Genomic DNA, 42,594 nt, shown 5'->3' with positions numbered 1-42,594 from the left:
AGTCCGGTTCAGTACCGTCTTCACGCCAGCCAATTAGCTGCGTAATATAAAACTCTAACTTTTAGGGGTCACATCAATCTTTCCCGGTACGTGCAGGCTGTTTTTCATTGTTCCATCTGTTTCGCCAAAAAGTGTGCAGCTGTTTCTGCTGCTTTTTGTTCGGCTTCTCCGATGAAGTGGACTTTCGATAGTAAATAGACGGCGCCGATTGTGTCTCCGCCTGCTACGATTGGAGCGATGCAGTAGGACTTCACTTGCTCGGTTTGACCGGGTACCCATTCCACCGTTTTTTCAAGTTTTTCCGTGACGATCGTGCGGCCTGATAAAATTTCTTCTACATCCGGAGCCAATTGTCGATTTAAATAATCCTTTTTCGATAACCCTGATACGGCGATCATTTCATCTCTGTCGCTGATGAGGGCTGGTGTTCCAAGTGTCTCGTATAATGTTTCTGCGTATTCTCTCGCAAATTGACCAAGCTCGGAAATGGGGGAGTACTTTTTAAGAATTACCTCTCCATCCCTGTCGGTGAAGATTTCAAGCGGATCTCCTTCACGGATACGGAGGGTCCTCCTGATTTCTTTTGGAATGACCACCCTGCCTAAATCATCAATTCTGCGCACGATTCCTGTTGCTTTCATGCATGATGCCTCACTTTCCCGAAAATTGAGTACCGTTTCCCGTTCGGATATAGTATGCATCATGTTTGGACATTTTATGCAACAGAACCTTTAGTCGGCATCAGTTCCTGTTAGCGTCTTTACGGATGCCTGTAAAATCCGCATCATTGCTTCCAGTACATCGAATTCCGTTTGTTTTCCGATATGTCGTTCATCCACCGTAATCATCAGCTTTCCGTCTTCCATCGTGAAGCCGACAGCACGGCCGAAGTTCATCGAATCCGATACAACTTTCGCCCCATCTGTTTTGGCAGTCCCTTCTTGTGACAATCGGATTTCAATAATTGAGCGCTGTTTTTTAATGGAGGTGACGCCTGCCATATGACCCCAGGCCTTAATCCTGCCGACACGCAAGAGCAGATCCGCTTCAAGCGGCAGATCGCCGAAACGGTCGACCATCTCATCGACGAGCTCGGAATAATCCTCTTCGTTTTCAATCGCTTTGACCCGCTTATACATCTGGATCTTCTGGAATCCATCTTTGATATATGAATCTGGTAAATACGCATTGATCGGTAATGAAATTTCTACATCCGGGATATCCGCTTTGACGATGCCCGTCTGTTTCTCTTCAATCGCTTCCTGCAACATCTGTGAATACAAGTCAAAACCGACGGAGTCAATGAAGCCGTGCTGCTGCGAACCGAGCAAGTTACCTGCACCTCGAATAGATAAATCACGCATGGCAATTTTAAAGCCTGATCCGAGTTCCGTGAATTCCTTGATGGCCTGCAGACGGTTTTCAGCTACTTCCGTCAACACTTTATCGCGCTGATAAAGGAAGTAGCTATATGCGACACGGTTGGATCGCCCGACTCGTCCCCGAAGCTGATACAACTGTGATAAGCCCATGCGGTCCGCGTCATGCACGATAAGCGTGTTGACGTTCGGGATGTCAATGCCCGTTTCGATGATTGTCGTTGTGACGAGCACATCGTATTCACCTTCAAGGAAACTTAAGATAACCGATTCAAGTGCCGATTCACCCATCTGTCCGTGCGCAAAAGCGACACGTGCTTCAGGGACGAGCTGCTTGATTTCATCGACTTTCCGCATCATATCCTCAACTCGATTATACAAATAGAACGTTTGTCCACCACGCGCCATTTCACGCTCAATCGCTTCGCGGACAAGTCCGAAATTATGTTCCATGACATACGTCTGGACAGGAAAACGGTTTGCTGGTGGTGTCTCGATGACGGATAAGTCACGGACGCCAAGCATTGACATATGGAGCGTCCTTGGTATTGGCGTTGCCGTCAATGTGAGGACATCCACATTTGTCTTCAACTGTTTCAGTTTTTCTTTATGTGTCACGCCGAATCGTTGCTCTTCATCAACAATCAACAGACCTAAATCTTTATAGACGACATCTTTTGAAAGAAGTCTGTGCGTTCCGACGACCACATCAATCGTTCCCGCCTTCAACCCTTTCAACGTTTCGGTCTGCTCTTTTTTCGTACGGAAGCGGTTCAGTAAAGAAACTTCCACAGGGAATCCGGAAAACCGTTCCTTCATCGTTTCATAATGCTGTTGCGCCAAGATGGTCGTCGGTACGAGGAAGGCCACTTGTTTGCCGTCTCCAACGGCTTTGAACGCAGAACGGATGGCCACTTCCGTTTTGCCATATCCGACATCACCGCAAAGTAAACGGTCCATTGGTCTTTCCCGCTCCATATCACGTTTCACTTCAGCGATGGAGCGGAGCTGGTCATCCGTTTCATCATACGGGAAGGCATTCTCAAAGGAATGCATGAGATCATCGTCTTCTGAAAATGCAAATCCTTTTTCCGCTTCACGCTGGGCGTATAGCTTAATGAGATCATCTGCAATATCTTTGACGGCTGACGACACTTTGCTCTTCGTCTTTTTCCATTCCGCACCGCCAAGCTTATGCAGTTTCGGTTCCTTTTCACCGGAAGCGACGTATTTCTGTATGAGGTCGATCTGATCTGCAGGGACGAACAGCTTATCCTCCCCGCGATAGCGGATGTCGAGGTAATCTTTATGAACGCCACCTACTTCAAGAGTGACAACGCCATAATACTTCCCTATTCCGTGATGGACGTGAACGATATTATCGCCCGGTTTAATTTCCGAATAGCTTTTTATGCGTTCGGCATTGGTCATCTTTTGTGGCCGTGCTTTGCGCTTCGCTTTTACTTTGAATAGTTCCGCATCTGTAATGACGGCGAGACGCTGGAATGGCAGTTCAAATCCTGCGGACAGGTCGCCTTCGATGACGGATAAAACCCCTTCACTCGTTGGCTTGCCGTTAACAGTGGCGGTCATCTCGTAATCTTGCAGGATGGATTGGACTTCCTTTATCCGCTCCTTGCCGTCTGCAACGATGAAGACGTTGAACTTCCCTTGTTTCCATCTTTCCATTTCGTTCGCCAGCAAGTTCATCTGCCCATGGAATTCCTGCATCGGCTTGCAAGAGAATGCAACGGTCTTTTTCAGGACGATGCCAGGAACCGTTCTGACGAATAAGGCTAAATACGCTTTTCGCTGGTCAAGCATTTTATGCATTTCATCAAACGAAAAAGAGATTTTAGCATCATGGACGATTTTGCCCTCTTCAAGAAGCGTCAAGAACCATTCCTTCTCTTCATTTTCAAGTGTTGAGGCCACTTCCACAATCCGGCCGATTTCATCGAAAAGAACTAGTCCGTCCCCGGGAAAATAATCTCCCAAATACGCCGGAATCTGTTCCGCGAATGACATGTACTTCATCATGCCTTCAGGGACGATGCCACTTCTCATAAGATCGATACCCCGCGAGATGTTCTGTGTCAGGTTCTCTTTGACGTCTTCTTTTTTCAATCGCTTCAAACTGGAACGTAATGCTTCTTCCACATTCCCTGCGATATGTGATAAATCTGAAGCCGTCCAGGCATGCTCCGTAACCGGTAAAATGGTTACTTCGTCCAGTTTATCCCTAGAGCGCTGGTCTTCTGCGGAGAACATACGGATTGAGTCGACATCTGTATCGAACAGCTCGATTCTGACGGGATGCTCCGTCGTCAATGGATAGATGTCCAGAATTCCACCACGAAGTGCAAAATCTCCAGGTGCTGTGACCATTTCCTGTCTTGTATAACCCATCTGCACGAGTTTCAGCACCCATTGCTCAACATCAATGCTGTCATCGAGCTTCGTCGATAAGTAATTATTCAACCATTTTTCTTTTGAAGGCAGTAATTTTTTCATGCCAGCGACAGGTGTGATGTAAATTCCTTTTCCAACACGCGCCATATGATCGAGCGTGTCGATACGACTGGAGCGCAGATCAAAACTGGACACGGAAAAATCGGCAGCGATTAATTCTTCTGCCGAATATAGATGAACAAGTGACTCATCAAGCATCTTCACCAAGTCTTCGTATGTACGTTGTGCTTGCAGCATGTTAGCCGTGACAATGAGAATCGGCTGATCGGCTGATTCGTGGACAGCCTTAAAAAAGACGGCCTTCGCTCCGCCTGAAAGGCCAGTGAGCAATTGACGGTCCTGTCCCGCTTGTAATTCGCCAATAACTTTATGAATCTCTTTTTCTTTTATAAATAAATCTATGAGGGCATCCAATGATCATATTCCTCGCTTTATAGTAAATAAATTGAAGTGAAAAAAGCTTTGCGCGCCGTAAAACGCCAAAGCAAAGAGCTCTATTGCAACCACTTCTTCAATGCATAGTAGTCGGGAAACATCGTCAATGACTGTTCACACTGCTCGCAGATGCATCTGACTGTCAATGATCCATCTTCATTGTACTCTAAAAAATGCTCATGCTTGTCTTGTTTCTCAGTTTCTTGCAACTGCTGGATAATTTCACCTGCAGAGCCGAAAGGAATGGAGCCTACCTCCGTATTACAATGCCTGCATGAATAACGGATATTCATAACGTATCATCTACCCTTTTTAACAAAGTATAGGCTAATGAATGATCAATTATTCGTTAAGATCCATTATAGTTGTTCATGACATCTAAAAATGGTCGATCCAACCAGTCGATACAAGCAGCTGCACTTTTCTTCACCATATCATCCAGCAAAGGCTGTTCGTCTTTTGTAAAATTGGATAATACATAATCCGATACTTTCATGCCGTTTGTCGGACGGCCTACACCAATACGAATACGGTTGAATGTATCTGAACCAAGATGGGCAATTAACGACTTCATACCGTTATGTCCGCCAGCACTCCCTTTTTGACGGAGTCGCAACTTGCCTGGAGCAAGATCCAAATCATCATATAGCACGACAATATCTTCAAGATCGACATCGTAATAATCCATGAGAGGTCCGACACATTCGCCGGACAGATTCATGTATGTCAACGGCTTGACGAGCATCACTTTGCCTTCAGGCCGGTGGATGACTGTGTAGGCACCATTGAACTTCATCTGTCCAGCGGGTGCGTTCAACCGGTCTGCCAGTTCATCGATGACATGAAACCCTATGTTATGACGTGTCTTATCGTATTGCTTGCCTGGATTGCCGAGTCCAATAATCATTTTCATGAGTGTCTCTTCCTTTACCTAATACAATGATAAAAAGGGCGCACGATGGAAATGTGCGCTCCTTAATAACTAGTATTATTCTTTGTTATCTTCGCCGATTACTTCAGGTTCTGCATCCGTTGTTTCTGCATCCCCTTCAAGCTCTTCCATTTCTGCTTCCGTACGTGGTGCAGAAATCAGTACAAGACTGTGGTTATCGTCATTCAATATTTCAAACTTGGATTTGTCTCTAATGTCTCCAACAGTAATGGAATCACCGATCCCAAGACCTGATACATCAACGTCAAATGATTCAGGGATGTCGGAAGGTTTAACTTTGATAAGTACTTCAAAGTTTGGCTGTTGTACTGTGCCGCCTTCTTTTTCACCAACAGATTGACCAACGAGATTGACTGAAACTTCAACTTCAAGTTCTTCAGTCATGTTAATCGCCAGGAAGTCTGCGTGACGGATATCACCTTTAAGTGCATCGGCTTGATAGTCGTTTAGAACGACATTCAAGTCTTTCCCGTCAACGTTAAGCTTAATAACACCGTTACGGCCTGTTTCACGCAATGTGAATAACAGATCGCGTTCGCTTACTGCAATCGGGGTAGATTCTGTTTTATATCCATAAACGACGGAAGGGATGAACCCTTCGTTTCTAAGTGCTGATAGTGCTGATCTTGTCTTTACTTCTCTCGATTTCGACTGAATGGCTGTACTCATTTGTTTAGTCACCTTTCCTTGAAAAAGTTATTCTATTCTCTTGAAATACCCAAAAACAGACGACGTTAAACTAACTTGCTTGCTTATTCAAACAGTGTGCTGACAGATTTCTTTTCAAACACACGGATAACTGCCTCGCCAAGTAATTTGGCAATCGATAGTTGTTTGATTTTTGGAGACTTTTTGTCTTCCGGCAATTCGATGGAGTTCGTAATGATCAATTCCTTAATACGTGAATTGTCGATTCGCTCGATTGCAGGTCCGGATAACACCGGATGTGTACAGCAAGCGTACACTTCCTTTGCGCCGCTTTCGATAATCGCGTTCGCTGCGATTGTAATCGTGCCAGCTGTATCAATAATATCGTCGATTAGAATCGCTGTTTTACCTTCTACATTTCCGACAATGTTCATTACTTCAGCTACGTTCGGGCGTGGACGACGCTTGTCGATGATTGCGATTGGCGCTTTCATGCGATCTGCCATTTTACGAGCTCTTGTAACGCCACCATGGTCCGGAGATACGATAACAAGATCGTCTCCTTCAAGACCTTTCCCTTTGAAATATTCAGTAAGGATCGGTTCTGCTACTAGGTGATCGATCGGAATGTCAAAGAATCCTTGAATTTGTGGTGCATGTAGATCGATCGCAATAACTCTGTCAGCTCCAGCTTTCTCAAGCAGGTTTGCTACCAATTTTGCAGTGATCGGTTCACGTGAACGCGCTTTTCGGTCTTGACGTGCATAGCCATAGTAAGGCATGACAACGTTGATTGAACGGGCAGATGCTCGCATTAAAGCGTCAATCATGATGAGTAGCTCCATCAGGTTATCATTGACTGGTTTGGAGGTCGACTGGATGACGAAGACATCACAGCCTCGGATACTTTCTTCGATGTTAATTTGAATTTCTCCATCGCTGAAACGTTTGACAGAGCACTTGCCTAGCGGGCGTCCAATTTCGTCCGCCACTTCTTGTGCAAGTGATTGGTTTGAATTCAATGAGAATATTTTAAGTTTATCATTAGGATAATGATTAGCCATCATGGTCCCCCTGGTTAGTTAAGATTTAGTTTCGTTGCGTATCCTTCTTTATTCTCCTGGCGCGCACGCCCAATTGCAAGTGAATTTTCTGGGACATCTTTTGTAATCGTCGATCCAGCTGCTACATAAGCGCCGTTCCCGACTGTCACAGGTGCCACCAAATTCGAATTACAACCAATAAAAGCGTCATTACCGACGGTCGTCTTGTGCTTATTCTTGCCGTCGTAGTTCACCGTGATCGTTCCACAGCCGATATTGACATGAGTGCCAATTTCCGCATCACCGATATAGCTAAGATGTGATACCTTGCTTCCCTCACCTAACTTGGACTTTTTAACTTCGACAAAATTGCCGATTTTTACATTGTCGCTGAGATTGGAATCCGGACGGATATGTGCGAACGGGCCTACTGTCGTACTTGAACCCAGTGTGCTGTCCAGTACAACTGACGAATGAACGGTCGTGTGGTTGCCAATTACACTGTTGGCAATATGTGTATTCGGTCCGAGCAAGCATTTTTCACCAATGGTCGTTTTGCCTTCAATCATCGTCCCTGGCTGAATGACAGTATCGCGTCCAATTTCAGCATCAGCACTAATATAACTGCTGCTTGGATCGATAATTGTTACGCCATTGCGCATATGCTTTTCAGCAATACGATGACGCATCACTTTTTCTGCTTCTGCCAAAATGACACGATCATTAATACCGATCGTTTCACTGAAGTCATCTGTGACATAGGCAGAAATCAGTTCATTCTCAGCTTTCAGGATGCCGATGACGTCGGGAAGATAATATTCGCCTTGTGCGTTATCATTCTTCACCTTTTTCAATGTGTCGAATAACGCACGATTATCAAAACAGTATGTGCCGGTATTGATTTCCGTCACTTTTTGTTCTTCAGGCGTTGCATCTTTGTGCTCGATGTTACGAAGGACATTGCCTTTCGCGTCCCGAATGATGCGTCCGTATCCTGTAGGATCATCTGCATGGGCGGTAAGGATTGTCGCTTTCGCTTTCGTCTCTGTATGGTGTGCAATCAATGCCTGCATCGTTTCAGACTTGATGAGTGGTGTGTCTCCACAAATGACGAGTGTGACACCATCAAGGGCAGCTAGCTCTTTTTCAGCCTGCTGGACTGCATGAGCAGTACCTAATTGTTCTTCCTGTAAGGCAAAAACGCTTTGGTCTCCAAGTGTCTCTTCCACCATTTCCGCACCATGTCCGACGATCGTGACAATCTTATCGGCACCGATTCCACGAACATGGTCGACGACATGCTTGACCATCGGTTTCCCACATACAGGATGCAATACTTTATATAAATCGGACTTCATCCTCGTTCCTTGTCCTGCAGCAAGGACGACGGCATATGTATTCGTCATGTGCTGGCCCCCATCCATAATTTCATTACTCACTATAGCTGAAAATACTAGTAATTTCAACTATATCCCCTTGACAATTCGTCTTGTTTCTTTTAATATTATTGTTTTATTTTTTATGGAAACAAATGTGAATTTAATTCGGAGTTCATGATTATGATAGAATTTATGAATCAGTTCCGCCACATACCAACGATTGATTATTATCGCAGGAGTATAGAACTAGTAAAATCCCTTCTTCAAGAAAATTCGTATTCCTTATGATTTATTATTCAGAATCTTCAAGTTCCTGTTCCGTTTGTGATTGATTTTGTTGTATAATAGATGTTGTAAGTTGTAAGCGTTTACATACAGAATTTATATTTTATAGAATGAAGGGGATACCTATGGAACTTAGTGTGAAACAAAAACAAGAGCTTAGTTTAGGCATGTCCTTTCAGTTAGGGCAAGCTATAGAATTGTTGCAGTATTCCACTTATGACCTTCACCAATATATAAAGGAGCAAGAACTGGAAAATCCTCTAATTGAATTAAAGGAAACGTATCAAGATAATTTCTTTGATGCCGGATTAAAAGGAAAGGCATCTCACACTTCCACACATCTGATCGATGAAGCGAAAAGCAATGAACAAGGATTGAGAGAGGCGTTGTTTGAACAAGCCAAGCTGCTATGCAGTGAAGACAATGAGCAGCAGCTACTTTTCTATCTAATCCATAACCTGAACGATAGCGGTTATCTTTGCTTAACCGATAAGGAACCTTTCGACGAGACAACCATTGAAAAGGGGGTTCATCTACTCCAACAAATTGGACCTATCGGTATAGGGGCAAGGAGTTTGAAAGAATGTCTGCTATTGCAGATTACTTACAATCATCCGGAAGAAACAAGTGCCAAGATAATAATTGAGCAATATCTGGAGTTCTTAGCAGATCGAAAATGGAATGAGATTGCGCGGGCTATGCAGATTCCATTATCAGAAGTGAAAAGAGCCCAAGACTTCATTAAGACGCTAAATCCGAAGCCTTGCTCAGGGCTGTTCGACTATTCCATCGAATATGTAAAGCCAGATATCGTTGTCGAAATGAAGGAAGATAAGTTGGTTTATTATCTTAATGAAGCAGATCTACCCGAAATACATTTTAAAAATCCTTACACAGAGTTCGGTTCCAATAAAGATGAAACGACTAAATATATTAGCAATCGTTACAATCACTTTAAATGGTTGTTGCAAAGCATTGAACAAAGACGTTTGACTATCCTTAAAGTCGTTGAAGTGCTCATCGCAAAGCAAGAACGTTTTTTCAAGGAAGGCTTCCAGTCTTTAATGCCTTTGACCTTAAAGGATATCGCTATTGAAATAGGGATGCATGAATCCACTGTCAGTAGGGCGACGATGAATAAGGTCATCCAAACCCCTTGGGGAGCCTTTGACTTGCGCCTGCTATTCACTTCAAAGCTGGAGAAGGCTGACGGGACATCTGTTTCCCAGATGGAAGTGAAAACGATTTTAGAGACGATCATTGAAAAGGAGAACAAAATAAAGCCTCTCTCCGATCAACAAATATCCAATTGGTTTTCGAACGAAAAAGGGATCACCATTGCAAGACGAACAATTAGCAAGTACAGGGATGAACTCAATATTCCCCCCGCGAGCCAGCGTAAAGAAATTATTGTGTAAAGTAGGTTGATTGTTTCTTATTGGGCAACGATAACTATTATTGAACATAAAAGCCAAGTCCCCAATAAATTCGGACTTGGCTTTTTTTCATTTTTTATTTCAAATCATCTGCACGAAGAATATATTGTGCCAGTTCTTCCATTTGGTCTGAGATTGCACGATCCCCTTCTAACGGCGGGCATATTTCTCTAACAATCTCAAGATACTTTCTAGTCGCGGGAGCCAGTTGGTTTTCCGCCTTCTCCAAGTAAATCGCTTGTGATGCACAAATCAGTTCAATCGCGATAACACGCGCACTATTGTGGATGATATCACGAGCTTGTCTTGAGCCGATCGTCCCCATGCTGACGTGGTCTTCTTGGTTTGCAGATGTAGGAATTGAATCGACGCTTGCCGGGTGAGCGAGCACTTTATTTTCGGACACAAGCGCAGCGGCTGCGTATTGCGCTACCATTAATCCGCATTCCAAACCTGGATCTGTCGCTAAGAAAGGGGACAATCCGCTTAATTGAGGATTTACAAGGCGCTCTGTTCTTCTTTCCGAAATATTAGCCCATTCCGCCGCGCCTACCTTCAAGAAGTCCATTGCCAGGGCGATTGGTTGTCCATGAAAATGTCCTCCTGAAATAATTTCGCCGTTCTCTAAAATAATTGGATTATCCGTTGCAGAGTTAATCTCCACTTTCAGTCGATCTTCTACATAATTGAATGCTTGCCATGATGCTCCATGGACCTGTGGTATACAACGGATTGAATATGCGTCTTGCATACGCACTTCCCCTTGGTGGGTAATCCTTTTACTTCCTTCCAGCCATTTTCGCATCCGGGAAGCTACAACTTCCAGCTCAGGATGAGGGCGTACTGCCAATAAGTCCGGATCGAATGCTGAGATGATGCCTTGAAGCGCTTCCATCGTTAAACATGCAGCCATATCTGCAGCAAGACCGACACGCTCCGCTTCATTCAATGCAACAACACCAACACTTGTCATTGCCTGTGTTCCATTTATGAGCGCAAGACCTTCTTTCGCTTCCAATGAAACTGGTTTCAAGCCAGCACGCTTCAATGCTTCGCCGCCCTGCAAGACTTCTCCCTCGTACTCTGCTTTTCCTTCACCGACCAACACGATAGCAACATGGGATAGCGGTGCCAAATCTCCACTTGCACCTACTGATCCTTTACAAGGTACGACAGGATGAACACCTTTATTGATCATTTCAACCAATAACTGAAGTGTTTCTTCTTTAATACCGGAGAATCCTTTTGCAAGAGCATTTGCCCTCAGAATCATCATTGCTCTGACAACAGGTTTTGGTAATGGCTCACCGACTCCTACTGCATCAGCACGTAATAAGTTCAATTGTAATTTTGCAATATCCTCTTTTTCAATCTCAATATCACTTAGTTTTCCGAAACCCGTATTGACACCATAAATGACTTTCCCGTCCCTCAGTTGCTTTTCAATCCGCTCCCGACTTGCACGTACCCTTTCTAAATCCGCTTCTGGAATAACGACTTTGACTTCTCCATAAACAACGCTTTCAATCTTCTTTCGATCGAGCGTCCGTCCATCCAATTCGATTACTTTTTCATGATTCATGCCAATCCACTCCCTTTATAATCTGTTGTGCAAATGTTCCTTATAAGATCATTGCTGCAATAATCCCGAAGATAAACAACGGAATATTATAGTGGATAAAAGTCGGTACACATGTATCCCATATATGGTCATGCTTCCCATCCGCATTTAATCCAGAAGTTGGCCCAAGTGTACTATCAGATGCAGGCGATCCCGCATCTCCCAATGCCCCCGCCGTCCCAAGCAATGCGACTGTTGCTAATGGACTGAAGCCCATTAACGCACAAAGTGGAACGAATACTGCGGCCAAAATCGGAATTGTACCGAATGATGTACCAATCCCCATCGTCACTAATAGCCCAATAGACAGAAGAACAACCGCTCCAAGCAGTTTACTATCTCCAATCAACGAGTCAACCGCAGTGACTAAGTCTGTCACTGCCCCTGTTTCTTTCAGGATAGTCGCATAGCCTGAAGCGATAAGCATGACGAACGCAATTGCCCCCATCAGCATCACACCTTTTTGTACAACTGTCTCACCATCTTGCAAAGTGACGATACGTCCTGCAAACATGATGATGATTCCTGCCATAGCTCCCACAACTAGAGATCCAACGAGAATTTGGGTTACTAACGCAGCAACGATAGCAGCGATTGTGATACCATCTTTTACTTGTAATTTACGTTTCACCCTTTCTTCGCTTGTAGCCCCTATTTCCGCAAGGGCTACTGTTTGTGCGATAGCGGGATCTGATTCATGCTTAGTTTCATTTGAATAATCCCTAGGTTTCCGATACGTAATGAAAACGGCGATGAATAAACCTACAAACATTCCAACAGCCGGTAGAGCCATTGCCAAAGGAATTTGAGAAAGGGATACCGGCATACCGTTTGCTTCCATCTCACGCGCGATAATACCATGGAATATGAGTCCATATCCTGCAGGTATTAAAATATAGGGCATTTTGAGTCCAAATGTCAAAGCGCTCGCTATTGCTCTTCTATCAATTTTCAAGTGATCAAAGAATAGTAATAACGGTGGTATCAAGATTGGGATAAACGCGATGTGTACAGGTATTAAGTTACCTGATAAACATGTCAATCCGGCTATTATGAATACTAGCGCATATTTACTTGTTTTTTTCATGCCAAGTAATTTGTCGATTAGTATTGTAGTGATTCCAGAGTGAGCTATCATCGCTGCGAAGATACCGAGCAAAATATAGCTTAATGCCGTTTCAGATTGTCCACCCATTCCACCGATAAAGGTAGATACAGTTTCCTTTACAGACAAGTTTGCTGTCAAACCGGCAACTAGGGTAGCCATTATCAATGCGAAAAGGACATGGACCCTACACAAGCTTAATACCGTTAATACGATTACGGAGATGACAACAGGGTTTGTAAGCATCAAACCCCTCCTTTTGATTGGAATGGTATTCTATTTTGTGACGTTCTCCTTAGTCCTGCTTGCTATCATTTTGCTTGTTTATGGGCCTCATACCATTGTTCGATCAGCCCAGCAGTCAACCTGCCGGTATTCACCAAGTTATCTACACTGATACACTCTCTAAAGGAATGAATGTTTTGGAATCCATTTCCTAATGTGATGCATGTAAGCCCATTTTCATTTAAAACATTTGTGTCGGCTCCGCCTAATGTTTCAGTTGTATACGGTTTTACATCGATGTTGTGAGATGCCGCTTTAACCGTTGTCGTTAAAACATGGTCTGTCGGAATATCAAATCCGCTGTATTTCTTTTCAATTTTCACATTCACCTTACCGCCGCTAGCAGAAGCCGCTTCTTGCATTGCCTCTTCCATCTGCTTTAGCTGCTTGTCCAATTTCTCCTTTGAGAAGCTGCGGACTTCTCCTGCGACTGTTACAGAACCCGGGATGATGGATGTCAATTCTCCGCCTTTTAAAATTCCTATATTCGCAAGTGTCTCTTCGTCGATTTCACCAAGATTCATGTTCAATAAACCTTTTGCAGCAATAAGGAAAGCACTATTCCCTTCTTCCGCATTTAATGCAATATGTGCTGCATTCCCTTCAACCTCCATCCAGATTCTGCTACTGTATGGCCCCTTTAAAATGATCTGCCCAACATCTCCGCTACTATCGAAAATATAACCTGCTTCACTTTTCACCTTGGTATAATCCATATATCTTGCTCCAACCAAACCGGGTTGCTCATTCACCGTCAATACGAATTCAATCGGTCCATGCGGGACGCCGCTTTCAATGACAGCCCGTACCGCTTCCAAGTAGGATGCTAGCGCAGCCCTATCGTCCGCTCCCAAGATTGTTGTTCCGTCTGAATGGATGACACCATCTTTAATGACCGGCTTCAATCCCTCCGTCGGTAGCACTGTATCCATATGTGTTGAGAAAAACAAAGGTGGTATCGACGAATCTGTTCCTTCCCGCCAAGCGATCAAGTTTCCGACTTCTCCATCGAAGTTTTTATGGGCATCATCAAATTCAAGCGTAAAACCGAGTTCGGGTAATGCTTTGATTAGATAGTCCGCCACTAATTGTTCTTTGGTGCTTGGACCATTAATCTTTGCAAGTTCTAGGAAAAGATCTGTTAACCGTTTCTCATCCACTTTCGCTGCCGCTATAGAAGTTGATTGACTGTTTACCATTAAAAATTCCTCCCTAATAATAGTGATGAATTGCCGTTATCGACTTACGACGACTTTCCCGTCTTTAATGACGGTCTCTACAATATTCGTGCCAAGTTCATAGGCAATATGCTTGTATGTAGGAATATCCCAAATTTGCAAGTCCGCTAGCTTTCCGGCTTGTATGACACCGCGGTCGTGTAAGTCAAGAGCACATGCTCCACCATAAGTTGCGGCTTTTATGGCTTCTTCCACCGTGAATTTATACAAGCGGCACGCTAGATTAATGACAAATTGCATAGACTCTGTATAACATGCAGGGCAAAGGTCGGTTGCTAATGCAATATTCATCCCCAAGTCAAGCATCTTCCTGGCATCGAAAGGTTTCTTATGACCGACAGCAAAGTCCAGAGCGGGCATCAAAACCCCCGTCACATTCGATTTTGCAAGCTTCTCCATCACTTCGACAGGCGTATAGTTAAGATGATCGACTGAAACCATGTTCATCTTCACGGCCAGGTCTGAACCGCCGATATAGGAATACGCATCTGCATGCAACTTAGGCTTCATCCCGTAAGCTAGTGCAGCCTGAAGTATCTTCCTTGATTCTTCGGCTGTATAATAGCCGTCATCACACCATGCATCACAAAACTCCGCTAATTTCCTTTCGCCTACCTGTGGAATCATCTCGTTGATGATAGTATCCAAGTAGTCTTCCTTCGAGACACCATCCGGAAAACCATGTGCACCTAAGAATGTATTCAACACATCCACTGGTGTTTCCCTATCAAGCCTCCTGCCCACTTCTAGAATTTTAATTTCACTTTCAGTCGTCAGCCCGTAGCCACTTTTACTTTCAATCGTTGTCATTCCATACTCCAGCATAGATAGCATTCTTTTCTTCGACTGTTGGAACAAGTCCTCTTCTGATGCATGACGTGTCAATTCAATTGTACGGTTTGGACCTGTTGTAATACCAAGCTCTTTCAGCATCTCTGGATCATTACCGGTCAGTTTAGCCGCATATTCTTCGACGCGTGTACCATTGAAGACAAGATGTGTATGCGAATCGACAAAGCCTGGGGCAATAACTTTCCCACTCGCATCTAACAATTCTGCATTATCCAAGTCGAAATTATTGCGAATATTATCTTCCGATCCAACTCCGACAATTCTTTTATTACAAATGGCAATCCATGCATCACGTATAACGCCAATATCTTTCATACCACCTCCTAGACAGGTGATCGCTTCTGCAGCATTGCAAATTAGTAAATCCACTTTTGTTTTCACCATGGGTTTCCTTCCTCCTTTGTTAATGAAACTTTGGCTCCTCTTACAAGAACAAAAATGTAAGCGGTGCCATGGATTGTTTCATATTCACATAGTTGAAACACCACTTTAAATTGAGAAGGGGCTACGTAATAAATTATAGCCATAGCCCCTAATTCTCTTTTCAATAAGTTTTGGTATATTGATTCCGATGAAGAAACAATACCTTCAATTATGATTTAACAGAACTTTTCTTTAAGTCTTTTGGACCGAATGTGGCCTCGCGTTTCCACCATAGTGGGATCTGGATACTTTCCTCGGTTAATTTACCTTTACCATTCGCAACATCTTGAGCAGTTTCATAACCAGCTTGTGCATGGCGAACTACACCGATTCCTGAGTCGACTGTCATTGCGACTTCAAGTCTCATATCAGATTCCGCAGTCCCATCTGCAATCATTGTTACACCTGTATGGACCGCTTCACCCATTGAATAGTTCGCTTGAATTGCGATCAAATCACACATACCAACGGCGTTCAATAGACCGTTCAACATCGGCCAGTCAGAGATCAAATCACTGCCATCTTTCATATTTTCGGATTCAAATGTCGGGTTAACGATTGAACCGGAGTCAAGGTTATCACGTGAGAACGCAACCGGTCCCTTCAATTCGCCTCGGCGAACCATGTCATTGACTTCGAGTGCGAATTTTTTACGCTGTCCAAAGCCCATGTAACAAATACGTGCCGGTAGAGCTTCAATCGGAATATGCTCTTTCGCAAGCTTTATCCAGCGTGTTACTAAGTAATCATCTGCAAATTTCTCCAAGATCATGTCATCAATTTTTCTTAGATCGTCCGCATCACCTGATAGACAAATCCAACGGAATGGTCCACGTCCTTCACAGAATAAGGGGCGGAGGTATTCAGCAACGAACCCTGGTAAACGTTTCGCTTCCTTCTCATCCATGCCAGCGTCCATACATTCTTTCCGGTGGCTAGTTCCGTACTCAAATGCGTGCACACCTTCATCCATGAACTGGATAAGCGCTTTCAATTCACGAATCATTGTTTCGCGGCCCTTTTGCAAATACAGATTACGATCAGTGTCACGAAGATGTTCTGCTTCTTCCACTGTGTAGCCTGAAGGAAGATAAGAGATCGGATCATGTCCAGGAGTCATAGATGTAGCAATGTCCGGACGGAAATCGCTTGCAAGAACTTGTTCAAAGATATCAGCTGCGTTTCCTACGACTGCAATACCAAGTGGTTTGCCTGCTGCTGCATATTCTTTTGCTTTTACGATTGCAGCTTCCAATGAGGGTGCAAGTTCATCGATAAATCCTTTTTCAATACGTCGGTTGATGATTTCCACGTTAGAGTCAACTAGGATACAAACACCGCCATGCATTGTCATCGCTCGAGTTTGATTACCGCCCATTCCGCCTGCTCCAGCTGTTAAGAGGATTTTACCGACAAGTGAGTCATTGTAGTGAAGGCGTGCGATTGCCGAAAGTGTTTCAAATGTACCTTGGATAACACCTTGTGTTCCTATGTACTCCCAAGGAGCCGCAGTATAATTCGCATAAATTGTTAAGTTCTTATCTTGCAGGTCATAGAATGTCGGCCAATCGGCCTTCATAATGTTTGTTGTCGCCATAACAACTGTAGGAGCATATTTGTGAGTTTTGAAAACAGCTACTGGCATACCGGATTGAACAACAAGAGTTTCATCATCTTCCAACTCTTTAAGTGATTTGACGATTGCATGGTATGATTCCCAGTTACGTGCCGCTTTACCGATTCCTCCATAAATGACTAGCTCTTCAGGTTTTTCAGCGTTCTCCATATTGTTTTCAAGCATTCGTAGGATTGATTCCTGTCTCCATCCTTTACAGCGCAGTTCAGGACCTCTTTGCGCTTTAACTGAGTATAAAATTTCTGGTGTTGTCATAATGTTCTCCTCCTAAGTAAAATGTTTTTTTGTTTCTCACTCCTTTATATTGCAAGTTGCATGCCAATAAGTTCTAACAAGGTAGAATAGTCCGTCTTTTATATTACATTAATTGAAAATTTGATACTTTTAGATCATTAAACAGAGAAGTTACTTCTTTTAAATCGCCGTTAACTGTCTCTGGATGCGTGTCAAAAGCGCAGATAAATTTTTCACATCATTACCAAAGACAGATGAAAACGCCTTCGTCCTTCATATAGAATAAGTTTTGCACAGGTGCAGATAAAGTTTACATGCAGACTCTTTGGATAAATTAGAATTATGATATACTACAAACAATTATAGAAAGAAAGGGGATTGAGTACGTTGATTGCTAAATCGATTGGATCGATCATTAGAAGTTTTGTAGATGGAGTGATTGCTTTAAACGATCAGCATGAGGTGCTATGGTACGACATTAGCGGAGCCATACCAATAAAGAATACTGAAATAGATACGCTATCTGCTCTCTTACATCCCGATGCTGCTCCATATAAAGATGGGGAGTCGATTCCCATCGCTATCGATGGAAAACAAATGATGGTAGACGTCAAAATTTATGACGAAGACATCTTTACAACTTTTCTTTGCATTAGAGATATAACAAATAACAGCGTAGCTATTGAAGAACGTTTATATTGTTTGGAAAGAATTATCGATTCGTTAGATGAAGGAGTCATGATGAGCGACCCTGAGGGGAAAATCACATTATATAATAATGCGCAAGAAAAGATGGAAGGGTTAGCTAGCCAAGATATACTAGGCAAACACTTATGGTCTGTTTACAACTACAATCCCCAGTACTCCGAACACAAGCATACGTTTACAACTGGGAAGCCTATTTTCTCAAGGTATAGAGCCCACTCCAGAGTAAATGGGATTCCGAAGTATGTCAGTTATAGCACGTATCCTATCCAAAAGAACGGAGAAACCATCTCCGTTTTTTCGATTAGTACAAATGAGTCGAAATTAAAAGATCTGCTTCATCAAACGATCGAGTTGAAGAGAAAGGCCACTGAGGCGAATAAGGAGAGAGTCGATTCAAAGAATGGAACAATTTTCACGTTTGAAGATATTAAAGGTAAAAGTCATGTATTGACCGAACTTTTAAAAGAAGCACAAAACGTCTCTACCCATAATGCTGATACGTTAATTGTAGGTGAAACTGGCACTGGTAAAGAGTTATTTGCACAAAGCATGCACAATCATAGTCCAAGGGCAGACAAGCCGTTTGTCGCAATAAACTGTGCGGCTATTCCAGAAACCTTGCTGGAAAGCACTCTCTTTGGCACTGTAAAAGGGGCTTTCACCGGAGCAACTGATCAAACGGGGCTATTTGAATATGCTGAAGATGGAACCCTATTTCTAGATGAACTAAACTCGATGCCAATTACCCTCCAATCCAAGTTAATGCGTGTTTTGCAGGAGCGCCTTGTCCGTAAGGTCGGTTCCAATCAAGTTGCTCCTGTAAGATGTACGATTATTAGTGCATCTAATGAGGATCCAGAAAAAATGATACAGGAAAATAAAATGCGACTAGACTTATTTTATCGAATTGCCCATACGAGTATTTATATTCCTCCGCTAAGAGAGCGCACGGAGGATGTCCACTTTTTCATCAACCACTTCCTCTCGACCTATCAGAAGAAGTTGGCGAAAAACGTTCCACCCCTATCGTACAATCTTCTTAACACGTTGCTTGAATATTCGTGGCCAGGTAATATACGTGAACTGGAGCACTTGATTGAAAACTTGATCATTCGAGTACCCGAAAATGCGGATGCGATTGAGGTGGAACACCTGCCATCTTATATCCGCGGGAAGTTTTTTACATCCATACCATCAAATGCTTCCACTACAGATGAATCTTTACAAAGACCTATTAAAAAGATCTTTAAGAACTCTGAAAAGAATTTTATCGAAACGGTGTTGGAACAGGAGAATTGGAATGTTTCACGAGCGGCAAAAAAGTTGGGAATCACGAGACAAAGTCTGCAGTACCATATCAAGAAGCATAAGCTTGTCAAAACTACATTGGATATATAAAAACACAGAGCGGAGATTTGCACTTCAAATCCCGTTCTGTGTTTTATTCGGTGTGTAAGGAGGGACCTATGCACCGGCCTCTTCCAAAACTCGTTTCTCTTCTGTTGCATGGTAAGCCGTCAACACCGCTTCTTGCACTTTCAGCCGGGCTGACGTATTAATTGGATGCGCTACATCACGGAATTCCCCTTCAGGTGTCCGTTTACTTGGCATCGCCACAAATAATCCTTCATTCCCCTCAATGACACGGATATCGTGAACGACAAATTCATTATCCAAAGTAATTGATGCGATAGCTCTCATTCGGCCTTCCGTATCAACTTTCCTTAGTCTAACGTCTGTTACTTCCATTCTCTTCCCACTCCCTTTTGTTTATAAGAAGTTGCTATACAACTTATATATTCTACAAAAGTAAGCATTTCCCTTTTATTTTTAAAAAATATTTTTAATTAATTCAAAATACACCTAATCGCTTCTGAAATCTCCAGTTTCAGGTATAACAAAACCCACTCGGCTACGAGTGGGTTGTATGTTGTTTTATTCAGCTGTAAGTGCTACAACTTCAATCTCAACACTTGCGTCTTTTGGAAGGCGAGCCACTTCTACAGTAGAACGTGCTGGAGTGTGTGATCCAAAATGTTGCGCATACACATCGTTAAGAGCTGCAAATTCGTTCATATCCTTAATGAAGACTGTCGCTTTGATCACTTGTTCAAGTGAAGATCCCGCCTCTTCAAGGACTGCTTTCAAGTTCGCAAATACTTGGTGCGTCTGTTCTTCAATTGTACCTTCAACGAGAAGGCCATCCGGAGTCATTGGTAATTGTCCTGATGTATAGACGACCCCATTCGCTTTCACCGCTTGTGCGTAAGGTCCGATTGCTTGTGGTGCGTTTGTAGTAGCTACGTAGTTCATTGTGTTTTTCCACCCTTCGTAAAGTAATTGCCTTCTTCAAGTTCGATTGTACGGTCTTTCTCATTCATCGTACGAAGTTTGACCAATGATAAATAATTATCGACGAGTACTTCTTCGGTATGTTCCGCCTCGACCAATACAGCAGCACCGGCAAGTTCACAGTCAAACTCCTCCAACAAGTTCTTCATGCCCGCCATCGTGCCGCCGGCTTTCATGAAGTCATCCGTAATCAATACCCGTTGGCCACTCTTCATACTTCTTTTTGATAATACCATTGTCTGAATCCTACGTGTAGACCCTGATACATAATTAATGCTGACAGTCGATCCTTCTGTCACCTTGCTATCTCTGCGGACGATGACAACCGGAACATTCAAATGACGTGCAATCGCATTTGCAATGGGAATACCTTTGGTAGCCACTGTCATAATAACTTCAATATTAGCATCTGCAAACGCCGAGGCAAACACTTTTCCGACACGATCCATAATCTTAGGATTTCCTAAGAAATCCGTCATGTACAAATAGCCGCCTGGCAACAAACGATCTGAGCGGCCAAGATTTTCTTTAATAAGGGCCATCACTTCACGTACTTCTGTTTCTGTGACTTCCGGTATATATTTAACTCCGCCTGCCGCTCCGGAGACGGTCACAAGCCTGCCAGTGCCACTCTCTTCAAACGTTTCCTTTATGATGACCAAATCTTCGCTTATAGAAGACTTGGCTGCATGATGGCGCTCGGAAAAGAAAGTCAGCGGTATGAGCGAATGCGGATTCTCTAACAGATGACGTGTCATATCGACAAGCCGTTCACTCCGTTTCCACTTCATTAATCAACAACCCCTAAACCCGAATATTTTATCCGTACAGTAACACGATTATACGTGTTCAATCAAGAAGAAAACGTTCACCTGTCATTCTGACTGCGTGAACTTCTTTGCAAAATCCTTTTAATCCGTTATAAATACGCGATACTCTAGCTTCCTGTCTGACAAAACCGAATACCGTCGGACCGCTTCCACTCATTAGCACAGCATCCGCGCCAAAACGCTCCATTTTTTCCTTCAAATCAATTACTTGCGGGTGTATATTCATCGTGATCGGTTCTAGCACATTACCGAGAGACGCGCACATTTTTTCATAATCGCCATTTTTCAGTGCTTGTAACATACCCTCCGTATCCGGATGTTGTACAGAGCTGACATCAAGATTCCGATAGATATCTGCGGTTGAAACAGAGATAGCGGGTTTCGCTAAAATGACCCAACAGTTAGGCGGAGCCGGTAGATGCTGAATCATTTCTCCTCGCCCTTTCGCCAATGCTGTTCCACCATGCACGCAGAAAGATACATCCGAACCGATTTTAGCACCAATCTTCGCTAACTCTTCAGCACTCAGTCCAAGATGCCATAACCGGTTCAATCCGCGCAATGTTGCCGCAGCATCCGAACTGCCGCCTGCAAGGCCTGCCGCCACCGGTATTTTTTTATCAAGCGTGATTTCCACACCTTCATAAATACCATACTTACGCTTTAACAAATCTGCAGCTTGGTATGCAAGATTCTTACGATCGTTCGGCACATATCGTTCGGACACTTTGATCGTAATTCTCCCATCGTGTGTCGGCCTGAGCCAGACGCGGTCTGCCAAATCCACTGTCGTCATAATCATTTCCACTTCATGAAAGCCATCGTCTCTCTTATGTAGAACATCAAGTGTTAAATTGATTTTTGCAGGTGCTTTTTCATATAACATCTCGGCCCCTCCTATTCCACGTTCTCATTGTTCCCTATTTTACCATAGGGTGAAGGGAAAGCGCTTCGAAATCTATTCATTAAAACGCAAATAAATGGAAAAAGGCTACAAAGGAAGTCATAAATACCCCTTTGTAGCCTTATCTTTGTCAGTCGACATGCGGATATAGGGAAATCTTAACGTGCATTGTTTTTTTCACGAACACCACGTTCAGCCATCTCAATAGCATGCTTCACCATATTGCCGGCGTCCCGTGATTTAATGCCTCCCCAACCTTCTTGCTTCACAACATCGTAAAAGCCCAGCTCCTTGGCAATTTCCTCTTTCAAGTGCTCAGACATAATACCACGTCTTTTAGCCATCAGGTTCTCCTCCTTCTATATTGACTGACGCAAACAGTATGTGCAGCAAGTTACAAAAAAACACCTATGCGATCCATTCCTTTTCGGAAAAGAAGTGCATAGGTGTTTACAATAAAACAATACATGATTGCTGTAACGGTTATTTGATGATAAGTGCAGTAGCATCTCCATCATCCAATACAGTTATTTCAACTGCTTCGGTTAAAATATCTGCGTAGCTGTAAGATACCCTCTCAAAAGCATTTTCGTCCTGATCCAGTTCAACAACAAAAACTGCACGATACGTCTCCCGAAGGACACCTTCACGCTCAATTGTCTTCTTACGGCCACCGTTTGCCCTTAAATGCAAACGTTTCCCTAGATGGTCATCCAATGACTTCTTAATGTCCGCTAATGTTTTTGGCATGTCGCTTACACCTCACTACATACCACTATAACACTTTTAAAAAGTTCTGTCAATTAAAATGAGAATTTTAACAGTTCATCATATTAGTTGTCAATTCTTTTTTGCTTCTTTAAGCATTTTTACAGCATTTTCCGCCTTGAATTTGCCATCACTTTTTAAATTCAGCATACAATGCATTGGACAGCTTCCCGAATTCTTCTATCGACAATGTTTCGCCCCTGCGCCCAGGATCCATGCCAGCCTGCTCAAACGCATTCAAAATTTCCTGCTTTTTGGCTTTTCCATTTTGTAATGAGGTTTGTAAATTGTTTAGCAACGTTTTTCTTCGCTGAACGAATGAGCCTCGTGCTACTTGGAATAAGAAGTCTTCATCAACAACCTCCACCGGCGCTTCTTCCTTTTTAGTTAACTTCAGCACAGCCGACTCAACATTAGGCTGCGGAATAAAAACCGTTCGCGGCACAATCATCGACACTTCTGCATCCATATAATACTGCACGGCAATGGATAATGAACCATACGCTTTCGTACTCGGTGAAGCTGTAATACGGTCTGCCACTTCTTTTTGCATCATAATGACCATCGCCCGAATCGGAACTTTGCCAAGAAGAAACTTCATAATGATTGGTGTTGTTACATAGTAAGGCAAGTTTGCAACGACAACGATATCATCAAAGCCCGCAAACTGCTCCTCAATCACTTTATTTAAATCCGCTTCCAAAACATCTTGGTTAATGATTTCTATATTGTCATACGGCGATAACGTGTCTTCAAGAACCGGCAATAGACGTCCGTCAATTTCAAAAGCTACTACCTTCTTTGCGGACCTGGCCAGATGCTCCGTAAGCGCGCCAATACCAGGACCGATTTCAATGACACCAGTCTGATCGGTCACTTCTGCATGCCCTACAATATTCCGAAGAATGTTCGGATCGATCAGAAAGTTCTGTCCTAAACTCTTTTTAAAGGAAAAACCGTGTTTTTGTAAAATTTCCTTCGTTCGTACTGGTGTTGCTATATCTTTATTCATCGTCATTCTCCTTTTGCAGAACCAATAATGCTTCAGTTAACTGCTGTTGTCCTATATGGAACATTTCTAGTCTCTTTTTCAGACCTTTACCGTTCACTTGGCCAATCTGTAAATAATCGCTCACTTGGTCGCGTCTCTTCTTAGCTTCAGGATGTCCAATAAGCTTCTGGTCCAACAGGAAAGCCAAAGGGATTTCTTCTACCTCTCCACTCGCTTTGGAATAGACCGCCGACAACGCTTCTCGTATATCTTCATCCCTCGCATGTTCAATCCCTAATCCTTGACCATTTTTAGCGATTGTTTTGGACTTATGCAAAAAAGCGTGTTTCACTTCCGGAATCCGCTCTTCAATGATGGCTCTAATTCGTCTTCCGGGAAAATCCGGATCCGTGAAAACAATGACTCCTCGTGTATTCTGTGCATGTTGGATGCGTTTTAATGTGCTTTCATCTATTGCAGACCCGTTCGTTTCAATCGTATCTGCTCCTGTCGCACGCTTAATAGCGATTGTGTCCGATTTCCCTTCCACGACAATAATTTCTTTTATATTCACAATTACCCTCATTTCATAGATGTACAAGTACTCTCAATTTTACGTGTTATGACCAGTGTTGTACAGCCGCCTCTCTCCAAACATAGACAGTAAAAAAACCGCAAGGCCGCTAAGCCTTACGGTAATGACAAATCTATAATGCATTCTAGGCTATCAATCGATGACTTTAACTTTTACTTGGCGTCTGCCAAATTGGTAAGCTGCCGATTTTGTAGGTACATGAAGATCAATCTTCATTCCTTTTATGGCGCCACCCGTGTCTCCGGCAACCGCATAGCCGTACCCCTCAACCCAAACTTTTGAGCCAAGTGGAATGATACTAGGATCGACAGCAATAACTTTCAATTGCGGATTTGCACGCAAATTAAGGCCTGTTGCCGTAATTCCTGAACATCCATTACAGTGTGCTGTATAAGCCGTAGCTGTCACATAGAATTCCTTCCCACCTGCAGGTGCTGACGAATCCCCCCGCGAAACCGTTACATTTTTCTTGCTAGTCGTTGCGCTTGCCACCATCACTCTTGAACCAATCGAAACAATCTTCTTTTGAGGCTCTTTAATGACTTTTTCGCTCAATAACGTTCGAGATACTTCTTTACCATTCTCTTTTACAATTTCAAACTCGCGTTGTACAGAGCCTTTCTTGCCTTCTTGGACAATTTTCTCGCGTCCTTTCAGCAATTTGGCATCATTTTTCGTAACAACCGCGAAATTTGTCGCATCTTCCACTACATCGGTGACTTTTTCCACCCGCACGACTTCAACGATCGATCCCGGCTTGACGAACCCGTCTGCCTTACGATTAAGTTTGTCATGTTCATTCAGTTGAATGTTCTCTCTCTTTAAAAAGTCAGCGACCGTAGTCGAAGTGGACCAAGCCTGTTGTTCCTTTCCACCGTCAATAAGTGTTAATTGAAAGGCCTGTTGAACGGTAATACGTTGTTCTTGGTCAAGTTCTGAATCCAGTTTAGGTGTCACTTCATCATGTTCTTGAAGTGTAATGTCCGCCTCAGCTAAAATATCGCCGACGTTGCGATCTGTTGTCCAAACCGTTTTCGTTTCTTGTCCAATTTGAATCTCTACTTGTTTTGCCTGTTCCCACCTAACCGATAGACCTTCTTCGATTGGCGTGTTCACTGAGGGTGTTACTGAATCATGTTCAGCAACTTCAATTTCCTGGTTGGATAGAAGTTGCCCAACTGTATGTGCTGATGTTTTTAATTCGATTTTTTCATCGTTCACTTCTAAAGTGACCGATTTTTTGTTGCCCTCATAAAGGACTAGTGAAATAATTGAAACAAATAGTGCGAATGCTAAAGCAGTCAACCCGATTTGTTTACTCCTCAATGACCTAAAGAACAGATTTTCCATGGTGCTTTTCGACATGAAAAAACTCCTCCTTCATCACTTGGCTGATTATAGTCGCTTCAAAACCACGTGTCAACACTTAAGTTTTCTATTCACTACCCTTTTATAAGGTATATAATTCCATATTTATAGCTAATTATCCTTAATTTGTTTCCTTCATACGGAAAATATTTAAGGCATTTTGAGTTGTCTTTTTAGCAACCTCTTCAATGGAAATTCCCTTTAATAACGCGATTTCTTCAGCGACCAACGTGACTAGTGCAGGCTCATTACGCTTCCCACGATGTGGATGTGGAGCCAAGTAAGGTGAATCAGTTTCAATTAATAAATGATCGAGAGAAATTTCAGTTGCAACTTGTTTTGGCACTTTAGCATTTTTGAACGTTACAGGACCTCCAAGTGAAATCATAAAGTTCATGGCGATGCATTCATGAGCTGTCTCCACACTTCCTCCATAACAATGCATAATGCCGCCAGTCAGTTCAGCTTCTTCTTCTTTTAAAATACGTACGACATCTGCTGTTGCATCCCTGTTATGAATGATAATTGGTAAGTTTACTCGCTGCGCAAGGCGAATTTGTTTCCTGAACAGTTCCTGTTGGACGTCTTTTGGAGACTTGTCCCAGTGATAGTCAAGCCCGGTCTCACCGATACCGACTACTTTCGGATGCGCTGCAAGCGATTCAATCCAGTTGAGATCTTCTTTAGTACAGTCAATTGCATCTACCGGGTGCCAGCCGATAACTGCGTAAATGAACGGATATTGTTCTGCAAGCTCGATTGCTTTATTAATCGTGTCTGTGTCGAAACCGACGACAACCATTTTGCTGACACCAGCTTCTAATGCCCGGTCAATAACTTCTTTTGCATCCTCTTCATATTGTTCTGCATTCAAGTGCATATGAGTGTCGATATACATATCCATTTCTCTCCTCGCAAATTACATTTTAATTCAAGTCATTAATACTTTTGTTACAAAAATATGACGATTCAAATTCAAACTCATTTCATCTTATACCTTTATTTTAATAAATGGAAAGGCGACGTCTCTATAAGAACGCCGCCCTGTTATTTATTTTACTTTTGCACCGTTTTCAAGCGCCTGATCGACTGTTGCAAGTTTCAACGTGCCATCTGATGAACCTGCAAGAATCATTCCTTGAGATAGTTCTCCTCGTAACTTCACCGGTTTCAAGTTAGCTACGACGATAACTTTCTGGCCTACAAGATCTTCGGGCTCATAATATTCAGCAATACCCGATACGACTTGGCGTTGCTCATAACCAAGATCCACTTGTAGTTTTAACAGCTTATCCGCTTTTGGAATTCGATCGCATGCTGTAACAGTTGCAACCCGCAAGTCGACTTTCATGAAGTCATCGATGTTGATTTCCTCTACTTCTTCGACCTTTTCTGCAGGCTTCTCTTCCTGTTGTTCTTTAGGTGCTGTAACTGCCATCTGTTCACGTATATAGATGATTTCCTCTTCAGGATCTAGACGTGGGAAGATAGGAACTCCTTTTCCGACGACTTTAGAACCTCCAGGTATGATGGAGAAATCATTAAGCGTGTCCCATGCGAGTAGTGATTGACTCAAACCGAGCTGATCCATAATCTGAATAGGCGATTTAGTCATGAAAGGTTGTAGCAAGACTGCAATCTGTTGAAGTGCGACAGCAAGATGCGACATAACCGATGCCAATTTCCCTTTATCTGCTTCGTCTTTCGCCAAAACCCAAGGCGATGTTTCATCTATATATTTGTTTGTGCGCGAAATGATGGACCATAAATCAGATAACACAACGCTAAACTGCATTTTTTCCATAGAAGCTTCATATTTGCCGATAGCATTCGACACGAATTCACGCAACGGAGCGTCATACTCTGTTTGCTCCAATCCTTCTGTTGGAATGACACCGTCAAAGTATTTGTTGATCATCGAGACAGTGCGGTTTAGTAAGTTGCCAAGATCATTCGCAAGATCATAATTTGTACGCTCTACAAATGATTCTGGAGAGAACGTGCCGTCTTGACCAAATGGAAGTTCTCGAAGTAAGAAATAACGCGTGGCATCTAGACCATACCGTTCAACTAACATTTCTGGATAGACAACATTTCCTTTAGACTTCGACATTTTCCCATCTTTCATCATGATGAAACCATGAGCAAAGATCTTTTTCGGCAACGGAAGATCGAGTGCCATTAAAAAAATTGGCCAGTAGATCGTGTGGAACCGAACGATATCTTTACCGACGACATGTACATCTGCAGGCCAGAACTTCTTAAATAGCGAGTCATTGTCAGAGCCATAGCCAAGTGCCGTAATGTAATTCGTTAGTGCATCAACCCATACATAGATAACATGTTTCGGATCTCCAGGTACTTTTATGCCCCAGTCAAACGACATACGTGAAACGGACAAATCTTCAAGTCCTGGTTTGATGAAGTTGTTAATCATTTCATTTTTACGTGATTCAGGTTCAATGAAAGTTGGATTATCTTCATAGTACTGTAGTAGACGGTCCGCATACTTCTTCATATTAAAGAAATATGATTCTTCTGCAACCCTCTCTACAGGTCGGTGACAGTCCGGACAATTACCATCTTCTAGCTGTGCTTCTGTGAAATAAGATTCACAAGGCACGCACTTCCATCCCTCATATTCGCCTTTATAAATATCCCCATTGTCGAGGAATTTTTTAAAAATCTTCTCAACTGCTACTTTATGACGTATTTCTGTTGTTCTAATTAAGTCATCGTAAGATATGTCCATTGTCTTCCAAAGGCTGATGGCAACATCTGCTATACGATCGACATATTCCTGTGGTGGTAATCCTTCCTCTTCAGCTTTCTCTTGAATCTTCTGACCATGTTCGTCCATCCCCGTAAGGAAATGTACGTCAAATCCACGCAATCGTTTATAACGCGCCATTGCGTCAGATGCGACAGTCGTATACGCCGTGCCAATATGAAATTTCCCGCTCGGATAATAGATCGGGGTCGTAATATAGAATGTTTTTTGTTGTTCAATCAAGAAAATACCTCCAGTGTTTCAATCTATACTCTCCATTTTAGCTAAAATTCAACAAAAGCGCCATGAAGATCAAACATTTTTATGCAGATAATACTATGTACACTTCACAAACGCACTTTTCATTATGTATTTATTGATAAATAGGGGCGAGAACTCTTGACATAAATTTTTTTATACTTACAATGAGTTTATGTTAATGGCGACTAAATACCCTTGTCGGACTTTTGTATTTCACAAAGACTTTAGTGCTAATTTCGTCTATTCATCTATTATTATACGTATAATTTTAATCTTGATTTATTGACGTTAATTGGAAGAGTTGGTATGATAGACAGAAGACAAGAAAGTAATGTCGAAATTTGACGAAAATTATATCGTTTAGGGGGAATTCTTGTCATGAAATCCACAGGAATCGTAAGGAAAGTTGATGAACTAGGACGTGTCGTAATTCCAATCGAATTGCGTCGTACACTTGGCATTGAGCAGAAAGACGCTTTGGAAATTTATGTCGATGACGACAAGATTATCCTTAAAAAGTATATGCCAAATATGACTTGTTCAATTACAGGAGAAGTATCAGATGATAACTTGCGCCTAATCGATGGAAAGTTGATTTTGAGCCCGGATGGCGCGAAACAACTGATTAAAGAAATCGAAGAAAAAATTCTATAATGCTATTATTACAATAGTAATAAAAAACCAGAACAATTTATTGTTCTGGTTTTTTATTATTCATTTCTGTCGATATGGTACGCTTGATAGACATCCCTCTTAGGTATACCACGCTCTACGCCGACTAATTTAATGGCATCTTTTGATGAAACATTTTCCTTTTCCATCAATAACTCTACATGTGTCAAAATGCTAATATCTTGCCACCAACTTTGTTGCTCCTCCTGTATTGTATTCAAATTTCCTTCAATAACAATGCAAAACTCGCCTCTTATTTCATTCGTATCCACCCATGTGACCGCTTCATCCAATGTTCCCCTTAGAAATTCTTCAAATCGCTTCGTCAATTCTCTTGCCATTACAACTCTACGCTCACCCCCAAACGCTTCCGTAAAGGCTTTGACCGTTTCTTTTAACCGATGCGGGGCTTCGTAGAACAAAAGTGTCTCCTGCTTGTTTTTAAGCAACTGCAATTCAGCATTGCGCTCCTTCTTCTGCCTGGACAAAAATCCATAAAATGTGAAAGGCTGTGTTGGTAGACCAGAAGCAACGAGCGCACTAATTGCTGCATTAGCCCCAGGAACCGGCACGACATCATAGCCTTCCTCAATCGCTTTAACAGATATGTCGTATCCAGGATCGGAAATGCAAGGCATTCCTGCATCACTGACTAGAGCAACAATTTTACCTTCTCCTAGTAAGGAAAGAATTTTTTCTCCGCCTTTATCCAGGTTATGTTCATGATAACTGATTAGCGGCGTCTTAATATCGAAGTGATTGCACAACTTAATCGTATTTCGCGTATCTTCTGCTGCAATGATATCTGCTTCTTGTAATATCTTTACCGCACGGAATGTCATATCGTCTAAATTACCGATTGGTGTTCCAACGAGAAATAACTTCGCTCGGTTTAACTCAGCGCTCTTTTGGGATTTCATCTGTCTGTTGCCCCTTTCTCATATGAAGTTCTTTCGAATGACGTGTCAATTGTTTGAATCGATATTCCGCTTGCATAGCTGCACGCTTAGTCTCATATTGTTCATTGTATATGCAACGTACAGGCAGTTTCGCCCTCGTATACTTTGCGCCTTTCCCTTCATTATGTGTCCGAACCCGTTTGTCTATGTCATTCGTATAGCCTGCATAATACGAACCGTCTCCACATTCAAGTACATAGAAAAAGTGACTATTCTGCTTGTCCATACAAGAGAATCCTCACTTCTTCTGTATACTTTCCATCCTCGTTATATACATATAAGGGAGGAAGTATTTTCAAGTCAGGCTTCCCGTCTTTAATCCCTTCTATTAGTAGTGTATTTGCTTCCTTGCCCTCTTTCGGATAGACAAATTGTATACGCTTTGGTTCAAGTCGACTTGCCCGCATCGCAGTTATAATATCGAGCAACCTTCCCGGACGATGGACAAATGCTGCCTTCCCACCTTGTTTCAGTAGCTCGCTCGCGGATTGAACAGCTTGCTCAAGCGTTAAATGGATTTCATGACGTGCAATTGCGAGATGTTCTTTCATATTTCGTTCACTCGCTTCGTTTGCAGCGAAATAAGGCGGATTGCACGTCACTGTATCGTATTTGTCATAGCCGATTTTAGAAGCGATGCCGATCACGTCATCTTGGATAATTTGAATCTGCTCTTCCAACTTATTGTAAGCAACACTACGGTGTGCCATATCTGCTAAACGCTCTTGTAATTCAATCGCTACAATATTCGCTTTTGTCCTGGCGCTTAAAAACAAAGGTACTGCTCCATTACCAGCACATAAGTCAACAATCTTTCCTGACCGCTTCGGTACGTACGCAAATTTAGCAAGCAGGACGGCATCTAATGAAAAGGAAAAAACGGAAGGGCTTTGAATAATCCGCAATTCTTCCGCCAACAGATAATCGAGCCGTTCATCTTCTTTCAATAAATTCTCCATTTATTTCTCCTTTATTTATGTAGAAAAAAGCCGACCCCTACATTGCAATAGGATCGGCTCTTCTCAAGAATTTTGTTTACTAAGGAAGGATAAGCAAAATAAGCAATCCTCACCTTTACGGCTGCTGCCGTAATGCACATTACATACATGATATCCTTCGTTATAGATCCGCGCCAGATTGTCTACACCTTCACCGATATCCATTCTGCGTGGCTTTTCAGGCGGTAGTTGTTCATCAATCACTTGAGCCTTTTCACTTAGTTCTTCCAGCCTCGTGCGCAGATGATGGTTTTCGAGTTGAAGTGAGTGGTTCTCTTCCGTCATCTTTGCGACAAATCCTATAAGTTCGCGGAATTGCTCATGCATGGCTTCAAGCTGTTGCTCAAACTCCATCACTCTATCGAGAAAGTTCCCTTCTTTCAACCTAATCACCCCATCACTTCGTCAATTGAGCAACTGTATTCTTCTGATTCTCTATTTCTTCCCACGAATACTCAAGTACCTGGTCCTGATCTTTTAAACTGACTTGTAACAGTCTTTCCAACAAGTTCAATCCAACTACTTTACCGGGTCCATCAGGCGTCTGTATCCTCTCGCCAACATCAGGCATAAGGGATTTGGCTTTTTCGTATTCATCGTTTTCGTATTTTAAGCAACACATAAGACGACCGCATAACCCTGATATTTTCGATGGGTTCAATGAAAGATTCTGATCCTTTGCCATCTTAATAGATACGGGTTCGAAATCACCTAAAAATGTCGAACAGCACAGCATTCTTCCACAAGGTCCGATGCCTCCAAGCATTTTCGCTTCGTCTCGTACCCCGATTTGACGTAATTCGATACGGGTACGGAAAATGGCAGCAAGATCTTTGACGAGATTCCGGAAATCCACGCGCCCTTCCGCCGTGAAATAAAAGACAATCTTATTACGATCGAATGTATACTCCACGTCCACAAGTTTCATATCCAACTCGTGTTCTCTAATCTTTTCCACACATTTGACGAAAGCTTGCTCAGCATCGAGACGATTTTCCTCGACTTGCGCCTCGTCTTCCATCCGCGCTTTACGGATGATTTTCTTTAAAGGCAGGACGACATCATTCTCATCGACTTCCCGCACGAGACTTGCGACTTTACCATATTCGATCCCTCTTGCCGTCTCTACGATGACATAATCATCTATGTCTAGCATATTGTCAAGTGGATCGAAATAATATATTTTACCCGCTTTTTTAAAGCGGACACCTACAACTTTATACAAGCATTAACCCCTCCTGCAAATTGAGCACCAGTTGTTCCATTAAAAGTGTACGATTCATATTGGCATACACTTTTTTCTTCGCCTGCAATATCGCTTCCATATTATCCGACAATCTATTATAAGTCATCTTCATCGAAAGAGCTCGAAAGTTCTGCTGCTGATCTGGAAATGTCAAATCCGCCTGCAATCCCGCTTTCATCGCCACGATATCGCGGTAGGCATAGAGTAGCAAATCGAGACCACGTTCTAAGTCTTCCTTTTCTTTCATTACTGGTGACCAGTCGGATTGGATAAAAACAAGCGCTTCATTCACATTGCGATCTGATGCTTCAATCAATTTTAACACTGTCTTTCGTGTAAGTGCAAACTGATCATTTTCTGCTAGCTCCATCTGCTTGTCACTATCTGCAGTCATCATTGTAACTGTCGCTGCCATGGATGCAGTTATCCCGTTTTCAATGAGTTTAGTAATCATGTCTTCCCGCCTTGGCGGAATGAAACTGATTCGTTGGCAACGTGACTGGATAGTCGGCAAAATGGAATGATAGGAATCTGTCATAAGAATTGCCGTAACTTCTCCTTCAGGTTCTTCAAGAAACTTTAAGAGTGTATTGGCCGCCGCGGCATTCATTCGATCCGCTCTCGCTATCATATAAATTTTCCGGCCAGGCTCATATCCTTTTTTCGTCATTTGCAGAATTAAGGAAGACATCTGCTCTTTTTTAATATCTTGTCCATCAGGTTCTATCAACGTAACATTCGGGTGATTTCGCGAGTCAATTCGTCGGCATGCATGACATGTTTCACATGGAACAGCATTTATCGGTCGTTCACAAAGCAGAAGTTTTGCGAAATGAATCGCTGCTTCCCCTTTTCCAGTACCAGTTTCCCCATCAAAAAGATAGGCATGACCAATCCGGTTATTTAGAAATGTCGCTTCCAATCTTTCAACAACAGCTTTCTGCCGCTGTTTGATGGCAGTAGCCATTGTCTTGCCTCCAATGCGTAAACGTGCTTCACAAATGCATATGCATACACGTGTTACATATATAGATTAATGAGAAGTCCTTTGATTTCTCCTATTTTTCCAAGTAATTCAACAGACGTACGCTCATCGTCCAGCAATGCTTCCGCTAACTCAATAAGTTTCTCATCTATTGTCTCCACAATTTTTAAACGGCGTCCTTCGCCGTATTGGTTCCATGTATGGGATTGCTTCAATCCTAATCCTGATTCAACGGATTCTTGCAAAAACCGTCGCACAAGCATTTTGAATTTCGCCATATCCCTTAAATTCCGGGAACGTGCAAGACGATCTCCCGCAGACGATATATCTCCAAGCAGTCTTGTAATCTGTTCACCGTGCAAACGTTCCTCTGATTTTGTAACCATTTGACCGAACCGGGCGTTTCCTTGCGGTGATTTCAACGGATCATTGCGCATTTTGTCCAACCCGGTACGGTATTCTCCATTTACTTTCATAACAACTCACCTCATTTCATCAAAAATGATGAAATTGTTCGATTGGCAGTACAAACACTGTCGCTCCGCCCACTTCTACTTCAACCGGATATGGAATGTACGAATCGGCATTGCCGCCCATCGGAGATACTGGAGCTACCATCTGATCCCGTGACCGACAATTTTCACGAATCAATTCCAAAGCTTTCGGAATGAGACTATCATCTGTACCGATTAAGAATGTCGTATTACCCGAACGTAGAAATCCGCCAGTACTGGCTAATTTCGTTGCTCGAAAATCATTTTTAGTTAAAGCCGCCGATAATCGGTTGCTGTCTTGGTCCTGTACAACTGCCACAATCAATTTCACGGTATCCTCTCCTTTTGTTGGGTCTCTTCTTATTATATCACTAATTCAGTTAAGACATGAGTCGGGAACTTATTAATTTCCAAACATTTTCAATTACTTCAGATAGAGGCTTGGATGCATCTATGCTTACAATTCGCTCGGCATATTTTTCTTGCAATCGTTCGTAGCCTTCATATACATTCTTGTGGAACTGCAATGTTTCATTATCCAGACGGTTCTGTTCTCGTCCTGCATTTGCTTCTATTCTCTGTAGGCCCTCTTCAGGTGAGATATCAAAGAAAATCGTCAAGTCCGGCATCGTGTCTTCAATTGCGAATTGATTAATGGACATCACTTCGTCCATACCAAGGCCTCTTGCAAACCCTTGATAAGCAAGCGAACTATCAACGAAACGATCACATAAGACAATTTTCCCTTCCGCCAAAGCAGGAATGATTTTCTCAACAAGATGCTGCCTTCTTGCTGCTGCGTAAAGAAGTGCTTCCGTTCTTCCGTCCATCTCCTGATGAGCATTATCTAGAATGATGGAACGGATTTTTTCGGAAATACGGATACCTCCTGGCTCACGAGTCAAAACGGTATCTTTACCCATTCGCTCCAGTCTTTTATCTATTTCGGCAATGACCGTCGTTTTCCCTGCACCTTCAGGACCTTCAAATGTAATAAACAAACCTTTTTTCATACTTTACGCCTCCGAGTCTCTTGTCATTACTAGAATCTCTCCTATTTCAAGTCGATCAGCACCATGAAATCTTGAACCCATCTCTACTAACTGAAAGAGAGTCTTCAAATGACTATCTAAAACTTTTTCGCCTTTCATGAGTAGAGGGATTCCTGGCGGATACGGTATGAGCGATTTTGCCACAATCCGCCCGACTGATTCTTCTATCGTTATCCATTCTGTTTGCATAAACGCCCATTGTGCTGGTGAACAAGCAAGTGTGGAAATGCCAATTGGCCATTCAGGAAGATCAATCCCGCCTCCATTACTTCGTTTTTTATCCAATATACCGATTGCTGCAGTCATTTTTGCTATCCATTCGGCAAGTGGAAAGGTCGATGTCCCGTTCCATAACGGTAACACAAACAAAACTTGATATGGATCAGCTAATTCTGCATAGAGGCCTTTGGATTCAAGTAATTCTTGTATTTCAAATCCTGTATAGCCTTCCAAACGGATAAGTAACTTTAACGGATCATCCGTCTCTATTATTTCAAAGGACGTGCGATTTTTCATCGCCTCTATAAATTGTGTGCGTAACATTGAAAAATGTCGTTTATCTTTTTCATTATAGTCCGCTACATATGCCCTTGCATCGTCTAATGATGCCATGAGTACATAAGAGGGACTACTCGACTGCAACATCTGTAAATAATGGGCGATCTTTTTGTCGTCAATGAATTCCGATTGTACATGTAAATAGGATGCCATCGTCATTGCTGGCAATGTCTTATGAGCGGAATGTACAACGACATCCGCACCTAACTCAATCGCGGATTTCGGGAATGGTTCTCCAATGATAAAATGTGCGCCGTGTGCTTCATCGACGAGAACAGGAACTGAACGGGCATGACAGAAATCGATGATACCCTTCAAATTCCCACCCGCTACTCCGTAGTAAGTCGGGTATGTCAGCACAACGCCTTTTGCTTCGGGATAGGCGTTTAGTGCCTCTTTGACTTGCTCTAATTCCACAATTCCGGGAGTCCGCGTGTGATTATCCAAATGAGGCGTAATAAGTACAGGTTCAGCTCCCGTCAATTCCACCGCGTTGAACACGGATTTGTGCGCATTCCGCTGAATGATTACTGTATCTCCTTGGCCACAAATTGCATAGATCATTGCGAGATTACCAACAGTGGAGCCGTTCACGAGGAAAAAGCTTCTTGTCGACTGATAAAGTTTTGATAGGAGATCTTCTGCTTCTTTTATGGCGCCTTCCGCTTCATGTAAATCATCCAAACCCGTCAACTCCGTGAAATCATATGCGAGCGCTTCGCGTAATTCGTTTGGCAAGCGGGAAAGCGTTCCGTGCTTATGCCCAGGTACATGAAGAGAGATCGGTTGTTGCTCTTTGAAACGTTTTAACGCCTCCACTAGCGGGCGATTGCTTAAGTTCATAAATCGTTGCACTTCCTTTACATAGCTCTATTATAGATGAAGGAAGTCATGATGATAAGCAATTACGAGTGAACTTTGTTCATTAACCAATAAAAAATGTGACGCCCGGGAATTGTACCCGAAACGTCACACGTATTTCAGTTTTGATAAGCCGATTGAAAGAAAAACGGTTGCAAATACGAGCAACATGACAATTGGCAACCATATATCACCGACAGATCCTCCATCAGCTATTACTGCCGTGAAGGCTTCCATTGCCCACGACTGAGGAACAAAATGCGCGATTTTCTGCATGGTGTCTGGCACCATAGTAATCGGCCAGTATACTCCTCCAAGCATACATGTTGAAATGATGATTAATGTACCAAAAGCACTTTGCTGTTCTGACGTTTTCGCTAGACAGGCAATTGCAATGCCTAGACCAACGACACAAATGAGTAGAGATGTGATTAGAATAAGTAGCGCTAACAGATTACCCCATTCGACTTTAAACAGTATCGACGAGAGGCCAATTAAAACACCAAATTGAATCCAGCCGACAATGAAAAACGATAAGAAATATCCAGTCAACACTTGAAAACGTGTAACAGGAGTTGTAAATAACCTGGACCAGATTCCCATCTGCCTTGCCTCAATCAATACACCGGTCATCGTAAGCATCATCATCATGACAAACATGACCGTAAAACCTGCGGAACTGTACGACATGGCGGTCAATCCGTTCGCTTCGTTTGTTGTTGTCCTTTGTTCTGTAAACACTTGTATGCGTCCTTCATCTTGAATGAGTCTGTCGTAAATTATCGACCAGTCCTCATGGAGATAGTGGCTTGCCGTCTGTGCGGATACAACAACAATTTCCACAGCTGAGATCGCTTGATTCACTTGTTGTTTTAGTAACGGTGCCGTCGCTGTGCCAGGCAAATAGTTAAATTCAACTACTGGCTGACTTTTACTCATCCGATCTGCAACGCCTTCTTTTATGATGACTACACCTTGCACTTCCCGTCCTTCCAATCGTATGGCCGCTTGATCGGCTGCCACTACTTCATACGTAATCATTTCGTCTACCAATAGTCTTTTGATAATATGACGAGCCACAGCTGATTGGTCTTCATCGACTATCGCCATCCGAAGTTCTACAGAAGAACTTGATCCGAAAAGACTTCCGAATAAAAATGTGAACAGCAACGGCATGGCAAACATAAGAACATATGCAGACTTCTTTTTGAACGTGCGTTTTATTTCAAATAAACAAATCGTTACTATCTTCCTCATCACACTACCCCCTACAAAACCTGACGTCTAAATTTAACCATGCTAAGTAGAATGGACAGTATCCCAATTCCTAGCAAAACAGTTGCCGGCATCCACAACGCAGACCAGTCAGTACCTGACATAATGGATGTAAATGAATCCAAAGCCCAAGAATTCGGTGTGAGCATTGCGATTTTTCGTAGAGCAGCCGGAAACAAAGTGAGTGGCAACATCGAACCGCCAAGCAACGCTAACACTTGCACCCCTAAACTACCGACGACATCCGCCATTTTTTCATCTGTCGTAAATGCGGCTACAATCATCGACAAACCAGCTACCGCAATACAATAAAAGAAGACGATGAAGAAGACTTGTAAACTATTTGAACCCCAATTCACTTGTAACAGAAAATGAGTAGCTATCAGAAAAACTGTAAACTGCAGAAAAGCGAAAAAGAATGTCCCCATGAACTTGCCTGCTAAAAACGACCATGGAGAGCTTGGTGTCATTAACACTCTAGCCATCGTTTCGGTTTGCCGTTCCCTATGAAAAGTCTTTCCCCCATGCATAGCATTGAATAATAAAAACATTGCACCCATCGCAGCTGCATAATATTGCATAGCACTTACCGTTTCATCCCCAATGGACTTTTCAGTGACATAATCCTGTTGTTCAACTATGACAGCTTGCATCGTCTCTCCAAGTTCGGTTTGCATGGCATCCATCTGTACCGGATTGCCTTGCATGGAAACCGCTATCGCTTGCTCCATAACTTTTTCCGTCGATGAAGCGATTATATTCGCGGATTGAGCAAAAGCTTCAAACAACTGTTGAATAATCGTAGCTGCTGATTCCTGTCCTGAAATTGGTACAACAGTCGCACGGTTTCTTGTAGCATCATTACCCCAGTTTTTCGGTACACGCACACCAACATGAACGTCTTTTCGTGCAATCCACTCTTGCAATTGTTTGTCTGATTCAGCTTGCTTCATCGTAATTGCTAAATCCTCTTCGCTTAATGATTCGATAACAGTGTCAACCAATACCGACGATTCTACCGTGTAAATCCCGACAATCGTTTCAGGCATTTTGCTTTCTCCCATCATTCCTTTTAAAGCGGTACCTAAAATGGCAGTCAACACAATCGGCATCAGAATCATCATTAGAAAGGCTTTTTTATCTTTCAACATTATTTGTACATCTTTACGTGCGATTAAAAAGCTCTTCACTATGCTCACCCCTATTCACGCAACGTGCGCCCTGTTAGTTGCAGAAATAACGTCTCAAGATTCGCTTCTTCTAAATGCATATTGCGTATTTTTACATCTAATTGGCTCGCGAGTAAAATGATTTCAGACACTAACTCCATTTCCGTCTCCATATGCACATGAATTTCGTTTGACGTTTGAACAATGACAGTTTCTATTCCTTTTAGTACTTTCAATTTTTCAATGAACTCGGGTTCTATCTTCTCAATTAGTAGCTTTAACACTGTGCCACCTGCTAATCGATTGCTTAAATCCTTTTTCGTTCCGCTCGCTATCAACTTACCGTTGTCCATAATAGCAATCCGCTTGCAAAGATAGTCAACCTCTTCCATATAGTGACTCGTGTAGATGACCGTCATCCCTTGTTCGTTCAACTTTTTAACGGTTTCGAGTATATGGTTCCTTGATTGGGGATCGATGCCGACTGTCGGTTCATCCATAATGAGAAGCTCGGGTTTATGCATAAGTGCAGCGCCTATATTAATCCTTCGCTTCATCCCACCTGAAAAGGTTTCAATCCGATCCTTCGCACGTTCCGTTAGTCCAACTACCTCTAACACTTCTCGCGCCCGCGTTTTTACCATCTTCGTTTTAAGGCCATACATTTTTCCCCAAAACACCAAATTGTCGATAGCAGACATCGTCGGATATAACGCAATGTCTTGTGGAACTACTCCAATAATTTTCTTAGTAGCATGCATATGCTTACTGACAGGCTTCCCATCTATCTGTATACTTCCCGCGTCGTACGATATAAGTCCACAGATCATCGCAATGAGCGTAGACTTTCCCGCACCATTTGGACCAAGCAATCCGAATGATTCACCTCGCTCAATCTGTAATGAAACTCCTTTTATAACATCCTTTGAGCCAAAGTGCTTTTTTACATCTATAAGTGTCAACATTCCGCTCACTCCTTCTTCTCTCATCTTATGGCGATTGTAAAGTCATTACATCGAGCGTGCGATAGATTTTCATGCATAAAAAAAACGACACCGATGTGCCGTTTTAAATAGTCAACTATGCGAAAAGTCATATTAGAAAATGGTGTTGCCATAGCGTACAGCATAAATTGCCGCTTGTGTACGATCTCGCAGCTCGAGTTTATGTATAAGATTCGAGACATGATTTTTTACTGTCCCTTCGGTGATGAATAACTTTTCTGCTATCTCTTTATTATTCAGTCCTTTCCCTAAATGTTCAAGGACCTCCTTTTCACGTTCAGACAGCTGCCCGAGACTGTTTGGTAATTGTTCAATGCGCCCTGTAGTAGACTGGGGCTTTATTCGAAGTTCTGCCAATACTTGTGTCGTAAAATCTTTAGGCAACACAACTCCTCCATGATGGACTGTGAGAATCGCCTGTACAATCGTATCTGTCGGCATGTCTTTCAACAAATACCCACTCGCTCCTTCTTCAAGCGCATCCAAAATGTATTCGCTATCATTGAATGTCGTCAAAATAAGCACTTTTACATCTTTCATTCGTTCTCGAATCATCCTCGTCCCCTCAACACCATTTACTCCGGGCATGCGAATATCCATGAGAACAATTTGAGGAAGAAGTTCCAATGATTTAGTCAAAGCATCGGCCCCATCTGTCGCAATTCCAACCACTTCGATTTCTGGCCGCAAGCTAAGTAATGTACTAAGCCCCTCCCTTACTAAAGGTTGATCGTCCACGACTAATACTTTGATCATCCCACCACCTCCACGTTTGTCTCTTGTATTGGAAAGCTTATTAAAATCATAAACCCTTCCCCTTCCACACTCTTTATCTCAAATACTCCACCATGCTCTTCAACACGTTCTTTCATGTTAATCAATCCAAAGTTCGGTATAACATTTTTTTGTCCTCTTCCATCATCACTTATTTCTAGCATAACTTTTCCGTCTACGATACGGAGACTTACTACACAGACATCCGCATCTCCATGTCTCTTTGCATTTGTTAGGCCTTCTTGAATAATTCTTTTTATCGTAAGCCGTAATGTTGACGGAATTGTAGCTACGTCACCTTCATGCTCAAGACGAGTTTTCATATTCGTCATCAACGTGAAATCGTCAAGTAATTCCTTTAAATTTTGTTGAAATGAACTAGTTGAATTATCTTCTTTCAATGTCCTCACCGACAGGCGAATCTCATTCAGCGAATCACGAGTCAACTGCTCACAGACTGTTAAAATATCTTTACTCTTGTCAGCATCTCTCCCGGTCATCTCTTGAGCCACCTGCAGTTGCACGATCAGCGCCGTCATTTTATGACCAACCGCGTCATGAATCTCCCTAGCAATTTCCGTACGCTCCCTTACAACGGTCAGTTGCTCAACTTGTTCCGCGTACTTACTTAACTGTGTATGAGCATCTTGCAAAGCATCATGTGCTTCTGTCAATTGCTCATATTGAACTGCAATCGTCTCTTTAGATTTATGAAAGTTTCGTATTAACGTACCGACAGCAGAACCATAAAAAACAAACATCGCATTTACGATATTACTCGTTATACTAAAACTGCTAGTCTTTTCGTAAATTATCCAACTGACCAACGCCCAGACGGCAACAAATGCAATTGAAAATACCCAATGCACGCTTTTCTTGTCATACAGTAAAAAAACGGTTGTTGCCAGCACACCATAAAAAATCAAATACAAATAGCCGCTCTCTGGGAATAATAGCCCGAACCCTGAAATGACGATGAAATCAGCAATGGAGCATCCTACTTGGATAGACTTCCGTTGAACCGACATTTGAGTAAAGTGACTTCCTATAAATACGACAATAGCAACAACAACATAGATTTTACGCCAATCTTCCCCACTAGCCATCATCTGCAAATAATAGCTGCTTAAAATGACCAACATAATAATACGAATTAGTGAAAACAAAAATAACGACATGTTCTTCAAATGACATACCCGCCTCTATTGTTCTATACGTCTTATGATGAACTAGTAAAGGGTGTTAAGCAATATTAGTTTTTGTAATTATTTTTTTATAGGTTAGGATTGAGCGCGGAAGGCGATGGATTGAGCGGTCGATGCATGGGATTGAGCGCGGGAGGCGATGGATTGAGCGGTCGATGCATGGGATTGAGCGCGGGAGGCGATGGATTGAGCGGTCGATGTATGAGATTGAGCGCGGGAGGCGATGGATTGAGCGGTCGTTGTATGAGATTGAGCGCGGGAGGCGATGGATTGAGCGGTCGTTGTATGAGATTGAGATAGAGTCCATATAATTGTGTAAATAGGAAAAGGCATTTTCCATCCCCTATGATAAAATGTTTTCAACCACGATAA

The 42,594-nt window shown here is 42.6% G+C and carries 42 protein-coding genes; 4 read left to right on the top strand and 38 right to left on the bottom strand.

Annotated features, from left to right (window positions below):
* Window positions 1-104 precede the first annotated feature (104 nt).
* The 7 genes from spoVT to glmU form a co-directional block, all read right to left on the bottom strand.
* Window positions 105-641 (bottom strand): stage V sporulation protein T, encoded by a 537-nt coding sequence (gene spoVT / locus H9649_RS15950; RefSeq protein ID WP_191695894.1) that lies wholly within the window; start codon window positions 639-641, stop codon window positions 105-107.
* A gap of 90 nt (window positions 642-731) precedes the next feature.
* Entirely contained in the window at window positions 732-4,265 is a 3,534-nt protein-coding gene (mfd, locus tag H9649_RS15945) for a transcription-repair coupling factor (protein ID WP_191695893.1), read from the bottom strand.
* An 80-nt stretch (window positions 4,266-4,345) separates the two neighbouring features.
* Window positions 4,346-4,579 (bottom strand): anti-sigma-F factor Fin, encoded by a 234-nt coding sequence (locus H9649_RS15940; protein WP_191695892.1) that lies wholly within the window; start codon window positions 4,577-4,579, stop codon window positions 4,346-4,348.
* A gap of 56 nt (window positions 4,580-4,635) precedes the next feature.
* Window positions 4,636-5,199, bottom strand: a complete 564-nt coding sequence (pth, locus tag H9649_RS15935) for an aminoacyl-tRNA hydrolase (protein ID WP_191695891.1) — start codon at window positions 5,197-5,199, stop codon at window positions 4,636-4,638.
* A gap of 75 nt (window positions 5,200-5,274) precedes the next feature.
* Window positions 5,275-5,907, bottom strand: coding sequence for a 50S ribosomal protein L25/general stress protein Ctc (locus H9649_RS15930; RefSeq protein WP_191695890.1), 633 nt, complete (start codon window positions 5,905-5,907; stop codon window positions 5,275-5,277).
* Between the two features lie 83 nt (window positions 5,908-5,990).
* Entirely contained in the window at window positions 5,991-6,950 is a 960-nt protein-coding gene (locus H9649_RS15925; RefSeq protein WP_191695889.1) for a ribose-phosphate diphosphokinase, read from the bottom strand.
* A 14-nt stretch (window positions 6,951-6,964) separates the two neighbouring features.
* A complete protein-coding gene (glmU, locus tag H9649_RS15920; protein WP_191695888.1) occupies window positions 6,965-8,335 on the bottom strand; it encodes a bifunctional UDP-N-acetylglucosamine diphosphorylase/glucosamine-1-phosphate N-acetyltransferase GlmU in 1,371 nt (456 codons plus the stop codon).
* 383 nt (window positions 8,336-8,718) lie between these two features.
* On the opposite strand from glmU, the gene rpoN reads away from it, so the two are divergent.
* Complete coding sequence (rpoN, locus tag H9649_RS15915) at window positions 8,719-10,011, top strand: RNA polymerase factor sigma-54 (protein WP_191695887.1); 1,293 nt, start codon at window positions 8,719-8,721, stop codon at window positions 10,009-10,011.
* A 94-nt stretch (window positions 10,012-10,105) separates the two neighbouring features.
* Here the strand turns inward: rpoN and hutH are convergent, their stop codons facing one another.
* From hutH to hutU, 5 genes are all read right to left on the bottom strand, one after another.
* A complete protein-coding gene (gene hutH, locus H9649_RS15910) occupies window positions 10,106-11,611 on the bottom strand; it encodes a histidine ammonia-lyase (RefSeq protein WP_191695886.1) in 1,506 nt (501 codons plus the stop codon).
* Window positions 11,612-11,651: 40 nt separating this feature from the next.
* The gene (locus H9649_RS15905) at window positions 11,652-13,001 is read right to left on the bottom strand and encodes a Na+/H+ antiporter family protein (RefSeq protein WP_191695885.1); all 1,350 of its coding nucleotides are present in this window, start codon (window positions 12,999-13,001) and stop codon (window positions 11,652-11,654) included.
* A gap of 65 nt (window positions 13,002-13,066) precedes the next feature.
* Entirely contained in the window at window positions 13,067-14,239 is a 1,173-nt protein-coding gene (locus H9649_RS15900) for a M20/M25/M40 family metallo-hydrolase (protein ID WP_191695884.1), read from the bottom strand.
* 36 nt (window positions 14,240-14,275) lie between these two features.
* Window positions 14,276-15,514, bottom strand: a complete 1,239-nt coding sequence (hutI, locus tag H9649_RS15895; RefSeq protein ID WP_191695883.1) for an imidazolonepropionase — start codon at window positions 15,512-15,514, stop codon at window positions 14,276-14,278.
* 208 nt (window positions 15,515-15,722) lie between these two features.
* Entirely contained in the window at window positions 15,723-17,444 is a 1,722-nt protein-coding gene (gene hutU / locus H9649_RS15890) for a urocanate hydratase (protein WP_191695882.1), read from the bottom strand.
* Window positions 17,445-17,810: 366 nt separating this feature from the next.
* Between hutU and H9649_RS15885 the strand changes: the two genes are divergently transcribed.
* Window positions 17,811-19,529 carry a sigma-54 interaction domain-containing protein gene (locus H9649_RS15885; protein WP_191695881.1) on the top strand — a complete coding sequence of 573 codons (1,719 nt, stop codon included), beginning with the start codon at window positions 17,811-17,813 and terminating at the stop codon, window positions 19,527-19,529.
* Between the two features lie 66 nt (window positions 19,530-19,595).
* Here H9649_RS15885 and spoVG read toward each other — a convergent pair whose 3' ends face one another.
* The 11 genes from spoVG to metG all read right to left on the bottom strand — a co-directional run bounded on the left by spoVG (window position 19,596) and on the right by metG (window position 28,952).
* Complete coding sequence (spoVG, locus tag H9649_RS15880) at window positions 19,596-19,880, bottom strand: septation regulator SpoVG (RefSeq protein ID WP_191695880.1); 285 nt, start codon at window positions 19,878-19,880, stop codon at window positions 19,596-19,598.
* Between the two features lie 186 nt (window positions 19,881-20,066).
* Window positions 20,067-20,444, bottom strand: coding sequence for a RidA family protein (locus tag H9649_RS15875; protein WP_191695879.1), 378 nt, complete (start codon window positions 20,442-20,444; stop codon window positions 20,067-20,069).
* A complete protein-coding gene (gene purR / locus H9649_RS15870; protein WP_191695878.1) occupies window positions 20,441-21,274 on the bottom strand; it encodes a pur operon repressor in 834 nt (277 codons plus the stop codon). Before purR ends, H9649_RS15875 begins: the two co-directional genes overlap by 4 nt.
* Window positions 21,275-21,332: 58 nt before the next feature.
* Window positions 21,333-22,199, bottom strand: coding sequence for a 4-(cytidine 5'-diphospho)-2-C-methyl-D-erythritol kinase (gene ispE, locus H9649_RS15865; RefSeq protein ID WP_191695877.1), 867 nt, complete (start codon window positions 22,197-22,199; stop codon window positions 21,333-21,335).
* Between the two features lie 176 nt (window positions 22,200-22,375).
* A complete protein-coding gene (locus H9649_RS15860; protein ID WP_191695876.1) occupies window positions 22,376-22,561 on the bottom strand; it encodes a small, acid-soluble spore protein, alpha/beta type in 186 nt (61 codons plus the stop codon).
* Between the two features lie 139 nt (window positions 22,562-22,700).
* Window positions 22,701-22,967: a biofilm formation stimulator Veg gene (veg, locus tag H9649_RS15855; protein WP_191695875.1), complete on the bottom strand. Its 267-nt coding sequence runs from the start codon at window positions 22,965-22,967 to the stop codon at window positions 22,701-22,703.
* 148 nt (window positions 22,968-23,115) lie between these two features.
* Window positions 23,116-23,997 carry a 16S rRNA (adenine(1518)-N(6)/adenine(1519)-N(6))-dimethyltransferase RsmA gene (rsmA, locus tag H9649_RS15850; protein WP_191695874.1) on the bottom strand — a complete coding sequence of 294 codons (882 nt, stop codon included), beginning with the start codon at window positions 23,995-23,997 and terminating at the stop codon, window positions 23,116-23,118.
* Window positions 23,990-24,550 (bottom strand): ribonuclease M5, encoded by a 561-nt coding sequence (rnmV, locus tag H9649_RS15845; protein ID WP_191695873.1) that lies wholly within the window; start codon window positions 24,548-24,550, stop codon window positions 23,990-23,992. The genes rsmA and rnmV overlap by 8 nt, the downstream gene beginning before the upstream one ends.
* Before the next feature lie 153 nt (window positions 24,551-24,703).
* Window positions 24,704-25,936, bottom strand: a complete 1,233-nt coding sequence (locus tag H9649_RS15840) for a G5 and 3D domain-containing protein (protein ID WP_191695872.1) — start codon at window positions 25,934-25,936, stop codon at window positions 24,704-24,706.
* A gap of 124 nt (window positions 25,937-26,060) precedes the next feature.
* A complete protein-coding gene (locus tag H9649_RS15835; RefSeq protein WP_191695871.1) occupies window positions 26,061-26,837 on the bottom strand; it encodes a TatD family hydrolase in 777 nt (258 codons plus the stop codon).
* Window positions 26,838-26,990: 153 nt separating this feature from the next.
* Entirely contained in the window at window positions 26,991-28,952 is a 1,962-nt protein-coding gene (gene metG / locus H9649_RS15830; RefSeq protein WP_191695870.1) for a methionine--tRNA ligase, read from the bottom strand.
* Between the two features lie 396 nt (window positions 28,953-29,348).
* On the opposite strand from metG, the gene H9649_RS15825 reads away from it, so the two are divergent.
* On the top strand, window positions 29,349-29,624 hold the full coding sequence (locus H9649_RS15825; protein WP_191695869.1) for an AbrB/MazE/SpoVT family DNA-binding domain-containing protein: 276 nt from the start codon (window positions 29,349-29,351) through the stop codon (window positions 29,622-29,624).
* Window positions 29,625-29,680: 56 nt separating this feature from the next.
* Here the strand turns inward: H9649_RS15825 and rsmI are convergent, their stop codons facing one another.
* The 15 genes from rsmI to H9649_RS15750 form a co-directional block, all read right to left on the bottom strand.
* On the bottom strand, window positions 29,681-30,562 hold the full coding sequence (gene rsmI / locus H9649_RS15820; protein ID WP_191695868.1) for a 16S rRNA (cytidine(1402)-2'-O)-methyltransferase: 882 nt from the start codon (window positions 30,560-30,562) through the stop codon (window positions 29,681-29,683).
* On the bottom strand, window positions 30,540-30,827 hold the full coding sequence (locus tag H9649_RS15815; RefSeq protein WP_191695867.1) for a GIY-YIG nuclease family protein: 288 nt from the start codon (window positions 30,825-30,827) through the stop codon (window positions 30,540-30,542). The genes rsmI and H9649_RS15815 overlap by 23 nt, the downstream gene beginning before the upstream one ends.
* Entirely contained in the window at window positions 30,811-31,560 is a 750-nt protein-coding gene (locus H9649_RS15810; RefSeq protein ID WP_191695866.1) for a tRNA1(Val) (adenine(37)-N6)-methyltransferase, read from the bottom strand. Before H9649_RS15810 ends, H9649_RS15815 begins: the two co-directional genes overlap by 17 nt.
* A gap of 63 nt (window positions 31,561-31,623) precedes the next feature.
* On the bottom strand, window positions 31,624-31,983 hold the full coding sequence (yabA, locus tag H9649_RS15805; RefSeq protein ID WP_191695865.1) for a DNA replication initiation control protein YabA: 360 nt from the start codon (window positions 31,981-31,983) through the stop codon (window positions 31,624-31,626).
* A gap of 13 nt (window positions 31,984-31,996) precedes the next feature.
* On the bottom strand, window positions 31,997-32,824 hold the full coding sequence (locus tag H9649_RS15800) for a PSP1 domain-containing protein (RefSeq protein ID WP_191695864.1): 828 nt from the start codon (window positions 32,822-32,824) through the stop codon (window positions 31,997-31,999).
* Window positions 32,817-33,812: a DNA polymerase III subunit delta' gene (holB, locus tag H9649_RS15795; RefSeq protein ID WP_191695863.1), complete on the bottom strand. Its 996-nt coding sequence runs from the start codon at window positions 33,810-33,812 to the stop codon at window positions 32,817-32,819. The genes H9649_RS15800 and holB overlap by 8 nt, the downstream gene beginning before the upstream one ends.
* A gap of 53 nt (window positions 33,813-33,865) precedes the next feature.
* Entirely contained in the window at window positions 33,866-34,306 is a 441-nt protein-coding gene (locus tag H9649_RS15790; RefSeq protein ID WP_191695862.1) for a YaaR family protein, read from the bottom strand.
* Window positions 34,307-34,325: 19 nt separating this feature from the next.
* Window positions 34,326-34,655, bottom strand: coding sequence for a cyclic-di-AMP receptor (locus tag H9649_RS15785; RefSeq protein WP_147060307.1), 330 nt, complete (start codon window positions 34,653-34,655; stop codon window positions 34,326-34,328).
* A gap of 49 nt (window positions 34,656-34,704) precedes the next feature.
* Complete coding sequence (gene tmk, locus H9649_RS15780) at window positions 34,705-35,337, bottom strand: dTMP kinase (RefSeq protein WP_191695861.1); 633 nt, start codon at window positions 35,335-35,337, stop codon at window positions 34,705-34,707.
* A 3-nt stretch (window positions 35,338-35,340) separates the two neighbouring features.
* Window positions 35,341-36,777 carry an aminotransferase class I/II-fold pyridoxal phosphate-dependent enzyme gene (locus tag H9649_RS15775; protein ID WP_191695860.1) on the bottom strand — a complete coding sequence of 479 codons (1,437 nt, stop codon included), beginning with the start codon at window positions 36,775-36,777 and terminating at the stop codon, window positions 35,341-35,343.
* A 126-nt stretch (window positions 36,778-36,903) separates the two neighbouring features.
* Window positions 36,904-38,052: an ABC transporter permease gene (locus H9649_RS15770; protein WP_191695859.1), complete on the bottom strand. Its 1,149-nt coding sequence runs from the start codon at window positions 38,050-38,052 to the stop codon at window positions 36,904-36,906.
* Between the two features lie 11 nt (window positions 38,053-38,063).
* On the bottom strand, window positions 38,064-39,260 hold the full coding sequence (locus H9649_RS15765; protein WP_191695858.1) for an ABC transporter permease: 1,197 nt from the start codon (window positions 39,258-39,260) through the stop codon (window positions 38,064-38,066).
* 11 nt (window positions 39,261-39,271) lie between these two features.
* Window positions 39,272-40,204, bottom strand: a complete 933-nt coding sequence (locus tag H9649_RS15760; RefSeq protein ID WP_191695857.1) for an ABC transporter ATP-binding protein — start codon at window positions 40,202-40,204, stop codon at window positions 39,272-39,274.
* A gap of 132 nt (window positions 40,205-40,336) precedes the next feature.
* On the bottom strand, window positions 40,337-40,999 hold the full coding sequence (locus H9649_RS15755) for a response regulator (RefSeq protein WP_191695856.1): 663 nt from the start codon (window positions 40,997-40,999) through the stop codon (window positions 40,337-40,339).
* The gene (locus H9649_RS15750; protein ID WP_225229947.1) at window positions 40,996-42,195 is read right to left on the bottom strand and encodes a sensor histidine kinase; all 1,200 of its coding nucleotides are present in this window, start codon (window positions 42,193-42,195) and stop codon (window positions 40,996-40,998) included. The genes H9649_RS15755 and H9649_RS15750 overlap by 4 nt, the downstream gene beginning before the upstream one ends.
* Before the next feature lie 140 nt (window positions 42,196-42,335).
* Between H9649_RS15750 and H9649_RS15745 the strand changes: the two genes are divergently transcribed.
* On the top strand, window positions 42,336-42,533 hold the full coding sequence (locus H9649_RS15745) for a hypothetical protein (protein WP_191695854.1): 198 nt from the start codon (window positions 42,336-42,338) through the stop codon (window positions 42,531-42,533).
* The last annotated feature ends 61 nt before the right edge of the window (window positions 42,534-42,594 follow it).

Source organism: Sporosarcina quadrami, from assembly GCF_014836615.1.
Taxonomy (GTDB): Bacteria; Bacillota; Bacilli; order Bacillales_A; family Planococcaceae; genus Sporosarcina; species Sporosarcina quadrami.
This window is presented reverse-complemented; position numbering and strand designations above follow the sequence as displayed.

Excerpts from the sequence above, each read along its gene's own strand:
- H9649_RS15900 (WP_191695884.1), bottom strand. The coding sequence starts at position 14,239 with ATGGTAAACAGTCAATCAACTTCTATAGCGGCAGCGAAAGTGGATGAG.
- glmU (WP_191695888.1), bottom strand. The coding sequence starts at position 8,335 with ATGACGAATACATATGCCGTCGTCCTTGCTGCAGGACAAGGAACGAGG.
- H9649_RS15840 (WP_191695872.1), bottom strand. The coding sequence starts at position 25,936 with ATGTCGAAAAGCACCATGGAAAATCTGTTCTTTAGGTCATTGAGGAGT.
- rsmI (WP_191695868.1), bottom strand. The coding sequence starts at position 30,562 with ATGAAATCCCAAAAGAGCGCTGAGTTAAACCGAGCGAAGTTATTTCTC.
- spoVT (WP_191695894.1), bottom strand. The coding sequence starts at position 641 with ATGAAAGCAACAGGAATCGTGCGCAGAATTGATGATTTAGGCAGGGTG.
- H9649_RS15875 (WP_191695879.1), bottom strand. The coding sequence starts at position 20,444 with ATGAACTACGTAGCTACTACAAACGCACCACAAGCAATCGGACCTTAC.
- H9649_RS15750 (WP_225229947.1), bottom strand. The coding sequence starts at position 42,195 with ATGTCGTTATTTTTGTTTTCACTAATTCGTATTATTATGTTGGTCATT.
- H9649_RS15860 (WP_191695876.1), bottom strand. The coding sequence starts at position 22,561 with ATGGCTAAAAGACGTGGTATTATGTCTGAGCACTTGAAAGAGGAAATT.
- H9649_RS15770 (WP_191695859.1), bottom strand. The coding sequence starts at position 38,052 with ATGAGGAAGATAGTAACGATTTGTTTATTTGAAATAAAACGCACGTTC.
- H9649_RS15775 (WP_191695860.1), bottom strand. The coding sequence starts at position 36,777 with ATGAACTTAAGCAATCGCCCGCTAGTGGAGGCGTTAAAACGTTTCAAA.
- holB (WP_191695863.1), bottom strand. The coding sequence starts at position 33,812 with ATGGCTACTGCCATCAAACAGCGGCAGAAAGCTGTTGTTGAAAGATTG.
- H9649_RS15790 (WP_191695862.1), bottom strand. The coding sequence starts at position 34,306 with ATGAAAGTAAATGGAGAATACCGTACCGGGTTGGACAAAATGCGCAAT.
- H9649_RS15835 (WP_191695871.1), bottom strand. The coding sequence starts at position 26,837 with ATGTATATCGACACTCATATGCACTTGAATGCAGAACAATATGAAGAG.
- ispE (WP_191695877.1), bottom strand. The coding sequence starts at position 22,199 with ATGTTATATGAAAAAGCACCTGCAAAAATCAATTTAACACTTGATGTT.
- pth (WP_191695891.1), bottom strand. The coding sequence starts at position 5,199 with ATGAAAATGATTATTGGACTCGGCAATCCAGGCAAGCAATACGATAAG.
- H9649_RS15905 (WP_191695885.1), bottom strand. The coding sequence starts at position 13,001 with ATGCTTACAAACCCTGTTGTCATCTCCGTAATCGTATTAACGGTATTA.
- H9649_RS15940 (WP_191695892.1), bottom strand. The coding sequence starts at position 4,579 with ATGAATATCCGTTATTCATGCAGGCATTGTAATACGGAGGTAGGCTCC.
- spoVG (WP_191695880.1), bottom strand. The coding sequence starts at position 19,880 with ATGGAAGTAACAGACGTTAGACTAAGGAAAGTTGATACGGAAGGCCGA.
- H9649_RS15745 (WP_191695854.1), top strand. The coding sequence starts at position 42,336 with ATGCATGGGATTGAGCGCGGGAGGCGATGGATTGAGCGGTCGATGCAT.
- hutI (WP_191695883.1), bottom strand. The coding sequence starts at position 15,514 with ATGGTGAAAACAAAAGTGGATTTACTAATTTGCAATGCTGCAGAAGCG.
- H9649_RS15760 (WP_191695857.1), bottom strand. The coding sequence starts at position 40,204 with ATGTTGACACTTATAGATGTAAAAAAGCACTTTGGCTCAAAGGATGTT.
- veg (WP_191695875.1), bottom strand. The coding sequence starts at position 22,967 with ATGCCAAAAACATTAGCGGACATTAAGAAGTCATTGGATGACCATCTA.
- hutU (WP_191695882.1), bottom strand. The coding sequence starts at position 17,444 with ATGACAACACCAGAAATTTTATACTCAGTTAAAGCGCAAAGAGGTCCT.
- H9649_RS15755 (WP_191695856.1), bottom strand. The coding sequence starts at position 40,999 with ATGATCAAAGTATTAGTCGTGGACGATCAACCTTTAGTAAGGGAGGGG.
- H9649_RS15815 (WP_191695867.1), bottom strand. The coding sequence starts at position 30,827 with ATGGACAAGCAGAATAGTCACTTTTTCTATGTACTTGAATGTGGAGAC.
- purR (WP_191695878.1), bottom strand. The coding sequence starts at position 21,274 with ATGAAGTGGAAACGGAGTGAACGGCTTGTCGATATGACACGTCATCTG.
- H9649_RS15930 (WP_191695890.1), bottom strand. The coding sequence starts at position 5,907 with ATGAGTACAGCCATTCAGTCGAAATCGAGAGAAGTAAAGACAAGATCA.
- H9649_RS15825 (WP_191695869.1), top strand. The coding sequence starts at position 29,349 with ATGAAATCCACAGGAATCGTAAGGAAAGTTGATGAACTAGGACGTGTC.
- rpoN (WP_191695887.1), top strand. The coding sequence starts at position 8,719 with ATGGAACTTAGTGTGAAACAAAAACAAGAGCTTAGTTTAGGCATGTCC.
- rsmA (WP_191695874.1), bottom strand. The coding sequence starts at position 23,997 with ATGAATAAAGATATAGCAACACCAGTACGAACGAAGGAAATTTTACAA.
- tmk (WP_191695861.1), bottom strand. The coding sequence starts at position 35,337 with ATGAAAAAAGGTTTGTTTATTACATTTGAAGGTCCTGAAGGTGCAGGG.
- H9649_RS15925 (WP_191695889.1), bottom strand. The coding sequence starts at position 6,950 with ATGGCTAATCATTATCCTAATGATAAACTTAAAATATTCTCATTGAAT.
- hutH (WP_191695886.1), bottom strand. The coding sequence starts at position 11,611 with ATGAATCATGAAAAAGTAATCGAATTGGATGGACGGACGCTCGATCGA.
- H9649_RS15810 (WP_191695866.1), bottom strand. The coding sequence starts at position 31,560 with ATGGAGAATTTATTGAAAGAAGATGAACGGCTCGATTATCTGTTGGCG.